Raw genomic sequence first — 56,643 nt, forward strand, 5'->3', positions numbered from 1 at the left:
ACCTGAGCATTCGAAGACGATATCGCAACCCCAGCCATCCGTGGCGGCCGAAACCGCTTCGGCAAGGTTGCGCTCGCGGATATTGACGGTCTCGATGCCGTCATAAGCGGCGATGATATCAAGCTTCGGCTGAGCGAGATCGGCAACGATGACCTTGGCGCAACCGCCCGCCAATGCGGCAAGCGCCACCATCATGCCGATAGGACCGGCACCGGTGACGACGGCGATATCGCCGGGCTGGATGCGCGCCCGCAGTGCCGCCTGCATGCCGATGGCGAAGGGTTCGACCATCGCCCCTTCGGCAAAGGAGACGTTATCCGGCAGCTTGTAGGTGAAGGCCGCGGGGTGGATGACCTCAGGCGTCAGGCAGCCATGGATCGGCGGTGTCGCCCAGAAGCGGACAGCGGGATCGACATTATAGATGCCGAGTTTCGAGGCTCGCGATGTGGCATCGGGGATACCAGGCTCCATGCAGACGCGGTCACCGATCTTCAGATGGGTGACGTCGGAACCGGCTTCGACCACCGTACCAGAGGCTTCATGGCCGAGCACCATCGGCGCGTTGACGACGAAGTGGCCGATCTTGCCATGGGTATAATAATGAACGTCCGAGCCGCAGATGCCGACCGTATGGGTGCGAATGCGCACATCCTTCGGTCCGAGTTCACCGGACCCGGCGCCTCCGGGAATGTCAAAATCCCTGAGCGAGAGTTTGCCTTTTTCTTCCAGCACCAGTGCCTTCATCTCATCCTCCGTGGTTTGCGATACGCCTGGCAGCGAATTCAGTAAGCGTGATGGCGTGCAACTTCGGCAAAAGTAAATAGAAATCCGCCGGATCGGCAGGTTTTTCTTCGCGACGGAAAAACTGTATCGAGACGCCTGCGATTTCTCATCATTCGCAGACGAATAAGGTCAGCGCGCAAATCGGCGAGCCTTCGATTCGGGGGGGATGATGGATGCGTAGGGTGACTGAAAGCTGTAGCCGGGGCCTGTCAGCCTTTCCTGATCCGCAGCCCCTCCAGAAAAGTCCGGAAACTCGCGACCGCACGTTTCGAGGTCGTTTCGGGGTCGTCGGAATTTGCGATCCATTGGGCAGCACTACTGCTTGCCGCATTGATGAAGCGGGCGCAGGCCTCCGGATCGATGTCGCCGATGGTGCCCTCTTCCTTCAGCGCGCTGAGGCTGCGCGCAACGGCTGAGATACAGCCGTTGGCATTGGGCCAGCGGGATGGATCGCCAAGCACAGCCGGCCCGTCGCGAAACATGATCCGCTGGATTTCCGGTTCGAGCGCCATGCGCACATAACCGACATTCTCTTCGACAAAACCCTCCCACCGGGTCTCGGCGCTTGAGGAGATATCACAGAGCCTTTTTGTCATCTCCGCGTCGATCTCGGCCACAACGGCCATCAGCAGACCCTTTTTATCGCCAAAATGGTGATAGAGCGCGCCGCGGGTGAGACCTGCCGCAGCGGTGAAGTCGTCCATCGAAGCTTCCGCATAACCGATGCTGCCAAAGGCCTTGCGGCCGGCAGCCAGAAGCTTCGCCCGCGTCTCGGCAATCATTTCACTGCGAGGTTTGCGCACTCTTTTCTCCAATCTTCACATACGAAGCGTATATTAGTTGACATACGTCTCGTATGCAATTATCTCATTTACATACGCCACGTATGTATGTGGTGGACACCCGTTGAACAAGGTGCATCCCGATGTCTAATCCATACAGAGAAATTTTCCGCGCTCCAGGTGCAAAAGGCTTTTCCGCTGCCGGTTTCTTCGCCCGTCTTCCCATTGCCATGGCCCCGATCGGTATCGTCGCCATGCTGTCGCAGACCCATGGCGAATATTGGCTGGCCGGCGCCGTTTCGGCCACCTTCGCCCTGACCAATGCGGCTGCGGCACCACAAATCTCCCGGCTGGTGGATCGCATGGGGCAGAGCCGCGTCCTCATCCCCGCCACCATCATCTCGGTCATCGCCTTTGCCGCATTGATCACCGCGACAAATCAGAGATGGCCGGCCTGGACATTGTTCCTGTCCGCCTTCCTCGCCGCCGCCATGCCGAGCATTCCAGCCATGATGCGCGCCCGCTGGACGGAAATCTTCCGCGACCGGCCGGAACTCAATACGGCTTTCGCCTTTGAATCCGCCGCCGACGAGCTTGTTTATATCGCCGGTGCATCGCTTTCCGTCGGCCTTGCGGTTTCCCTGTTTCCGGAAGCCGGCATGATGATCAGCACCACATTTCTGGCGCTCGGCACCTTTGCCTTCCTGCTGCAACGCTCCACCGAACCGAAGGTGCGGCCGGTGGAAAGCGGACACAGACAGCGTTCGGCCATCTTCCTGCGCCCGGTCCAGATCATCACGCTCGCCCTGATTTTCGTCGGCTCGACTTTCGCCACGGCGGAGGTGAGCGCCGTCGCGATCACCAAGGAGCTTGGCCAACCCGGAGCCGCCAGCCTCGTCATCGGCGTTTATGCCATCGGCTCCTTCGTGGTCGGCCTCACTCTCGGCGCGATAAATCCGAAAATGCCGTTGCAGCGACAATTGCTGATCGCCGTCAGCGTGCTGGCGCTCACCGCGCTGCCACTCCTCGTCGCCAATAGCAGCGTTGCCCTGCTCGCCTTTGCCGTCTTCTTAAGCGGCGTGGCAATCTCGCCTGTTTTCATCACCTCATTCGGCCTGATCGAGCGCCGCGTGCCGGAATCGATGCTGACGGAGGGTGTCACCTGGGTCATGACCGGCATTGGCATAGGCATGGCGTTCGGTGCCTTCATCTCCGGCTGGGTGATCGACAATTTCGGCCCGGACAACGGTTTCTGGGTATCGGTTGCCGCAAGCCTGACCACAGTCGCCATCATCGGCCTTGGTCAGCGCAGCCTGTCGGGAGAAACACGGGATTCGTGTTCGGCATCTGCGGTGCAGCAGCCCGCCGAATAAGAAGAGACGACAGACGTCTTCCGCTGCGAAACCTCGCTAGACAAACCGCAACTGTATGGGCTGAGACTACGGGATCAGCCCATACGCTCGGAGACATGTTCGCCGGGTGATGCAGGGAAAACCACCGTCTTGTTGCCGTTCAGGAAGACCCGCTGATGAATATGGGCGTGGATGGCACGCGCCAGAACCTGGCTTTCCACATCCCGTCCAAGGCTCACATAATCCATCCCGCTCTGGGCATGGGTCACGCGGATCGTATCCTGCTCGATGATCGGGCCTTCATCGAGATCGGCGGTAACATAATGGGCGGTCGCGCCGATCAGTCTCACCCCGCGTTCATAGGCCTGCTTATAAGGGTTGGCGCCCTTGAAGGACGGCAGGAAGGAGTGATGGATATTGATGATACGGCCGGACATTTCCTGACACAGCTGGTCCGACAGAACCTGCATGTAGCGCGCCAGCACCACGAGTTCGGCGCCGGTATCGCGCACCACCTGCAGGATCGCCCCTTCCGCCTCGGGCTTGGTTTCCGGCGTGACGCGGATGTGATGGAAAGGAATATCCTCGTTCACCACCTGTTTCTGGTAATCGAGGTGATTGGAGATCACCGCAACGATTTCTACCGGCAACGCGCCGATGCGGGAGCGATAAAGCAGATCGTTCAGGCAATGGCCAAAGCGTGAGACCATGATCACGATCTTCTTTTTTTGCGAAAGATCGTGAATGTCATAGTCCATATCGAAATCGGCCGCGACGGAACCGAACCCGTCAAGCAGCGCTTCCCGTCCCGATCCCTGCTCGGAAATGAAGCTCAGCCGCATAAAAAACCGGCCGGTCTCCTGATCGGTGAATTGCGAACTGTCGTTGATATTGCAGCCGGACCTGGCGAGATAACCGGAGACAGCGGCGACGATACCGCTGCGTGCCGGGCATGAGACTTTCATGATATAGGTGTTCAAATCCTGCTCCCTGACTGATGCACGCACGGACAGATCGCCCGCGCCGCGGCGCAGATCGTCCATAAACGACCCTCCGGCCATAAACTGGATGCCGGTCCCGACTATATTCAGGACCGGCGAAGTGATTTACGAGACGTAGATCGGGAACGCCTCACAGAGTGCAGCAACCTCTCCCCGCACCTCGGCCTCGACCGCGCTGTCGCCCTCGGCATTCGTGGCCAGCGCATCGATGACACGCAGGATCAGCGCACCGATCTTTTCGAACTCGAGCGTGCCGAAACCGCGGGTGGTGCCGGCCGAGCTGCCAAGACGGATGCCTGAGGTAACAAACGGCTTTTCCGGGTCATTGGGAATGGAGTTCTTGTTGCAGGTAAGTCCCGCCCGCTCCAGCGCGATTTCGGCAATCTTGCCGGTAACGCTCTTCGGGCGCAGATCGACCAGCACCATATGGCTGTCGGTTCCGCCCGAGACGATGCCGAGACCACCCTGTATCAGCACCTTGGCCAGCGCCTGTGCGTTGGCGATGACCTGACCGGCGTAATCGGAAAATTCCGGGCGCAGTGCCTCGCCGAAAGCCACGGCCTTGGCGGCGATGACATGCATCAGCGGGCCGCCCTGATTGCCGGGGAAGACCGCCGAGTTCAGCTTCTTGGCGAGATCGGCATCATTGGTCAGGATTACGCCGCCGCGCGGGCCGCGCAGGGTCTTGTGGGTGGTCGAGGTGGTGACGTGCGCATGGGGCACGGGGTTGGGATAGTGACCGCCGGCGATCAGCCCGGCATAATGGGCCATGTCGACCATCAGATATGCGCCCACTTCATCGGCGATCTCACGGAAGCCGGCAAAATCGATCTGGCGCGGATAGGCCGAAGCGCCGGCGACGATCAGCTTCGGCTTCGTTTCCAACGCTTTCTCGCGCACCTTCTCCATGTCGATCAGGTGGGTTTCGGGGTCAACCTCGTAGGAGACGACATCGAACCACTTGCCGGACATCGTCACCGGCGAACCGTGGGTCAGGTGGCCGCCATGGGCGAGCGAAAGCCCCATGATGCGGTCGCCCGGCTGCAGCAGCGCCAGGAACACGGCTTGGTTGGCCTGCGCGCCGGAATGCGGCTGCACATTGGCAAATTCCGCGCCGAAGAGTTGCTTCAACCGATCGATCGCAATCTGTTCGACCTTGTCGACGAATTCGCAGCCGCCGTAATAACGCTTGCCGGGATAACCCTCGGCATATTTGTTGGTTAGCACCGAGCCCTGTGCCGCCAGAACATCGGCGGAAACGATGTTTTCCGAGGCGATCAGCTCGATCTGCGTCTTCTGGCGGTCGAGTTCCTCGGCGATGGCATCAGCGATCACCGTGTCGGAAACGGCATTGTGTGACAGGCGGTTGAGCATGGTTTTCTCCTCCCAGAATCAGGCGATATCAGCTGCAAGTTCCTTGCAGCCGGTTTCAAGCAAATGGCCAAGATGCGACACGAAGCTGTTCCAGACATCCACGCGGAAACGGTTCTCCGCATCGCGCCACAGCACCACGGTCACGCCGTCGAAAATCGTCCGACGTCCCTCGCCGATAGCAATGGTCTCGATGTCGCGGGCGCAACCTAGCGTCAGCAGTTCGGCGGCCTGCGGACCCTCGATCAGCAGCGTCACCTCGCGTCCGGAAATATCGACGAGGCTGTGCGGATGGCTGGCATAAACGCCTGCGCAGGCGGCGATCAGCCGGTCAGTTTCGGTAATCGGCGCAAGGATAGTCCATTCGTCAGGACCAAGCCGCAGAACCTCGGTTTCGCCTGAGGCGGCGCGGGCGCCGATCCGGTCGGGCAAGCTCAGGCCAAGGGCGGCGTCGAGCGGTGCCAGATCGCCGCGCGCCCGCAGAGACAACCGCGCCTGCGCGGCCAGGATGCTAACCCGGGCCGCTTTGCTCTCGGCCAGCACGCCGGGAAAGGGGGAGGAAACGCGCATGTTCATTGTCATCTCCGGGTCAGATTTTCAGGCGGGTGTTTTCGGGATCGACAAAGACCATCCCGGTGATTTTTGCGGCAATGGTGCGGTCCAGCATCGGAATATAGACGGTCTCGCCCATCCGCTCATGCCCACCTTCCACCAGCGCCAGCGCAATCGGCTGGCCGGCCGCATCCGAATGATAGGAGGAGGTCACATGCCCCACCATCTTCATCGGGATCGGCTGCTTCGCATCGAAAACGATCTGCGCGCCTTCTTCCAGCTTCGAGCGGTCTTCGGTGAGAAGGCCGACGAGGTGGCGACGGCCCTTTGCGACGAGATCGGGGCGGGAAAGGCCGCGCTTGCCGACGAAATCGGGCTTGTTCTTGCCGACAGCCCAGCCCATCGCTGCATCATAAGGCGTCACCGTGCCGTCTGTATCCTGGCCGACGATGATGTAGCCCTTTTCGGCGCGCAGCACATGCATTGTCTCTGTGCCATAAGGCGTGATGCCATATTGCTGGCCGGCCTCCCACAGGATTTCCCACAGCTTGCGGCCGAGAGGTGCCGGCACATTGACCTCGAAGCCGATCTCGCCAGTGAAGCTGACGCGGAACAACCGCGCCGGCATGCCGGCCACGGCGCATTCCAGGCAGGACATATGCGGGAAGGCCTCTTCGGTCAGCTCGACGCCTTCCACCAGCGGCGCAAGCAGCTTTGCCGCATTCGGACCGTTGAGGGCGATGGTCGACCATTGTTCGGTGGTCGAGGTCAGCCAGACATTGAGATCGGGCCATTCGGTCTGGAGGTAATCCTCCATCATGTTCAGCACGCGGGCGGCACCGCCTGTCGTGGTGGTGACATGGAAACGGTCTTCGGTCATGCGGCCGATGACGCCGTCGTCACGGATGAAGCCGTCATCGCCAAGCAGCAGGCCATAACGGCAGCGGCCGGGCGCAAGCTTCGTCCAGGGGTTGGTGTACATGCGATTCATGAACTCGACCGCGTCAGGACCGACGACTTCGATCTTGCCGAGCGTCGAGGCGTCAAAAATGCCGACGCTCTGGCGCACCGCCCGGCATTCGCGGCCGACGGCCGCGTCCATGTCTTCACCCGGCTTCGGGAAATACCAGGCGCGACGCCATTGCCCGACCGGCTCATAGAGCGCGCCATGCTCCTTCGCCCAGCTGTCGATCTGCGTCTTGCGCGTCACCTCGAAATGCTCGCCGCGATGATACCCGGCAAAGGCTCCGAAGGTTGTTGGCGTATAGGGCGGGCGGAAGGTGGTCAGTCCCACCTGCGGCTGGGGTTTGCCAAGGGCTTCCGCCGCAATGTTCAGGCCGTTGATGTTGGACATCTTGCCCTGATCGGTGGCCATGCCGTTGGTCGTATAACGCTTGACGTGTTCGATGGAGCGCATGCCCTCGCGCACAGCGAGCCGCAGGTCCTTGGCGGTCACGTCATTCTGGTAATCGACGAAGGCCTTGGCTTTGCCGGCGTCGCGGTCGCTCAGTAGTTCGGTGTGGGAGACGCCGCTGCCGGTGCGATCATATTCCACCGCATGGCTGGAAACATTAGCGGTCTTGCCAAGTGCTGCAACGACTTCGCGGCCCCGTTCAGCGCCATCCTTCAGCGCGGCCTCGATGCCCCAGAGCCCGCGCCCGGCGCCTGCAATCAAGCAATCCTCATTGGTGAGGGCAGGCAGGAAGGTCGTCCGCTCATCGTCCCAGGCAAGCTTGCCCTGCGTATGGGAGAAGAGATGCAGCGACGGCGTCCAGCCGCCCGACATCAGCACCGCGTCGCAGGCGATCTCCTGTCCCGCAGCGACTGTCGAACCATTCACCGAATTGACGCGAACCGACTTGACGCGCAACCGTCCCGACGTCGCCGTGACCGTATGCGACAGCTTGACCGGAATGCCGAGCGCACGCGCCTCGTTTACCAGTTCCTCGCGCACCTTGGCACGGGTATCGACAATGGCCTGAACGCGCGCGCCGGCACCGTGAAGATCAAAAGCGGCATACCAGGCACTGTCATGGCTCGTGACCACCACCGGGCGGTTTCCGACCTTGACGCCGTAGCGGTTGAGATAGGTCTGGGCAGCGCCTGCGAGCATCACGCCCGGCCGGTCATTGCCGTGGAAGACCAGCGGCTTTTCCAGTGCACCCTGCGCTAGCACCACCTGACGCGCCCGAACGCGCCACAGGCGTTCGCGCGGCGTATCCTTCGGCACGGTTTCGAGATGGTCGGTCAGCTTTTCGCAAAGACCGATCATGTTCTGGTGGTAATAGGCAATCGCTGTCGTGCGCGTCATCACCTTGACGCCCTGTTCCCTCAGCGTCTTCAATTCATCCGCCAGCCAGGTCCATGCGGGCTTGCCGTCGATCTTCGCCTGGGGTTCGGACAGCAGCGTGCCGCCGGCTTCGGCATTTTCATCGACCAGCACGACCTTCAGACCATCGACCGCCGCCGCACGCGCGGCTGCAAGACCCGCGGGACCGCCACCGACGATCATCACATCGCAATGCAGGTTGCGCGAGGCGTAGGTATCGGGGTCTTCTTCCGTCGGAGACACGCCAAGACCTGCGGCCGCGCGAATGAAAGGCTCATAGACCTTGTTCCAGAAGCTCTTCGGCCACATGAAGGTCTTGTAGTAGAAACCGGCCGAAAACAGCATATAGGCCATGTCATTGACAGCGCCGATATCGAAATTCAGGCTCGGAAATTTGTTCTGCGAGGTGGTTTCCAGCCCGTTCCAGATTTCCTGCACCGTAGCGCGGGTATTCGGCTCGAACTGACCGGCGCCACGGCGGGTGCCGATCAGCGCATTCGGCTCCTCGGAACCCGCCGCCACCGGGCCGCGCGGGCGGTGGTATTTGAACGAGCGGCCCATCAGATGCACGCCATTGGCGAGAAGCGCCGAAGCAACGGTATCGCCCTTGACGCCGCGGTAGCTCTTGCCGTCGAAGGTGAAGCTCACGGAACGGGCAGCATCCACCCGGCCGCGGCCGGAAACGCGATAGGAGTTCATTTCGACACCTCGGAGCTTGCTGGTGACCGTGTCAGGGAAGACAGTTCAGGGCGCGGCTCACCCGCGCGATAGGTCGTCAGGAAACGATCGCTCACCGTGTCGCGCACGGCGTTGAAGAAGCGGCCGCAACCATGCAGATGCCGCCAGCGCTCGAAATGCGGACCTTTGACGTTCTCGCGGATGAACAGGAATTCCTCCCATTGTTCATCGCTCTGCGACGACGGGTCGGCGGCACGGACGACATGGGCCTGTCCGGCATAGGTGAATTCGGCTTCGGGCAGCGTTTCGTTGCAATAGGGGCAGCGGATCAGCAGCATGGTGTTATCCTCGGAGCATTTCCAGTAAAAGTGCGGTGCGGTTTTACGTCCGGAAAATGCGTGAATTAATGCGCCACGGCGGCGGCGGCGGCCTCGTCGATCAGGCGGCCGGAGCGGAAGCGTTCCAGCGTGAACGGCGCGTTGATCGGGTGCGGTTCGTTTTTGGCAATGGTCCAGGCGAAGGTATGGGCAGCGCCCGGCGTGGCCTTGAAACCGCCCGTGCCCCAGCCGCAATTGACGTAGAGCCCGTCAACCGGTGTCTTGCCGAGAATGGCCGAACGATCCGGCGTGACATCAACGATGCCGCCCCATTTGCGCAGCATCCGCATGCGGTTGAAGATCGGGAAGATTTCGACGATGGCCGCGATCGTATGCTCGATCAGCGGCAGGCCGCCGCGCTGCGAATAAGAGGTGTACTGGTCCGTGCCCGAACCGATCACCAGCTCGCCCTTGTCGGACTGGCTGATATAGGCATGCACCGCGTTGGACATGACCACGCAGGGGAAGATCGGCTTGATCGGCTCCGATACCAGCGCCTGCAGCGGATAGCTTTCGAGCGGCAGACGCACGCCTGCCGTATCCATGACAACAGATGTGTGGCCAGCGGCAGAGACCGCGACCTTCTTCGCCTTGATGAAGCCGCGCGCCGTTTCCACACCGGCAACTGAGCCATCGGCATTGCGGCGAATGGCGGTGACCGGGCAGTTCTGGATGATATCGACGCCGCGGGCGGCGGCACCGCGCGCATAACCCCAGGCGACCGCATCGTGGCGCGCCGTGCCAGCACGCTCCTGCAATGCGCCGCCCATGACAGGGTAACGGGCATTGGGCGCAAGGCTCAAGGGCGGGCAATATTCCTTGCATTCTTCCGCGCTGAGCCAGCGATTATCGACACCGTTCAGGCGGTTGGAATGGATATGGCGCTTGAAGCTCTGCACGTCGTGCACATTATGCGCCAGCATCAGCACGCCGCGCCGGGAATACATGACGTTGTAGTTCAGTTCCTGGCTGAGATTTTCCCACAGATCGACGGCGTGGTCATAAAGACGAGCGCTCTCGTCATAGAGATAGTTGGAGCGGATGATCGTCGTGTTGCGGCCGGTATTGCCGCCGCCGAGCCAGCCCTTGTCGATGACGGCCACGTTGGTGATGCCGTGCTGGCTGGCCAGATAATAGGCCGCGCCCAGACCATGGCCGCCGGCGCCGACGATGACCACGTCATATTCGGCTTTCGGCTGGCTGTCAGGCCACTGCTCATCCCAGTTCTTGTTGCCGGTCAGGGCATTCCGCAAAAGATTGAAGGCATTAAAACGCGTCATAGCGGGACCCGGTGGTTGGAAAGCTCATGTCATAAAATCTAGGAGCATTTGCCCAACCCCGGCTGGACAATCGCGTCTGTTTGCATGAATATTTGCGCCATGACCTCTCCTCGCGCCAAGAAACGCCTCAGCGTCGCCTTCCTGCTTGCCGATCGCTTCACGCTGTCGGCCTTCGCGAATTTTGTCGATGTGCTGCGCCTTGCCGCAGACGAGGCCGACCGCTCCCGGCCGATCCTGTGTGAATGGTCGGTGCTCTCGGCAACGCTCGCCAACGTGCAGTCGAGCTGCGGCGTGAAGGTGCAACCGGATACGCGGCTGATCGATGCCGGACACTACGATTATATCGTCGTTGTCGGCGGGTTGATCAGCGACCACAGCGCCCTGCCACCGGAAGCGCTGCGCTTCCTGAAAGATCGGGCGGCGGCGGGCATTCCGATTGTCGGACTCTGCACCGGCGTCTTCATCCTGCACGAAGCGGGCCTTCTCGATGGCTATCGCTGCTGCGTGAGCTGGTTTCACCGCCAGGATTTTCTGGACCGTTTCGACACGGTGCAAATGGTCTCCGACCAGATCTTCGTCATTGATCGTGACCGGCTGACCTGTTCCGGCGGCCATGGCGCCGCGCATCTGGCGGCCTTTCTCGTCGAGCGCCATGTCGGCCAGTCCGCCGCGATCAAAAGCCTCAACATCATGATGATCGACAGCGCGCTGAGCGGCGAAAAACCCCAACCCGGCCAGCAGAGCGCGCGCAAGGCCAATGACCCCCTGGTCAAGAAGGCGATCCTGCGGATGCAGCAGAATATCGAGGTTCCGAGAACGGTGCTGGAACTGGCCCACGACCTCGGCCTTGGCCGCCGCAGCCTCGAACGGCGTTTTCTCAATGACCTGAAGGCGACACCGTCAAAGGTCTATCTCGAGCTCCGGCTGGATCGCGCCCTGTCACTTCTGCGCACGACGCATGACCCGATCACCCAGATAGCACTTGCCACCGGCTTCTGCGACGCGCCGCATCTTTCCCGCACGCTCAGGACCGAGCGCGGCTTTACCCCCAGCGAATATCGCAAGACCCAGGCCGGCCACACGGCAACCGACGAGGAATTCGCCGTCGGCGTGCTGCTTCCCCATTCCTGAATGGCCGGTGTCTACGAACCGGTGCCCATGAAGGTCAGCCGGGTGAAGGCGGTATAGCTGGATTCCGAGGCCATCAGGGCTGCGAAGACGAGCACCAGGACCGGGGGAAGCAGGATGGCATAGATCAGGACCAGCCGTTCCCAGGCCAGATGCATGAAGATCGCGATGATGAGCCCCGCCTTCAGCAGCATGAACAGGATGATCAGCGACCATCGGGCATAGCTCTGAATGCCGAGATAATCGACCAGGTAGGAGAAGGTGCTGAGGACGAAAAGCAGCCCCCAGGCCACCATGTAAAGCCTGATCGGATGCTGCTGTCCGTGTTGTGTCTGTTGCTCTGCCATGATGCCATCCTCACTCACCACAGATAGAAGAATGCAAAGATGAAGACCCACACCAGATCCACGAAGTGCCAATAAAGGCCCATGACCTCGACGACCTCATAATGCCCCTTGCGGCTGGTGAAAAATCCGCGCCTTCCCTCATCGAAATCTCCCCGCCATACCTTGCGCGCGATGATGAGGAGGAACAGCACACCGATCGAGACATGGGTGCCGTGAAAGCCGGTGATCATGAAGAACGAGGAGCCGAATTGCGCGGCACCCCACGGGTTTTCCCAGGGGCGCACGCCCTCCGCGATCAGCTTGCTCCACTCGAAAGCCTGCATTCCGACGAATGTTGCACCGAGTGCCGCCGTGACGACCATCAGTGCCGCGGTTTTGCGGCGATCGCGGCGGTATCCGAAGTTGACGGCCATGGCCATCGTGCCGCTGCTGCTGATGAGAACGAAGGTCATGATGGCGATCAGGATCAGCGGAATCTCCCTGCCGCCGATCGTCAGGGCGAAAACCTCACTCGGATTGGGCCAGGCGACGGTGGTGGACATGCGCGCCGCCATGTAGGCCAGTAGAAAACAGCCGAAAATGAAGATGTCGCTCAGGATGAAGATCCACATCATCGCCTTGCCCCAGGAGACGTTCTTGAACGCCCGCTGGTCCGACGACAGATCGGCGGCGACGCCGCGCAGTCCCGTTGGCCGCAGATGCGGATCATTTGCTGGTCTTTCCACGGATACGGTCATGATCGACACTCCCTAGAGGATTTCCGGTAAAAGTGCGTAGCGGTTTCATGTCCGGAAAATCCGATGCTTAGAAAATAGAACGGCGGGACCATTTCGTCTCCCGCCGCTTTAGCTGACCAGTTGACTGCAGAGATCGACGAAACTGTTTGCCCAGCCGGCGAAAAGCGCAAAAAGGACGAGCCAGACGACCAGCATGAAATGCCAGTAGATGGCGCACAGCTCCACGCCAAGGCGTATCCGTGCTGACAGGGGTGCGCCCCGGGCGCGGATCGTGACGCGTCCAAGCACGAAAAGCCCGCCCACTATATGCAGGCCGTGCAGCCCTGTTATCATGTAGAAGAAGCTGTTCGATGGATTATCCGCCAGCACGTAACCTGCGGAGGTCAGTTGGCGCCAGGCCATGATCTGTCCGGCGACGAAGAGAAGGCCCGTCACGAAAGCCGTTGCAAGCGCCGCGTTCAGCCTGTCGCGGTGAACGGTACCGGCTTCGGTCTTCGCCCATTGCAGCGTCAGACTGCTGGCGACAAGGGCGGCGGTGTTTGCCCATAAAAGGCCGGGGATCGGGATACCCCACCAGTCTGCGCCGCCCATGCGGCCGAGATAGGCGCTGATGAGCAGCGCGAACAACGCACCGACGACACCCAAAAAAACGCCGAGCCCGAGTTTGGCGATCACCACCGGCGATCCCTGTAGCTGCGGCGTATCGCCCGCCGATCCCGCTTCCAGCCACGGTTTCGAGGTTAACCGCTGTCCCGCCATCCACCAGCCGATGACGCCCGTGATGCCCGCCATGAAAATGAGAATGGCGATCATGGCGAGGCCCTCGTGGACGGCCCGGTTGCCACCGGCTGATTTTGCGGCAGGAAGTCCTCATCCGCGCCGGGCACGCTGTAGTCATAAGGCCAGCGATAAACGACAGGCAGGTCCCTGCCCCAGTTTCCGTGGACCGGCGGCGTTTGCGGCGTCTGCCATTCCAGCGTCGTCGCCCGCCATGGATTGCCGCCCGCCGGTTTGCCCGAGCGCAGGCTCCAGGCGAGATTGAACAGGAACAGCAGCTGCGCCGCACCGACGATCAGCGCAGCAACGGAAATGAACATGTTCAGCGTATGCGCAGACGGTGGAATGAAAGCGGTTTCGCCCAGCTCGTAATAGCGGCGCGGCACGCCCATCAACCCGAGATAATGCATCGGGAAGAAGATGGCATAGGCGCCGAGAAAGGTGATCCAGAAATGGATATGCCCCATTGCCGTGTTCAGCATGCGGCCGGTGACCTTCGGATACCAATGGTGGATCGCGCCGAAGATCACCATGATCGGTGCTACTCCCATCACCATATGAAAATGGGCGACGACGAACATGGTATCGGAAAGCGGCACGTCGACCACGACATTGCCGAGGAAGAGGCCCGTCAAGCCGCCATTGACGAAGGTGACGATGAAGGCGAGCGCAAACAGCATCGGCAGGTTGAGATGAATATCGCCGCGCCAGAGCGTCAGCACCCAGTTATAGACCTTGATCGCCGTCGGCACGGCAATGATCAGCGTCGTGGTGGCGAAAAAGAAGCCAAAATCCGGATTCATGCCGCTGACATACATGTGATGCGCCCACACGACGAAACTCAACGCCGCGATGATGACGATCGCCCAGACCATCATCCGGTAACCGAAGATATTCTTGCGCGCATGGGTGCTGATGAGATCCGAAACGATACCGAAGGCCGGAAGCGCAACGATATAGACCTCCGGATGGCCGAAGAACCAGAAAAGGTGCTGGAATAGGATGGGACTGCCGCCCCCCTGCTTCAGCTGTTCGCCCATCTCGACGATGGAGGGCATGAAGAAGCTGGTGCCGAGCAGCCGGTCGAACAACATCATGACGGCGGCGACGAGGAGCGCCGGGAAGGCGAGCAGCGCCATGGCAGTCGCCGTGAAAATGCCCCAGATCGTCAGGGGCATACGCATCAGGGTCATACCGCGTGTGCGGCCCTGCAACACGGTGACGACGTAATTCAGCCCGCCCAGCGTGAAGCCGATGATGAACAGGATCAACGACGACAGCATCAGGATGATGCCCCAGTCGCGCCCGCCCGGCGTTCCCGACAGCAGCGCCTGCGGCGGATAAAGCGTCCAGCCGGCCCCCGTCGGCCCGCCGGGCGCGAAGAAACCAGCAACCAGAACCATGACGGCGCAGAGATAGAGCCAGTAGCTCAGCATGTTCGCATAGGGAAACACCATGTCGCGCGCGCCGAGCATCAGCGGGATCAGGTAATTGCCGAAGCCGCCGAGAAACAGCGCCGTCAGCAGATAGATCACCATGATCATGCCGTGCATGGTGATGAACTGATAATAATGTTCCGCGTCGATGAAGGAGAAATAGCCGGGAAAACCGAGCTGCAACCGCATCAGCCACGATAGCGTCAGCGCCACCAGGCCGATTGCCGTGGCCGTCAGGAAATATTGAATGGCGATGATCTTGGCATCCTGGCTGAAGACATATTTCGTCCACCAGCTTTTCGGGTGATAAAGCTCGACGTCCTCGACTTCAGCGGGCTCGATGAGCTGCCCGGCAACGGATCCAGTCTCGACCATATTCCATCCTCCCTATCCCCTGCGATGCAGCTTTTCCTTCCGATATGCACGGTGCTTATCTCACCGCCGGCATTTCCACCGAGGCCAGCAATTTCGAAAATGTCGGCTGCTGCTCCAGCCAGGCCTGATAGTCAGCCTCGGTATCGACGATGACGGTGCCCCGCATCTGCGGATGTCCGACGCCGCACAATTCCGCGCAGAGAACCTCGAAAGTCCCCGTCCGCGTGGGGGTAAACCAGTAATAGGTAACCGAGCCGGGGAGCATGTCCATCTTGGCCCGGAATTCCGGAACGTAGAAATCATGGACGACATCAATCGCCCGTAGCAGCATTTTTACCGGCTTGCCGACGGGCAAATGCAACTCACCGCCTTCAACGATGACATCGTCCATTCCGGCGGGATCTTGTCTGTTCAAACCGAGCGGATTGTCCGATGTGATGGCCCGTGTGTCCGCCCGTCCAAGCCGACCGTCCGCGCCTGGCAGCCGGAAACTCCATTGCCATTGCTGGCCGACGACCTCCACCTCGCTGGCCCCATCAGGCACCGTCACGAACTGATTCCAAACGAAAAGGCCAGGCAGGAGCATTGCGGCCACACCGACCCCGGTGCCGCCCGCCAGCCACGCTTCCAGGCGCTTGTTCTCCGGCTGGTAAGCCGCCCGGTTCCCGGCGCGGTGCCTGAAGCGAAACACGCAATAGGCTACGAACAGGACGATGGCCGAGAAAACAAAGCCGGTGATCCAGAAGGTGATGATGATCGTATTGTCGATATAGCTCCAGTTGGAGGCGATCGGCGTCCACCACCAGGGGCTCAGCAGGTGGAATGCGATCGATCCCACCACCAGCAGAACGAGAACCACAACGACAGCCATCGTCTCCTCCCTGACCCGGCCGCGAATACCTCTACGAGCCTGTCGCGAAGTATATTAGAATTATCTCATTAACAGGCCGGACGGGCAATTGCGGTAAAGGCAGCGGCTCGTCCCGCCCATTTTTTCCCGCTACTTCGAATATTGCTTCAGATAGGCGATCAGATTGGTGATGTCGGTATCGTCCTTCAGTCCGACAAAGGCCATTTTCGTGCCCTTCACCTTCGCCTTGGGATCGTGCAGATAATCGCGCAGCGACGTCTCGTTCCAGACCAGACCAGCCTTTCCCACATCCTGCATCGCCTGCGAATAGGCGAAGTTCGGGTGTGTGCCGGCAGTTCTGCCGAACAGGCCGTTCAGCGAGGGGCCGACTTTGTTCTGGTCCGTTTCAGCGACATGGCAGATGCCGCATTTTTTGAAAACAGTGGCCCCGGCGGCAGGATCGCCCTCCTGTGCGCCGACCTCGATCGGGAAAGCAATGGCGAAAAGCAGACAGATCGGAAGAAAACGATACCACATGGCATCCTCGCACTCTCCATGGCCGTCCCGACCATGGCGGTTCCCTTTGAGCGGGATCCGCAACGGCAAGGAGGATGATCTACGGATAGATTTCCTTTATGAATTCAAGGCTTATGGCCTGGATAACCCGGGACGATCAATTTTCGATAGAGGTGCCAGGTCGAATGTCCGAGGATGGGCATGACGACCGCAAGGCCGATAAAGGCGGGGATCGTGCCCACGAAAAGCAATGCCGCGACGATCAAGCCCCAAAGCATAACCGGAACTGGATTGGCAAGGGTGGCGCGTATGCTCGCATCCACCGCCGCGACTGCACCGACATCCCGGTCAAGCAGCAGCGGGAACGTCACCACGGTTGTCGCCAGCACGATGACCGCGAAAACGAAACCGGCCAGATTGCCCCAGATGATAAGGGAAAGGCCCTGTGAAGTGGTCATCACATCCGACACGAATGTCGAGAGCGAGACGGGACCGGCCGCGTCGAAAGTCGCGGTATAGATGCTTTGCGCAACAATCAGCCAGACCGCGAAAAGCGCAAGCAGCATGACGGCTACCGCGATGATCGACGGCATGGCCGGAGAGTGGCGAACTTCCAGCGCGTGGCGCCATGAGCTATCCAGCCCCTGCTCGCGCCGCCGGCTGATTTCATAAAGACCGATGGCCGCGATCGGCCCGATCAGCGCAAAACCCGATATCAGCGGATAAATCAGCGGCAGCAGATTTGCGCCCGAACTCCACATCACCAGAAATACACCGGCGATCGGATACATAAGACAGAGAAAGACATAGTGGGACGGCTTCTCCTTGAAGTCATCAAGTCCCAACCGCAACGCATCGACAATATCTGCAACGCCAATCTTGCGGACTTCCGGGCGAGTATATTCTCCGCTCGCACCGGCCATGACATGGAATGCCGTCATAGCACTTCTCCTCCTGCGCCATGATCCGGCTGGCGGCACAGGAACGCCCGGTGACTTTTATCCGTGCGTCAAACCGCAACCGGCTGACTTGTAATCTATCAAATTCTGCCGCCTTTGTCGCCTATTGTTTAAGTTGCAGAAACCAGTGGTCTGCGCCGGCACAGGCGACAGGATCCTGCCGGCTACGCGCATTGGGCCAAAGCACCGGCGACCCGAAAAACCGCATGCGATCTGCTGGCTGCCCGATCGCATGTGGTCACTTGGTAGACCCGTAGATCAACAGGCCGTCAGTAGTCCCAGAAAACCGGCACCCAGCGGAAGGCATCGCCGTCAACAGCGACATGGCCGACCGAAGGGAACGGCATATGGGTGGCGACCAGCAGCTCCCCTGTCGCCGCCAGTTCCCGCAAGAGCCGGACGCGGACGCGGGCGGCCTCTTCCGGGTCGTGCTCAAAGCCATTGAACCAGTCGGGATGTTCGAAACCGACCGCGAACACGGCATCGCCCGCAAACATCAGACGGTCCTTGCCGGAGGCAACGCGGACCACGCTATGCCCGGGCGTATGACCGCCCGTGCGCGAGACGACGACACCCGGTGCCACCTGGTATTCGTCATCGAACAGCCGGAGCTGGTCCTGATATTCCTTGGCGAAACGTTTGGCAGTTGCGCGAAGTGCATCCGGGAAGCCGGCCGGCATGTTCACATGCGTGAAATCAGGCGCTTCCCAGAATTTGACTTCCGCGGCGGCGACGTGGATGCGAAGATCCGGTCGCAGCCGTTCCTTCACGCCGTCAACCAGCAGTCCGCCAACGTGGTCCATGTGCATGTGGGTCAGCACGACGTCGGTCACCGACCCGAGATCGATGCCGGCGCTCTCCAGTCGTTTGACCAGTTGCCCGGCCCGAGGCAGGTTCAATTCCGGATCCAATCCGAGACCGGCATCGATGAGGATGACCTGTGCGCCGCTACGCACCACCACCGCGTTCAGCGCCCAGTCGAAAGCTTCCTGCGGCAGGAACATGTTGTCCAGCCAGACGGCGCGCTCTGCGGCATCGACATTGTGTCCCAGCATCTTGGTCGGAAGCGGCAGCACGCCGTCGCTGATGACAAGCACTTCGATCTCGCCGATCTTGACCGCATAGCGCGATGGAACCAGTTCCTCGGGTGCCGGCCTGCCGGTATGTGGGGTGTTGTCCAAGCTCATATCTGTCTCCTGCTGACCCGTCCTGCGGGAATTTGCTTCTGTCTGCGTCATGATGCGCTCCTGTTCTGCGCGGGTTGGAACGTGGGACACGAACCATGCGGCGAAGTGTATGGAGATGCGTTTTGACGGTCGATTGAGCTGAGGAAGGGGGAGGACTACCCCCAGGCACAGGGTTGACTGTTCCGTTCGTTTACGAGACCGAGCGTTGAGCCATGGACGCCCTGGCGTTTCGAAAATGGCCTTGAGACACGTCGAGGTCATCTGTCACCAAGGCAGAGGCCTCGGTCGGCGCGATTGTCTTCAAGGTCAAGCGGCTAGCTCTCCCATCAACTGCGCCGGCGGCAACAACCATGATGTTGGTGCAAGACGAAGCTGCGGCAAATATCGGGTTGGGCTCAGTCCCGCCCGATATCCAGGACGTCGCGAACGGCAGCAAGCAGGGCGTGTCCGTCGAACGGTTTGCGAAGGAAGCCGCCAATGCCCCGGTCTTGGTCGGCGATTTCGTGCCGTCCGCTCATCAGGAAGACCGGTAGTTCCGGGCTCGCCTGCCGGACAATATCGCGAAGCTCGAACCCGTCGGCACCGGGCATGCCAATATCGGTGATCAGCACATCCACACCCTGAAGCCCGAAGGCCAGCAATGCCTCCCCCGATGGAAAGCTCTGAGTTCCGTATCCCGCCGATTCGAGCAGTTCCACCAATGAAGCAAGCACCCTCGGGTCGTCGTCAACGATCGCCACCACAGGCCTGTTCATATCGTCTTCCCTCCGGAGCGGCTACCGATCATGGATCTTTGCTATGTCGAGCGGCAGGGTAAAAACGAATTTCGAGCCGATCGGTTCGTTCTTTTCCGCCCATAATTGCCCCTCATGTGCCTCGATGATCGAACGGCAGATCGCAAGGCCCATGCCCATTCCCTGATCCTTGGTGGTGAAAAAGGGCTCGAAAATCCTGTCGGGAAACTGGACACCCCTCCCCCGGTCCGCGACTTCTATCCGCACCATGTCGCCCGCCCGGAAAGCACGGACCTGAAGGACACGCTCGTTCGCAACGGAAGCCATGGCATCCATGCCATTACGCAGGAGATTGACCAATACCTGCTGGATCTGAACCCTGTCGAACGGCACGAGCAGGAGACCGCTTTCCCCTTCGACAGTCATCCTGATGCGCCGCCGGCCCGCCTCCTCCGCAAGCAGGTCGCGGGCCTGCCGGACAGCGGCGCCAAGCTCGGTACTATCCCGCTTATCCGTCGATTGCCGGAAGAGGGCGCGAATACGGCTCACCACATCGGCTGCGGAATTGGCGCTCTGGACAATGCGTTCGAGCGTTTTCTGCGCGCGTTCGATATTTGGCGGTTCGGCGGTGAGCCAGCGCTGGCAGGCGCTGGAATAATTCATCACCGCCGAAAGCGGCTGGTTCACCTCATGCGCGATGGAGGCCGACAATTCCGCAAGGCTGGCCGCCTGGCTGGAGCGCGCGAGGTTTTCGTGAGCGCGGCTCAGCTCCTCCTGCGCCTGCACCTGATCCTCGATATCGAGGCAGATACCGTTCCACTGCGCGATCTCACCGTCGCCATTGCGCATGGCCGAGGCTCGGGTCTCCACCCAGCGATACACGCCATCGAAGCGACGCAGCCGATGTCGCTGCAAATAGGGCTCGCCGGTCGCCAGCGAACGGGCATAATGTTCCTTGACCACCGCGAGATCATCGGGATGGATGACCGCATCCAGCGTACCATCCAGCCGGGATTTTCCGAAACCGTCCGTGTCTTCAAGATTGAAGCCAAGATACTGGCGCAGCCGCTGGCTTCGATAGATGGGTTTCCCATCCGGCAGAGCGCAATAAATTAGCGCAGGCAGCGTTTCGACGAGCTGCTGAAGGTGCCGTTCGCTTTCCCGCAAAGCTTCCTGCGTGGTTATGAGATCATGAATGTCGGAACTGACGCCGTACCAGTAAATGATCGTGCCTGTCTCATCGCGCAACGGTTCCGCGCGCGTTTCGGTCCAGCGATAGCTGCCGCCGGCCCGGAGCTGGCGGTATCGCTGAAGATAGGGAATGCCAGCCTCGACAGAACGCAGAAACGCCTCGCGTGCCGCAGCCCTGTCCTCCGGATGAACGACACCAAGCGACGGTGACCCATTGGGCGCCGTCATATCTTCAAGCGTGGCGCCAGTCACTTCCGTGAACTGCCTGTTGACATAGGCCGGCGCTCCGTTCGCCATCGTGCTCCAGATCAGCGCCGGTACGGTGTCGATAAGCTGCTGCAGCTGCCGTTCGCGTTCGCGAAGGGCGGCTTCCGTCCTCTTATACACGTCGATGTCCAGCGCGGTTCCATACCATCCCGTGATGCGGCCCTGCTCGTCACGCGTCGGGCGCGCCGCAGCCCGATGCCAGACATAGCTGCCATCGGCGCGCGCGGCCCTGTATTCGCAATTCCAGTGTTCTCCCGTTCTGAGGCAGCGGCGCAGTGTTTCCGCTGCCCTGTCGCTGTCGTCGGGGTGGATGCCACGCTGCCAGCCCTGCCTGCCGCCACCGAGAAACGGCTTGTCGTCCAGCAGAGCGTTGAGATCATCGAGCGCCCTCGCGACCGAATTCTGCGAGGCAGGCGTTGCATAGGTAAACTGCCCGATCGCATCGATCGCCCAGGCGTCGCCATAAAGTTTTTCGATGGCAAGAGCGGCCTGGACCGCATTGCGCGTCTCACCGAAAGAACTGGCCCTCATCCATGGCTCGTCCTGCCGCGTCATTGCCGGATCGACCTCCGCACTGACGCCATTTTCCGGCTCGAGCCGGAGTTCGACCTGCCGATAGCTGCCATCCGCCTGAAGCTGGCGGTAGCGGGTGATCTGCGGGATGCCATGAAAGAAGGCTCGTGCCGCCGCCTGCTCGACCGCCGCGCGGTCGTGCGGATGGACGGTGTCCATCGACCGGAGAATATCATGCGGAGTTCGACCGGCGGAGGGATCGTCGCGATTGTCCTCCCGCGACGCCAGAGCGATGTCGATCACCGTACCGTACCACCCCAGGATCACGCCATTTCCGCCGCGTATAGGCTGACCGGAGCTGCGCGCCCAGCCATAAACGCCCGTCGCCCGCAACATGCGGTGCTCGACATTGTAGTGCTCGCCTGTCCGCAGGCACCGGCGCCAGGCAGCGGCGGCAGACTCGTAATCTTCCGGGTGAATGACCTGCTTCCAGCCGAACGCGCTTTCGCCCGATTGGGAATTGAGACTTTCAAGGCTTATGCCGAAAAAGGCGAGTGCGGCCGGCGTCACATAAATGAAATTGCCGTTGGCATCGGCCGCCCAGGCATTGCCGATGATGCGCTCGACGACCTTCGCTGCCTCAACGGCATCTATATCGGGTGGCCTTGCCGATCCCGCTCCATCCATCCCTGACGTTTCCGCGGACCTCGACATGCCTCAACCCGATCCCATCATGTTTGAGATCGCCGTGATGCACGTTGAACCGAAACCGCAGCACAGCCATCTGGCGAGAACGGTATACCGGAGCTTGCGACAAGGACACCTGTTCCGAAGGATAGGGCGAGGATTTAGAGGGTCATCACCGCGCACCAACCCTGCGGCCCGTGGTCGGTACGGGCAGGACCTGCGCGCAGGCGCTTGTTCCCGGAGCATTCCCGACAGCACTATCCTGCTATTCAGGTACTGAAGATCGTCCGGATCGACTTCAGGAAAGCGGAGGCATTGCGTTCATGTTTTGCCTGCGTGAGTGGCAGCTGGCTGACGTTACCGGAACTTGCCAAAAGCATCGTCGTAACCTCCTCGGCTATCGCCGGGCGCTCGGCGATCAGCCGCGCGAAACTTTTCTGGTCGATTTCATAAGCGGTGACCCGCGTCAGCGCCAGCAGGGTATAGGCTTCGCCCATTCCCTCAAGGAGCCCTGTTTCGCCAAAAAAATCTCCAGGAGAAAGGCGTCTTTTTTCCTGTTCGCCATGCTGCATCGAGACGACGCCGGTACGGATGATCATCATCGAAGGCAAAGCCTGTCCTTCGGCGACGATGACCTCACCTTGACGATACTCACGTTCGCTGCCCGACTGCGCCAGTTTTTCTCTTTCAGCCCTGGTCAATCTGGAGAGGATCGGATTTTCGTCGATGACTTCCTGCAAGGTGGCTTCAGCCCGCCGGGAAATCTCCGTAGACCCAACACCGTTCATGATGGCGATCGCTGAAGGAGGCATCGCGAGCTGCAATCCAATCGACCGGCAATGGCGATAGAACCGGTCGATCACCTCATTCTGGGCCTTTATCCGCAGCATCGGATTGCTCACCCGGAAAAACAGATGGATTTCCAGCGCTGAGGCATCCAGACCGCTCATCGAAACCAACGGCGGCGGTTCCCTCATGATCGAGTTGCAACCGGCCAGAACCGTCGTCATGGCCTCCTCGATCATGGATGGAGCGTGTGTCGGCACCAGCCGGACCGTCATCTTGAGAAGATGCGTTTCATCGGGCCGGCTGACATTGGTCAGCTTCAGCTTGGCAAGAACACTATTGGGCAGAACGACGATATTATTCGCACCCGTCAGGATCTGCGTCGAACGCCATGTGCTCGCAATCACCCGGCCTTCCGTACCATCCTCAAGAAGAATCCAGTCACCCAGCGCATAGGTGTGGCCAAGGTTGAGAGCAACGCCGGAAAAGACATCACCCAGCGTGTTCTGCAGGGCAAGGCCGAGGGCAATGGCGATAACGCCTGATGTTGCAACCAGCGTTCCGACCGGAACACCGAACACGAAAGCAAGGGCCGACAGCGTGACGCACACATAAACGACGCCAACGACGATATCCTGCAACAGACGAGCCTCGCGCGGCCTACCCTCCAGCACCAGATAGATTCGCACGAAACCGATAACCGCCCAGGAAAGATGAAGCCACCACAACAATTGGGCGAAGACAATAAAAACGGCATGCTCATCGCCGGTCCACAAATCTTTCGGTGGGCCGAGCGGAATTTTTCCGAGAACGAGAACTGAGGTCATCGCCCCGAAAAAGGCGATCTGCACCACAAGACGAAGATTGGAGCGCTGCGAACCGATGCGCTTCCACACCGCCATTCCGGCAAGACCGAGAATGATCAGCCATACGAGCGGCGCAGCGGCGATTTCACCCATATATGCCTGCAGCATCGTGATCCTCGCGATCTCCGGTGGTCAATAACCGATGCCGGCGATGTAGTTCGCCAGCATGTGTTCCTGCAGCTGCTCCTGTTCGAAGAGCACTTTCAGCGCATCGCGGATATCGAGGACGCCGAGTGGCCTTGCATCCGCGTCGAGCACCGGCATGTTCTGGACGCGATTGTCCACCATCACCTGCCATGCCGTCTGCAATTCGTCTGCCGGGCTGCAGGAAACAATGTTTCGGCTCATCAGAGATTCAACGCTCGCCTCCTGCTCGCCATCCGTCATATGCCGGATGAGGTCGGACTTGCTGAGCACGCCCGCAGCCTTGCCGCCTCGTTCGCGAACGACGGCAAGCCCAATCCCTGGATTGGAAAGCGTCAGGGCCGCCACCTGGAGTGTGGCGGCGACATCGATCATCATCAGGCGCGCCGACGTCATGGGATAGAGTTTTTCGATACGCATGAAAATTCCTCCTGACGGCGCGCATTGGCGCAGCCGGGACCATCAATTTGACTATGGGAACCTAGGGTGGCGCCGCTTACCGGCGCCACCCTACTGCGAAAAGTGCGGCGAGGATCGCACTTTTCGCAGTCAGCTTATTTTTCGTAGACCGTCAGATTGGTTTCGTTGGTATCGACCACGAACACGGCAAGCAGGCGCGCGCGTTCCGTCTTGCTTGCATTTTCGCTGACGGCATGATGGTCCCCCGGATACTCGGAGAAATTCTCGCCGGCGTGATAGACGGTCACCGGCCCATTATTGACCTGGCTGGTGATCGCACCCTCAAGAACAGTCGCGTAGATGAATGCGGAATTGGGATGCGTATGAGCCGGCGACGTGCCGCCTGGGGCATATTCGACGAGCACGCCCTTCAAGCTTTTGCCCGGCACATTCGGCAGTGGCTGGTCGTAAACCACCTTTACGTTTTCACCGCTATTGGTGTCATGCGCCGTCGCCGCAGCCACGGAGGCAAGGACGAGAGCCGTTGCGCAGAGAAGTGTTCTGATCATTTTTCAACTCCTGAAATTGGAGGCCCGCGGTCCCGAAAGACCGGCGAGGCCGATAGGGTTTCGTGAGCGCAAACCGCTTATTTTTTCTGGGCGGCGGAGAGCGCCAGCCAGTCTTCGAAGCGGATAGCTCCAAGGCGGGCGCCATCATCCGGAACCAGCGTCCGGTCGTCGACGGAGACCTCGAAATAACGAGCACGTGGGTCGGCGACGATGCTGCGCGGATCGTTGGTGGCTTTGAGGTAACGCGCGATGAATTCGTTCATCGGGGCACGCTCCGGGCCGGCGATCTCGATCACACCGTTCACCGGCGCGGCAAGAGCGGCATCAGCCATGGCATCGGCGACATTGTCTGCCGCAATCGGCTGGAATGCACCGGTCGGCACGCGAACAGTCGTGCCTTCGGTTGCGGATTGGGCGATGGCGCCGACGAACTCGAAGAACTGGGTCGCATGCAGTATAGTGTAGGGAACACCCGACTTGCGGATATGGTCTTCCTGACGCAGCTTGGCGCGAAAATATCCCATTTCTTGCATACGGTCAGTACCGACAACCGATAAAGCGACGTGGTGGCGAACCCCCGCGGTCTTTTCCGCCGCAAAAAGATTGCGACCGGCCGCTTCAAAGAAATCCATGGCGGCCTTTTCTTCGAAGGAAGGCGAATTCGCCAGATCGATCACAACCTCCGCACCCACCAACGCTCCGGCGAGGCCTTCTCCCGTCACCGTGTTCACACCCGAATTCGGAGAAGCGGCGAGCACCTCGTGCCCCTTCTTGCGAAGCCGTTCGACGGTCTTCGAACCAATGAGGCCGGTCCCTCCGATAACAACGATTTTCATGTCCAATCTCCTGGTTTCAAGTTTGATTTGAATTTCCGGAACTGCCTGCGTGCCTTTGCCGAGACCGCTTCCTCGATTAGCGACGCTGTTTCCTTCGGGGACAATGCGTCACGGCGGGTCGTTCGCCTATCGAACGGAGGCATCGACCATCTAGTCCCGGAGTACAGGTAGGATAGATCGGGTGATTAGATGCGCCGATCGACCCCGATGCGACGACGGCCCGCGACGAGAGGCGGCCTCGCGCCCCATTGAGGGTCATGGCATAGCGACTGAAAATAAGGTGACGGCGTTCAGGCTCAGGCTTGCGGCTTTTCACGCAGGCTAGAGGGCAGTGAATCCCACGCGCGGATCAATTCGCCGACGGACGTGGTGCGCATCTTGCGCATCACATTGCTGCGGTGGAGCTTCACCGTGATCTCGCTTATTCCGAGTTCGAAAGCGATCTGCTTGTTGAGGCGGCCGCGCACCACTTCGCCAAGGACCTGGCGTTCACGGGGTGTGAGAGTGTCAAACCGGGTGACGTGCTGGTGGATATTTTCCGCCTGGGCCCGCTGTTCCACGTCTCGTTGAATTCCGGCAATCACGGCGTCCAGCAATGTCTGGTCCCGCACCGGTTTTGTCAGGAAATCGACGGCACCTGCCTTCATGGCCTGCACGGTCATCGGAATATCGCCATATCCCGTGAGAAAGACGATGGGTTTCGTGACGCCACGCGTCGAGAGCTGCTGTTGCAGGTCAAGGCCGCTTGCGCCCGGCATGCGAACATCCAGCACCAGGCAGCCAGGCCGGTCGGGAAGGCCGACGTTCAAAAGTTCCCGGGACGAAGAAAAACAGGCGACGGCGAGGCCTACCGATTCCATGAGCTCCTGAAGGGAGTGGCGAACGTCTTCGTCATCATCGACGACGAGAACCAGCGGCTCATCCGCAGCGACAGTGGCGGTGGCCATTCATCATCTCCCGAAACGGCGGGTTGCGGGGGTAACGATGCACGGCTCACCAGCCTCATCGCACCGCGGTCGATTGCGCATCACCGGGTGAAAAACGTCGTTATCGGCCAAAATGACTGTATCCTTCATCGCTTCACCCTATCCTCATCTGCCTCAGCAACCGCGTCGACCGGCAATCTGGTCTCCTGCTCAATTCTCAGGTCAAGGCAACGACCCATCTTCCGCGACTGTCCGGCGGGTCCGTCTCTTCACCTTGAGATCAAGCCATTGGCGGACGTCCTCGGAGAATTCCGGCGGGGCCTTGCGCCCGAAATCGCCGGCTATATCGGCCAGCGTCTGACTTGCGAGCGAATCCCGCATCGCTTTTTCCGCGCGCAACATCACCGCATGGATCGCGCAGACACCTTTGGTCGCCCATGAAGGCGGACGCTGCCGAAAAACGGCACAGCGACCTCGAATTTCCTGACAGTCAAACAGCGGCTTCCTGCCTTCGATGGTGTCGACGACTTCGAGGACGGTGATATCTCCAGGCGGCCTTGCCAGCAGATATCCGCCTTTGATCCCCTCGGATGCGGACACGATCCCTGCCTTCTCCAGCTTCGGAAATATCTTCGCCAGAAAGCTCGGAGAAATTCCCTGCAGTTCAGCCAGATCGCGACTGCTGAGCGGAGCGCCAGGAGAACTCGCCAACCACAGGAGACAATGCAACCCGTATTCCACACCTACCGTCATCTGAGCCATAACACGGACTATAATTGTCCGAGTTATGGCTGGCAAGCGTCAATTTGAACCGGCTGCTGAAGCACTGCTGTTATCCCATGCAAACAGCGCCACCGCGCAAGGCCAGCGGCCTAACCCGATCAATTATACGAGCAAGCCGAAAGGTTAGCTGGACGCGCCAAGTTGTCAGCAGGAGCGACCCCTTCGTATGGCTGGGCGGAGATGCTGCCCGCATGGCATCGTTTCGTCCATCAAGGACCGGCGCCTGAGATGGATTGTGAGAACGGGAGGCGGTGCGAGGGGCAAAAGCCTCATGAACCGCAAGGCGTATTGCAGCAAAGATAGCGAAAGCACTCATGAAATGGCTCGCGGCATTATTTGTGTTTCTCGGCACGACTCCTACCCTGGCGCAGGTTCCGCTCCCGGATGTCGCGCAGCAAGACAGCTCGCCCGAGACATCGGCCTCGCAGAAGATCGACGACCTGATGCGACTGTTCAAAGATCCCGAAATCCGCCGCTGGATAGAGGTCCAGGCCGGGCAGAAGACCGGCACTGTCGCATCCGCCGAAACCAGCTCTCCTGAAACAACCTCGATGGGTGATGTGATCAGGGAAATGGCGACGTGGGAGGGACGCGCGCGCGATCGTTTCCAAACGGTGATCTCGGCAGTGCCGGATATTTCCAGCGAAATCGAGCGGGTTTTCCTTCGCCTGCGGGCGGATGCAACGGGCAACGGCCACACCACGGCCTCCATCTTTCTCTCTCTGCTCGTCGCGCTGGGAATAATGGCGGAATGGTTTTTTCGCCGGAGGTGGCAACAGCACGGCAAGGGGATCGAACATTACCTGCCGACCGTTGTTTTTGCGGCTTTCATGGCGGTCTCATTATTTGCAATCCAATCGCCGCCCCTCGTTCGGCTTGTGGCCACCTTTTGTCTTCTGGCCTTCGTTGCCTATCGCCTTGTGGCGACGGCCATCGGGCATGCCGCTCATCCGGAAGTTCATGGGCGGTTAAAGATAATCGTCGGCCTTGGGCTCGCCATGACGGTCTCGACGGCGACAGGTACGATTCTCGACGTTGATGCCAACGCTCTTCAAGCGGCTGCCTTTCTCATATCCTGCATCATGTTGGGGCTTTCGGTCGAACTCGTCTGGCACAGTGTTAACCGGAGTGTCGCGACAAGGAGCCTGCTTTGCCTTCATCTTGCTGCTGTCTGGCTGCTCTGGTGCCTTGATCTCAGAACAGCCTTCTGGATCGGCCTCTATATTCTCCTGCTTCCACCCATGATGCGCGCCATCGGCCACGCCATACGCGACTATGTTGCGGTTCATTTCCTGATGCCGGCGTCGGACAGCCGGAGCGTCCTTCTTGTTCGCGGCGCCAGAGCGGCGATCACCGGGCTTGCCATTGCCTGGATAGCCACCGTCTGGGACAAGGACGGCCACATGATCGGCCATGGCGACCCGCAGACAGCGACCCTGTTCTACGGATTTCTGAAAAGCATCGTCATATTGCTGCTTGCCGATCTGGTGTGGCATCTCACCAAGGCGGCCATCGATCGCAACATCATGACAGCCCCGGCCGGTTCGGAGGCCGAAAATCCCACGGAGGAAACCCACGCCACCCGCCTTCACACGCTGCTTCCGATTCTGCGCAATGTGCTGGCGGTTTCGCTTTTCATCGTCGCAGGTCTCGTCATCCTCGGCCAGCTCGGTGTCGATATCGGTCCGCTGATAGCCGGCGCAGGCATTTTCGGCGTGGCGATCGGTTTCGGCTCTCAGGCGCTGGTGCGCGATGTCATCAGCGGCATCTTCTACCTTTTTGACGATGCCTTCCGGGTCGGCGAATATATTCAGGCAAAGAACTACAAGGGAACCGTGGAAGGTTTTAGCCTTCGTTCGGTCAAGCTGCGACATCATCGTGGGCCGCTCTTCACCGTTCCCTTCGGCGAACTCGGCGCGGTCGAGAATATGAGCCGGGACTGGTCCAAGATAAAATTCTCCGTCACCGTGCCCTATGACACTGACATCGAGAAGGCCCGCAAGATCGGCAAGGCGATTGGCCAGGAGCTGCTGGGCGATCCGGAACTCGGGCGCCTCTTCATCCAGCCTCTGAAAATGAAGGGTGTCGAGGAATTTGGCGAATACGGGATCGCCATCAGCTTCGCCATGGTCACCGTGCCGACCAGCCAGCAAAGTTTCATCCGCCGCTCCGCCTACGCGATGCTGCGCGAGGCCTTCCAGAAAAACGGCATCGCCTTCGCTCAGCCAAGCATTCAGGTCGGCGGCGGCAAGACGCCGGAGGCGACAGCTGCAGCCTATCAGTCGCAGCTTCTCGCCAGGGCAGGCGAGCAGGAAGACAGCACTAGTCTTTAGCGCCGGCTGCGGATTGCCAGCGCTGGGTCTGGTCGAACTGCCGCCGGTAATCACCCGGCGTCATGCCTCTGGCCGCGCGGAACTGGCGCGAAAAATGCGCGGCATCGGAAAAGCCGGTCTCCTCGGCTATCCGGGCGAGAGACAGATCCGTCTGCGCGAGCAGACGGCATGCACCACCAACACGCAACTGGCCGATATACTGACTGATCGTCATGCGGGTCGAGCGCTTGAAAAGCCGCTGCAACTGGCTGTCGCTGAGATGCGCTATCTCGCTCAGGGGCTTGATGCTTATGGTCCCGGTGTAATGGGCGTGAATATGATTGAGAACCCGCTGCATGCGCGCCCGATCCCGCGGCGCGGTGCTGGCGGTCACCTCTACGGCCGAAAGCGGCCTGCGGTCAGATACGCGCGCGAGATCGACGAGAACGCCAAGCAGCGTCAATATCTGCTGTTCCGGCGCGATTTTATGCAATGTCGCCAGACGCTCACGCACTTTCGCCAGCGCGCCCTCGCCGAAACAGATGCCGTGGCCGCTTTCAACGAGCAGCGGCGTGATGGCGCTCAGTTCCGGCGTCAGCGCGATCAAGCCCTCGATCCAGTCACGGGTAAACCAGCAGACCACCGCCCGATGAACACCCGGCGCGTTTATCAAGCCATGCGACTGCCAGGCGTGCGGCAGGTTCGGGCCGAGAAGAACAAGATCGCCATCGCCATAGTTTTCCACCGAATCCCCGACAAAGCGCATGCCGGCGCTGTTGAGTGTCAGGGTCAGCTCGAATTCGGGATGGTAATGCCAGTTGAAGGGAAATTCCGGCAGACGACGATCGAACAGCAGCCACGAACGGTCGGCCGGAACACTGACGGCCTCGAACCATGGCTCCATCTCTTTCGACCTTTCTCGCAAATCACGGCAGCAGGATGCGGCAATCATACAAGAAAACGCCGCAAGCGGGAATGGTCGATGCAGCCGCGATGATTATCCTCCGTTAAAAAGCAGGCCGTGAAGAGGACGAGGAGGAAACATGTCTTTCAGCTCACAGGGAGACCCCGGCAGCAAACCGGATATCGTCATCATCGGCTCCGGCGTCGGCGGAAGCGCGGTCGCGCTGAAGCTTGCCGCGACGGGTGCGAAGATATTGATCATCGAGCGGGGAGAAAAGCTGCCGAACGAACCCGAAAATGCCGACGCGGAAGCCGTTTTCGTTCAAAACCGTTATCGCACCACCGATCTCTACCGCGACGAAACCGGACGCACCTATCGCCCCGGGCAATATTATTACGTCGGCGGCCATACCAAGTTCTACGGAACCGCCATGTTCCGTTTTCGCGACCGCGACTTTCGCGAAGTCGAGCATGAGGATGGGGTTTCGCCCGCATGGCCTGTTTCCTATGCGGAACTGGAGCCATTCTACGCCGAGGCCGAACGGCTTTTCGGCGTCAGGGGCCGGGCCGGAGACGATCCGACCGAGCCACCGCGCTCAGCACCCTACATGCATGCGCCGATCCCCCACGAGCCCGTCATCGGCCGTGTGGCGAAGGGCTTCGAGCAGCTCGGCCTGCACCCCTTCCACATGCCCTCGGCAATCGACTATGGCCCCGGCGGCCTCTGTCGACGCTGCGGCACCTGCGATGCCTTCGTGTGCCGTTTCGACGCCAAGGGCGATGCAGAGACCCGGCTTCTGCACCCGGCATTACAACACCCCAACGTCTCGCTCCTGACCGGCGCGCGGGTGCGCCGGCTGATTGCCGATGACGATGGCAAACACATCGTGGCGGTGGAAATCGAACGGGCGGGCGAAATCAAGACAATCGAGGCGCCGCTTTTCGTTCTCTCGGCGGGTGCCATCAACTCTGCCCTCATCCTGCTTCGCTCGGCAGACGAGAAGAACCCCAACGGCCTTGCCAATTCCTCCGGTGTCGTCGGCCGTTACCTGATGAACCACCATCTGAGCGGGCTGATGGGCTTGTTGCCCTTCACCATCAACGACACCCGTTTCCCGAAAACAATGTCGCTCAACGACTTTTATGACGGCACGCCGGGCGATGAGGCCGCCCGCGGCAATGTCCAGATGCTGGGCAACATTCAAGGCCCGATGATCCGCGCCGCCTATCCCTGGATGCCAAGACCTCTTGCCAATCTTCTTGCCCGCCACAGTGTCGATTTTCTCGTCATGTCGGAGGACACGCCGAAATATGACAGCCGGGTAAAGCCGTGGGGGAAAAATGGGGCGGAGGTGATCTACCGTCCCGGCGACCGGGAAGCCCATCAGCGATTTGTGCGGCATATGCGTTCATTGTTGAGAAAAAATGGTTTCCCCGTCGTTCTCGGCCATTCCTTCGGCATCGAGGCGCCGTCGCATCAATGTGGCACCGTGCGCATGGGTGACGACCCGAAAGAGGCGGCGCTAAACGCCCTGTGCCAGACCTACGATCACCCTAATCTCTATGTCGTCGACGCCGGGTTCTTTCCGTCCTCGGCGGCACTCAATCCCGCTCTCACCGTTGCAGCACAGGCGCTGCGCGTCGGCGATCATATTCGTCAAAGCCGGTTTTCAAGCCTTCGCGCCCATGACATTTTATCTTCGGAGAACAACCATGCCCCATGACTTTCTCGCCGAGATAACCGGCTCCTTCGCCATGCCGGCCGGGGAGAACCCGACGGTCGCCATGATCGAGGCTGCCTATCAGCATCACGGCCTGAACTGGCGTTACATCAATCTGGAGGTCAGCCCCGAAAACCTGAAGGATGCCGTGGCGGGTGCGCGCGCGATGGGCTGGGCCGGGTTCAACTGTTCCATTCCCCACAAGGTCGCGGTCATCCAGCATCTCGACGGTCTGGGGGAATCCGCCGAGATCATCGGCGCCGTCAACACCATCGTCCGGCGGGGCGACAGGCTGATCGGCGAAAACACCGATGGCAAGGGTTTCGTCAAGGCGCTTCGCGACGTCATCGATCCGAAGGACAAAAAGGTCGTGCTTTTCGGCGCCGGCGGGGCAGCGCGCGCGGTGGGTGTCGAGGTGGCACTCGCCGGTGCCGCGCATATCACCATCGTCAACCGCAACCGGGAACGTGGTGAAACCGTAGCGCGGCTGATCGACGAAAAGACGCCCGCAACCGCCGTCTTCGCCGCATGGGAAGGCACCTTCGCCATTCCCGAGGAGACGGATATCGTCATTCACGCCACCTCGGTCGGCCTTTATCCTGATATAGACGGCTTGCCCGACATCGATCTGAAGACGCTGCGTCCCTCCATGGTCGTTGCCGACGGCATCCATAATCCGCCGCGCACGCGGCTGATCCGTGCCGCAGAGGCCGCGGGCTGCAAGACGGCCGATGGTCTCGGCATGCTGGTCAATCAGGGCGTCATAGGCATCAAATATTGGACCGGGGTCGATGTTGACGCCTATGTAATGCGGCAGGCCCTCGTCGATCTCAATCTCTAAGGGTATTGATAGACGAAGCGCCGCTCCTCCTGTCGAAGACACGTTTCATCTACGATGGGCATTTGAACAGATGAGGGAGGAGCAGGATGCCCCTCCCCTCCGGATATCAGGCAGCCTTGTCCCAGACCGGCGCAAGACCATCCGGCGACACGATGCGGCCGCCGGGAACAGCCAGAGCATGGATGGCGGCCATTTCATCGGCCGAGAGTGCGAAGTCGAAAATCGCGAAGTTTTCGGCAACGCGAGCCTCGCCGACCGTCTTGGACAGCGCAATGACGCCTTCCTGCTGAACGAGCCAGCGCAACACCACCTGCGCGACCGACTTGCCATGCCGGGCACCGATATCCCTAAGGACCGGGTCGTTAAAGACCTTGCCATCGGCCATGCCGAAATAGCCGGTGACCGACATGCCGGCCTTTCTTGCCGCGGCGATGACCACGTCCTGACTGAGATAAGGATGGTATTCGATCTGGTTGGTGACGATCGGAGCCCTGGAGAGCTTGACCGATTCAGCCATCAACTCGGTATTGAAGTTGGAAACGCCGATGTGGCGAACCTTGCCGGCTTCCTTCACCTCGTTCAGCGCGCCGATCTGCTCGGCAAGCGAAACCGCTTCATTCGGCCAATGCAGCAGAAGCAAATCGACATAATCGGTCTTCAGCTTCTTCAGGCTCTCGTCGATAGATTTGATGAAGGCATCATGCCCGTAGTTCTCGACCCAGACCTTGGTGGTCAGGAAGATATCGCCGCGGGCGACGCCGGAGTTGGCGATGGCTTCACCGACTTCCGCTTCATTGCCATAGATCTGCGCGGTGTCCACATGGCGGAAGCCAACCTTCAGCGCATGCGGAACGATCCTGAGAACATCGGAACCGGGTATACGGAAAGTGCCGAAGCCGAGGGCCGGAATGGTGGCACCATTGGCGGTTACGTTGTGCATGGGTTTCTCCTTGGTTATTCCGCAGCGGTCTTCGCCGGGGAGGATTGGCGGTTGAGGACAGGCAGGACATCGCGCGACAATTCGTCGATCACCTCATCCAGCGGCCGCCGTGAAGGCCGCAGCAGAAGTGCGAGATGATCGACGCCGGCGTCTTCCAGCGCATTGAGATGATCGATGAAGGCATTGCGCCCGAGCCGCGCGCCAAAGCGGCGGGGTGCCGGCCGCTCGTCGGGATCGTCGGCGAGGTCGAGATGGAAAGCGCTGACGAAGGCGCCACGCGGCAGGCCGAGGCTTTTGCGGGCGGCAGTCCAGTCACGCGCCTGAGCGGCAAGCCGTTCCAGCCCGTTGGGATAGACGAACCGCCCTTCCATATTGGCAGCGATCCATTCCGGCGACTGTTGGCCCTGCCCGGCAATGTTCATCGGAATCTGCGGCTGCTGCGGCTTCGGCAGCAGATCGAGGCTGGGTTCGATCCGGCCGTCACCGAGCGGCAGGCCGCCGGCCTTCCCGGCAGCGCGCATATAGGAGACGGCATCACGAAGCGCTTCGCCGCGGCCCTCGAAATCGAGACCGAGCAGCGGATATTCCACCGGCCGGTCGCCAGAGGCGACACCGAGGATCAGCCGTCCGCCGGACAGCCGGTCGACGGAGGCTGCGGCCTTGGCGACCATCATCGGGTGACGCAGCGGCAGGACGATGGCTGCCGTGCCGAGCGCGACATTCTTGGTGAGGCCAGCGAGGTAACCGAGATTGACGAAGGGATCATAGACCGAACCGGCGTCGCCGAAATTGTTTGGGTCGAAGACCGGCACGTCGCGCATCCACACGGCGGCGAAACCGGAACGGTCGACCTGGCGGATGAGATCGGGATAGCGGGTGAGATCGGGAACGCCGAAGGGACGGCCTTCCCTGACGCGCTGTTCTTCCCGTTCCGGCGACCAGTCGTTGTCGAGCGGCAGTTCGATACCGAGCGTCAGGCCGCCAGCGGGTTTGCGAATGAGGTCAAGCGCGGAAGAATGGCCTGTGTTTGAAGGGGACATCAGAATTCTCCGGAATAAAATCGGGTGGGTTCGGCCCGGCACCTATGTGCCGGGCCTTCAGGCATCAGGCGGCGTTGAGCACGGGGGCTGCACGGCGGTCGAGTGCGCCGCTCCAGATGGTCAACAACAAGGCGACGGCGACCAGGATCGCACCAACCCAGGGGGTCGCGCCAAGACCCATCGGCGATTCCACCACAACGCCTCCGAGCCATGCACCAAGTGCGATGCCGAGATTGAAGGCCGCGATGTTAAGTGCCGAGGCAACATCGACGGCACCGGGGCGGTGCTCCTTGGCAAGCTGCACGACATAAAGTTGCAGGCCGGGAACGTTGGCGAACGACAGGAAGCCGAGGGCCACAAGCGTGATTAGGGTCAAGACCGGTGAAACCGCGGTGAAGGAAAAGATCACCAGAACGATTGCCTGCAGGGCGAAGAGGCCGATCAACGCCTTGACCGGGTTGTGGTTGGCGATCTTGCCGCCGCCGATATTGCCGGCGGCGATGGCGATGCCGTAAAGCACGAGGATTAGGCTGACACTGGATTCCGAAAAGCCGGTGACATCCTGCAAGATCGGCGCCAGAAAGGTGAAGGCGACGAAGGTGCCGCCGTAGCCAAGTGCGGTCATGGCGAAGACGATCAGCAGACGGCCGGAGCCAAGCACGCGGACCTGATCGAAAATGCTTGCCGGAGGAGCCTTTTTCAGCGTGTTCGGCAACAGGACCGCAATCGCAACGAAGGCAACGATACCAAGCGCACCAACGGCCCAGAAGGTCGCACGCCAGCCGAATATCTGACCGATATAGGTGCCGATCGGCACGCCGGTGACAATGGCAACGGTCAGACCCATGAACATCATGGCGATCGCCGAGGCGCGGCGATTTTCCGGCACGAGATCGGCGGCAATGGTCGCGCCGACAGAGAAAAAGACACCATGGGCAAAGGCGGCGATCACGCGGGCGACGAGTAACATCTCATAGCTGGGCGAAAGGGCCGCTGCCGTGTTGCCGACGATGAACAGGGCCATCAGGCCAAGCAGAAGCGGCTTTCTTTCAATCCTGCCCGTGAGCGCCGTCAGGATCGGCGCGCCGAAGGTGACGCCAAGCGCATAAACACTGACGATGAGGCCGGCAAGCGGCAGGGTGATGTGGAGATCGTTCGCCACCGTCGGCAGAAGGCCGACAATGACGAACTCCGTTGTTCCGATCGCATAGGCCGCGATCGTCAAGGCGAAGATGGCTAGGGGCATGACAGGTTCCTCTCCGCTCACCGCCCGGGTGAGGGTTGCAGGGACAGCGTTGCTGTCGGGTTGGATTGCTGTGATGCAATATGGTCGAAGAGGGCTTGTGTGATAATCGACACTATTGGATAAATAGCTTTGAATTGAATTCACAGGACGGACACATGGACAATCGCACTGGCGAAATGGAAGTGTTTGTAAGCGCCGCGGAATTGCAGAGTTTTTCGGCAGCGGGACGACGCCTGAAGCTTTCGCCATCGGCCGTCAGCAAGCTCGTCACCCGCATCGAGGACCGCCTCGGCACCCGCCTGCTTGTCCGCTCCACCCGAATGATGACGCTGACGCCGGAGGGGGAAATCTACCTGGCACGGGCCCGGCGAATTCTGGCCGATATCGCCGACACGGAGCAGATCGTGGCGGCGGGTGGAAAACTGGTGCCGCGGGGCCTGCTGCGGGTGAATGCTTCCGTTGGCTTCGGCGAAAGGTTTCTCCTTCCGCTCATACCGGCCTTTCTCGAACTCTATCCCGAAGTCCAGCTCGATATCGCGCTGACCGATGGCATCATCGGCCTGATCGAGGAGCGGACGGATATCGCCATCCGCTCCGGGGCCATGGATGACTCATCCCTGAAGGCGAGAAAACTGCTCGAGAGCCGGCGGGTCATTATCGCTTCACCCTCCTACATCAAACGGCATGGCATGCCGCAGACACCGGCCGATCTCGCCGCCCATAATTGCTTCAGTTTCAATTTCCGGCGCAGCCTCAATGAGTGGCCGTTTCGCGATCCGGGATCGACGGAAATCTACCGCCTGCCGGTATCCGGCAACAGTTCCGTCAACAGCGGCATGATCATGCGCCGGCTCTGCCTTGCTGGCAGTGGTCTCGGCCGGGTGGGCCAGTTCCATGTCCAGCCCGATATCGATGCCGGGACGCTCGTGCCCGTGCTGGAGGACTATAATCCCGACGATGTCGAAGAAATCCATGCCGTCTTCGCCGGACATGAGCACCTTGCGACCCGCATCCGCGCGTTCATAGACTTCCTGGCAGAACACGTCGGCAAAGACCGGGCATAGCAGTTGATGGAATTGCGCGTGTTATCAATGCCGTGGAAAGATGGCATTGATGAACGACTTTACGTGGAAGGAGAAAGAATGCAGGTCAAAGCCGCTATATTGCGAGAGATGAATATGTCTCGCCCTTACGCCACCAGCAGGCCGCTTGCGATCGAAGAGATCGAGCTTGCCCCGCCCGGCCCCGGCGAAGTCCTCGTCCGCATCCGCGCCGCAGGCCTTTGCCATTCCGATCTTTCCGTCATCAATGGCGACCGGCCCCGCCCGATGCCGATGGCGCTCGGGCACGAAGCGGCAGGCGTCGTCGAGGCATTGGGCGAAGGTGTGCGCGATCTTGAGCCCGGCGATCATGTGGTCATGGTCTTCATGCCCAGTTGCGGACATTGCCTGCCCTGTGCGGAAGGCAGGCCCGCTCTGTGCGAGCCGGGCGCCGCCGCCAATGCCGCAGGCAGGCTGCTGGGTGGCGCCACCCGCCTGAACTATCATGGCGAGGTCGTCCATCATCACCTTGGTGTGTCGGCCTTTGCCGAATATGCCGTGGTGTCGCGCAATTCGCTGGTCAAGATCGACCGCGATCTTCCATTTGTCGAGGCGGCACTCTTCGGCTGCGCGGTTCTGACTGGCGTCGGCGCCGTCGTGAATACGGCAAGGGTCAGGGCCGGCTCAACCACGGTCGTCATCGGACTTGGCGGTGTGGGCCTTGCCGCGGTTCTCGGAGCCCGGGCGGCCGGTGCCAGCAAGATCGTCGCCGTAGACCTTTCGCAGGAAAAGCTTGCACTCGCCAGCGAACTGGGCGCGACCGCCATCGTGAACGGACGCGATGAGGATGCCGTCGAGCAGGTCCGCGAGCTCACTTCCGGCGGTGCCGATTATGCCTTCGAGATGGCAGGGTCTATTCGCGCCCTCGAAAACGCCTTCAGGATGACCAAACGTGGCGGCACCACCGTTACCGCCGGTCTGCCACCGCCGGGTGCGGCCCTGCCGGTCAACGTCGTGCAGCTCGTCGGCGAGGAGCGGACACTCAAGGGCAGCTATATCGGCACCTGCGTGCCTCTCCGGGATATTCCGCGCTTCATCGCCCTTTATCGCGACGGCCGGTTGCCGGTGAACCGCCTTCTGAGCGGAAGGCTGAAGCTAGAAGACATCAATGAAGGGTTCGACCGCCTGCACGACGGAAGCGCCGTTCGGCAAGTCATCGAATTCTGAAACCGGCTACACAGCCCGCTCGCGATTATTTCTCCACGAGAAAGTCGATGAGCGTGCGTGTCGCGGCCGACAGGCGGCGGTGCGGGGCAAAGATCAGCGAAAAAGGCCGGGAGCGTCCCTGCGCATGGTCCAGCACCTCGACAAGCCGCCCCTCTTTGACGCGGTCACGAATGATGAAGTCATAGGTCTGGCAGATGCCAAGACCGCTTTCGGCCAGGGACACCACACCCAGCACATCGTCAAACACCTGGATACGCCCTGGTGGCGTCCAGTCCAGATCTCGGCCGTCGACATGAAACAGCCATGGCGCACAACGCCCCGTGCTCGGCATCACGAAAGGCAGACACTGGTGTTCCGCCAAGTCCTCGACACCCCGCGGCATGCCCGCCCGTTCGAGATAATGCGGGGCTGCCACTAGACGCAACGGAGCGTCTTCCAGTTTGCGCGCCACCAGCCCGCTATCGGGCAAGGGGCCGAGGCGGATCGCCAGATCATAACCTTCCGCCACCAGATCGACATTGCGATTGGTGATGCTCAATTCGATCTGGACTTCGGGATAGGCCTGCATGAAACGTTCCAGCATGGCAGGCAGCCGGTGGTGGCCATAGGTCGTCGGCACGCTGATGCGGACATGGCCGGTCAACGAGGCTCCCGTCGGTCCCTGAATTGCCCGCTCCGCATCGTCGATCATCGAAAACGCCGCGCGTGCCTGTTCGAGATAGGCGCGGCCTTCATCCGTCAGATTGAGGCGCCGTGTGGTTCGCCGCATCAGTTGCGCGCCAAGCCGGGTTTCCAGGCGGGTAATCGCCCTGCTGAGAACCGATGCCGTCGTCGCAAGCGCAACGGCTGCTTCGGTCATCGAGCCTTTTTCGGCAACGATGATGAATGCTTCCACGTCGCCGAGATGATCAAACCGCCGCCCCATTTTGGCCCCTTGCGAATAAGTCAGTTGTCTGCGGCCAGCCTTATCCCCGATCATCGCGTCAATAAAGTTATTTCGTCTCTTCAAGAACAAATGAATTCCCTGAAGGCGCATTTATCAGCTCCATCGGCTTCAATATGTTTGCTTCGTCAAAGGCTATCCAGCCTCACCTCTGATGTCGGGAGCAATTCATGACAAACGCAACTCAGCCTATCAAACCGGTTCTTTTCGTCCTGACCAGCCATGGCACCAAGGGCGAAACGGGCGAGCCCACCGGCTTTTACCTCGGTGAGGTTACCCACCCTCTTGCCGTCCTCGACGCCGCCGGCATCGCGGTCGAATTCGCTTCCATCGATGGCGGCGAGCCGCCGGTCGATGGCCTTGACCTCAACGACCCCACCAATGCGCGCTACTGGAGCAGCGAGGGTTTCCGCAGCGCCATCCGCAACACCTCACGCCTTGCCGATCTTGACCCGAAAAACTACGCGGCGATCTTTTTCACCGGCGGACACGGTGCAATGTGGGACTTTCCGACAAGCCCGGCGGTCAACGACCTCACCCGCAGCATTTACGAGGCGGGTGGCGTTGTCGCTGCGGTTTGCCACGGCCCTGCCGCCTTGGTGAATGTCACGTTGAGCGACGGTGCCCATCTCGTTGCCGGTAAGAATGTCGCCGCCTTCACCGATGACGAGGAACGCGCCGTCAAGCTGGACAGGATCGTTCCTTTCCTGCTCGCCAGCACGCTCACCATGCGCGGCGCGCATCATCATCCGGCCGCCGATTGGACAGCCAAGGTCGTCGTCGACGGAAGGCTGGTCACGGACCAGAACCCACAATCGGCGACCGGCGTCGGCGAAGCCTTGCGCGACCTCCTGAGCGCCTGAACGGCGTCACCACACCACCAACAACAAAACACCAGCGCTCCCCGTCCATGCGGGGCAGGGAGTGCCCATGTCTGGAGAAAAACATGAAACCCATCCGCACTTTCGCCCTCGCCCTTGCTCTTGGAACAAGCGCATTCAGCGCACAGGCGGCCAATGTCCTGGTCGTCCTCTCGGATTCCGATCGCCTAGACCTGAAAGACGGCAAGGTTTTCGAGACCGGCTTTTATCTCAACGAGTTGATGCAGCCGGTAAAGGTACTACTGGACGCCGGTCACGACGTCACCTTCGCCACACCGAAGGGTAGCGCCCCTACCCTCGATAAATCCTCGGTGGACAAGATGCATTTCGGCGGCGACGTCGCCGCCATGGAAGAAAGCAGCGCGCTGCTCGAAAAGCTCAACCTGACTTCGCGGGAAAAGTCGCCGGTCGTCAGCCTCGCGCGTGTCGAGCAGATCGGTTACGATCATTTCGATGCCGTTTATGTACCCGGTGGTCATGCACCGATGCAGGACCTCCTCGTCAGCCCGGAACTGGGCAAGCTCCTGACCGACTTCCATACCAAGGGCAAGACCACGGCACTTGCCTGCCATGGACCGATCGCCCTGCTGTCCACCCTGCCCGATGCGACGGCCTTCACCGCGACACTGGAGACAGGCGGTTCCACCAAGGCCGAAGGCTGGATTTATGCCGGCTACAAGATGACCGTCATCAGCAATGAAGAAGAGGGAATCGCCAAAGGTCTGCTCAATGGCGGCGAAATGAAATTCTACCCGCAGACGGCGCTGGAAGCGGCCGGGGGTGAATTCATCAGCAACCAGACGCCATTCACGTCCCATATCGCGACCGACCGCGAACTGATCACTGGCCAGAACCCCGCCTCCGCCCCGGCCGTGGCTGAAGAGCTGCTGAAGCGCCTGAGATAAGCCGGGCAAAGAAGACGTACCGGTAACGGCCATCCTTCAGTCAGCCATTGGAATCTTGCCATTGGCTGACAGCCTGCATTCCGCAATTTACCTTTGGCGATTTTCGCCAAAGGAATTACTGAACGGCGGTTGCCAGTTCCAAGATCAGATATCGACAACCAGCCCCTTCGCCTTTAGCACAGGCTCCAGATTGCTGACTTCGATCACCGATTTACCCTGTTTGTAAGCTTCTATGAAACCCGCCTCGGCGTCCTCACGGGCTTGCGACAGCCGTGCGGCTTCCTGTGCCTCCGCGCGACGCACCACAACCAGACCATCGGCATCGCCGACGACAATATCGCCCGGATTGATGGTCTCGCCGCCAACGATAATGCTGTCGTTCAATGCTGCAATGGTTTCCTTGACGGTCCCCTTGATGCAGACACTGAGGGAAAACACAGGGAAACCGAGGTCTCGCAGTTGCAGCGTGTCGCGCACGCCTGTGTCCGTCACCAAACCGCCAATCCCTTTTGCAAGGCAGGCATTGGCCAGGACGTCACCGAACGAGCCCGCTTCCTCGTATTCGCCGGCCGAAACGACAATGATATCGCCGGGCTTGGCGTAATTGATCGCAAGCTGCAGCATGATGTTGTCACGGGGTGCGCATCTGACGGTGAAAGCCGGGCCGCACAGTTTCATCCGGTAATCGACCGGCTTGAGGCGGGAGGACAATGCGCCTCTTCGACCCTGCGCCTCATGGATGGTGGCGGGCGAAAATTTCGAAAGCGCTTCGATGTCCGCCTTGCTTGGCCGTTCTGCTATATCTTTGATGTGGATCATAAAACCTCCCACGGTAAGGCTGGCGGCGGGAACGTCCCGCCGCTCGCATTTGAGTTCAGGTGGATGTTGAAATCGATGCTGCGGACGCCGGCAGATCAGGGGATGGGGTCGAACTTCAGCTCGGAAAGCGGGACGACCTTGTCAGTGCGGGTCATCTTGTATTCCGTGTCAGGGCCGAGCCACTTGTTCCAGAGCGTGTTGATCTCGCCATCGGCATCGAGCTTGCGGAGAATTTCATTGACCTTGGCGGTCAGGGCCGGATTATCCTTCGCCATGCCGATGCCGATCGGCTGATAGAGCATCGGCTCTTCGATCATCCGCATCGGCTTGCCCTTGGTCTTGGATTCATTGACGAATTTCGTGGTCGTCATGGTGTTGGCCACCATGCCGCGCGCCTTGCCCTGCTGAACGGCGAGATAGGCGGACGCCGTATCCTGGAAGGTCAACGGCTCCGACTTGTTGAGCTTGATCGACATTTCCGAGGTCGAGCCCTTGGTCGAAGCGACACGCTGGCCTTCATAGTCGGACTTCTTCTTGCCGGCATCCTCGACCGGAACGATCAGCATTTCCTTGGCGAGATAATAGGGGTCGCTGAACTGGATCTGCTCGGCGCGGCTTTGTGTGTAGGCAAGATTGGCAACGGTGATATCGACGCGGCCGAGCTTCACTTCGGGAACGCGGGCCTCGACCGATACGGGCTTGATCTCCGCCTTGACCCCGAGTTCCTTCGCGATGGCCTTGCAGAGATCGACATCAAAACCGGCCATCTCGCGGGTTTTCGGATCCGGCGCGGCAAAGGGAACAACATCGGCGAAGGTCGCGCAGCGCAGCACCTTGTTCGCCGTGATCGTATCGAGTTGGTCCGCCATAGCGGGCGACGCGGCTGCGACGCCCAGAACTGCGGCGGTAAGTGTAAGGCATTTCCAGTTCATTGCTGTTCTCCTTTTATATTTTGGCTGTTATCAGTGACGCAGATCGGCGAGGAACCGCTGCGCGCGGGGATGGCGGGGTGTCTTGAAGAATTCTTCCGGCGTTGCTCTCTCGAGTATTTCTCCGGCGTCGATGAACCAGATGCGGTCCGCGACTTCACGCGCGAACCCCATTTCATGGGTGACGCACAGCATGGTCATGCCTTCCGCCGCCAGGCCTTTCATCACGGCCAGCACTTCGCCCACCATTTCCGGATCGAGCGCGCTGGTGGGCTCATCGAACAACATGACGGGCGGCTCCATGGCGAGCGCACGCGCAATCGCCACGCGTTGCTGTTGCCCGCCGGACAATTGACCGGGATAAGCGCCTGCCTTTTCGGCCAGACCGACACGCTCAAGCAGTGCGAGTGCCTTTTGCTGCGCGATGTCAGGCGAAACACCCTTTACGCGGATTGGCGAAATCGTGACGTTTTCGACAACGGAAAGATGCGGAAACAGATTGAAACTCTGGAACACGAAACCGATGCGGCTGCGCAGAAGGTTCAATTCCCTGGTGCGCGTGGCGGCGTGAATGTCCCGCCCATCGAGCGTAATCGAACCGCTATTGATTTCCTCCAGGCGATTGACGGTGCGGATCAGTGTCGATTTGCCCGAACCGGAGGGGCCGCAGATGACAACCACCTCACCGCGCGCAACTTCGGCGTCGATGTTCTTGAGAACCTGATAATCGCCATAACTCTTGCAGACATTCGAGATGCGGATCGTCTGCTGGGGCGTCACTGATGCGGTCGTGGTCATGGCTGCTCCGTTAAGATTTTGGCCTGCGTCAAGGATGCCTGATGCGGGCGGCTCACCACGCCGGCGCGGCGGCGGGCGATGCGGCGTTCGACGGCATTTGCGAGATAGGTCAGGCTCCAGCAGAGGGCGTAATAGACCACCGCAAGAATGAGAAATACCTGGAAGGGCTGCGTCAGAAGCTGGTTGTTTACCTGGCTCGCTGCAAAGGTCAGATCAGGCACATTGATGACATAACCGAGCGTCGTGTCCTTGATCGTCGCCACGAAGGTCGAGATCATGCTCGGGATCATGTTGTAGAGCGCCTGCGGCAGGATGATGAAGCGCATCGCACTGCCGTAGCTATGGCCAAGCGCTTTTGCCGCATCCATCTGCCCGACGCTGAGGGCAACGATGCCGGCCCTTACCACTTCACTCAGGAATGCACCCTGATAGACGACAAGCGTTGCCAGCATGATGGCGAAACTTGGCACATCGGCACCGGTCCAGAGCGGAATGAGGAAATAGGTCCACAGGATGAGCATCAGCAACGGCACGCCGCGCGTAACGTAGACCAATGCCGTCACCGGCCACCGCAGGACGTGCCATGCCGACAAACGCGCCAGCGCCATGAGGATACTCACCGGAAAAGCGAGAGCGATGGCGAGCGCCGAGAGAATGAGCGTGTTCGCGAGCCCGCCGAGAGGCCCGTTCGGATATTGGCCGATCAGCAGCAGCAGCCAGTAATCGTGCAGGATGGTGATGATATCCCCGATCATGCGCGCGCCCTCCAGGCCGGATCAAGGCGTATCGACAGATAGGCGCCGGCCCCCATGATCAACAGCGAGAAGAAGAGATAGAGAACCGTGCCGACGAGGTAGATTTCGAAGGTCTGGAAACTCAGATTTTCGATTTCCTTGACCGCATGGGTCAATTCAGACGCGCCGATGACAAGCGCCAGACTGCTGTTCTTGAACAGGGAGACGCTGTGATTGATGAGCGGAGGCAGCGCGTTGCGCACGCCCTGCGGCATTGTGATGAAACGCATCGCCGAGAGATAGCTGTGTCCCAGCGCCTTTGCCGCTTCCATCTGCCCCGGACTGACCGAGCGCAGACCGGAACGCAGATCCTCACTGAAATACGCCGCCTGACACAGGCCGAGGCCAACCACGGCGAAGATTGCTTCTGCGTTATGTTCAGTCAGCCAGCCTGTCAGGCCGGAAGGCAGCAGAGTGAAGATGCCGAAGTACCATAGCATCAACTGCACCAGTGTCGGCACGTTGCGATGATAGGAAACATAGGCTGCGACCAGCCGATCTCCGAAGCGGGAAGGCGAAAAGCGGATGCAGAGGAGGACGAGCGCGAGCGACATGGCAAGCGACCACGAACCGATGAAGATAATGAAGGTCATCTCGATGCCGTGCAGCAGCATCGCGATATATTCCTGATTGCTCAGGATAGCCGAAAGATCAAAGCCGCTCACGGCTTCTGCTCCTTCTTTGTGCCTTCCTCGGCTGCTGCTTGGGGCTTGGCAGTTTGAAGGCCGCCCATGACCTGCAATGTCGGGGTGATTTCCATATGGCCGATATTGACGGCAACCGGCGCGGCAATGGCAAAACCGATCGCATCGGCAATGTCTTCCGCCTTCGGCAATTCGAAACCGTCGATGAAGCGCTCGCGCACGCTCGGATCATTGTCGTGAACGTGGCTGAAAATATCCGTCGCCACGCGGCCGGGGCAGATTTCCGTCACGCGCACGCGCTTGCCGAATGCATCGATCCGAAGCTGGTTCGAGAGCATGGCGACGCCAGCCTTCACGGCGTGATAGGTGGAATTGCCGCCGAAATTATAATTTCCGGCGATGGATGAGATATTGATGACGTGGCCGCGATCGCGCTCCACCATGCCTGGAACGATCAGCCGGCAGATGTGGAGGACGGCACGCAGATTGACGTCGACCAGAAGATCGATATCGGCTTCATCCGCCTCGAGAAATTTCTTCGGGCGATCCACGCCGGCATTGTTGACCAGAATATCAAACTGCACCCGGCCTGCGAGGTCGGCAATCGCAGCACGATCGGTTACGTCGATGACATGCGCGACACACCCGGTCCGATCGGCCAGCTCCTTCAATGCATCGGCACTGCGGGCGATGGCATGGACTTCAATGTTCTCGCGGCGCAGCCGCTCGACGACTGCAGCGCCGATACCGGACGAAGCGCCAGTGACCAATGCGGTCTTGTAATCGGAAAATGGCATTCTGATCCCCTTGTCGTTGCCATAGAGATTAGCGAAGCTTTATTTGCTTGCCTAAGACCGATTACTTTTGGAGTAATAAGCAACTTTTATGGAGCCCGAAGCGCCATGGTTTCCGGGCAAAAAGCCTGATGGAATCCGCTTCACACAGGTTTGCGGATGATTCCGGTTCCCGGTTCGCATTGCAAAACGGGGGCGACCTTGTAGATTTGCCGCAGCACAACCGAAATCATCATCATCGCAATGGATATCAGACGTCTCAAATCCTTCATCGTCATCGTGGATAGCGGCAGCATCACGCGTGCAGCCGATATTCTGCACCTTGCCCAGCCGGCGCTGAGCCAGCAGCTGGCCGCGCTCGAAGAGCATTTCGGCCAAAAACTGCTGATTCGCAGCCAGCAGGGCGTGACGATGACGGATGCTGGACATGCGGTTTACCGCCATGCGCAAATCATTCTGCGGCAGATGGAACAGGCGCAGGTCGATGCGGCAGCGGCGGGCAATTCGCTTGCGGGACGTGTTTCGGTCGGCCTGGTGCCTTTCAGCAGCGCCGCCACATTATCCGTCGATCTGCTAGCGGAGACGCGAAAACGGCATCCGGGCATTTTGATCCACCTGACGGAAAGTGTCGGACAGACCTACAGCCAGATGATCATGAACGGCCGTCTGGAAATGGCGTTGATTCACGGCGTCGGCCCGATCAAGGGCGTGCGCTTCGAGCCGGTCCTCAGTGAAGAATTCTATCTTGTCGCCCACCGCAATTTCGCGATCGAAGCGGATCTGAAACCGGTGCCCATCGGCGCCCTGGACGGGCTGCCGATGCTGTTGCCGCCGAGTTACAATTTCGTGCGCCGCGCGGTGGACACCGCATTTACCCGCAGCCGGATCAATCTCAAGGTCGTCGCGGAAGTTGAGATCGTCAGAACGCTGGCCCGCGCCGTCGCAAGCGGCCTTGGCGCCACTATCATGCCAAAGGCGATAGCCGACCGTATCGTCTCGGAAACGGGCGAACCGCTCGTTTGCCGGCTCCTGTCCCCGCGCATCGAAGAAACATTGTCCCTCTGCACATCCGATCAGAACTCCCTGTCCGAGCCGGCTTTTGCGGTGAAGGACATTCTTGTGGAACTGACAGAGAAGCTGAAACTTTAGGGAATGACATCACATCTCCCGGTCTGGCCACAGCGGACCAGGAGATGTGTAGCGTCAGTCAGCGCATGTCCCGGCAAAACTGAGCGATCCGCGCGCATCCTTCGCCCAGCATCTCCATGCTGGTGGCATAGGAAAGGCGGAAATAGGGGCTCATCCCATAAGCGGCACCCTGCACCGTGGCGACGTGATGCTCATCCACCAGTGCCATGACGAAATCGACGTCGCTTTCTATCTTGCGTCCGCCCTTGGTGGTTTTGCCAATGAGGCCGGAAATATTCGGATAGATGTAGAAGGCGCCCTCCGGCTTGTGGCAACGCAGGCCGTCGATCTCGGCCAGCTGGCCAAGAACGAAGTCACGCCGTTCGCGATAGATGGCGGCTCTTTCCTTCAGCAGGTCCTGGGGGCCATCCAGTGCGGCAATGGCTGCAGCCTGTGTGACGGTGGTGATGCCGCCGCCATTCTGGCCGTTGACATTGCTGATGGCCGTAATGAGTTCCTTCGAGCCACTGGCGCAGTAACCAAGCCGCCAGCCCGTCATGGCATAGGCTTTGGACACACCGTTCATGGTCAGCACGCGGTCGTAAAGCCGCGGTTCGACATCGGCGATCGTGCCGAACTCGAACCCGTCATAAACGAGATGCTCGTAGATATCGTCGGTCAATATCCACACATGGGGATGACGCAGCATAACCTCGGCAATCGCCGCCATCTCTTTTCGCGAGCAGGCTGCACCGGTCGGATTGCTGGGGAAGTTCAGGAAAAGCCATTTGGTGCGTGGCGTGATTGCGGCTTCGAGATCTTCCGCACGCAACTTGAAACCAGCCTGTTCGAAGCAGGGCACCGGCACCGGAACGCCACCGGCAAACTTGACGATATCGGCATAACTGACCCATGACGGCGCAGGGATGACCACCTCATCACCCGGATTGCAGGTGGCCAGCATGGCATTGAAGATCACCTGCTTGCCGCCGGCGGAGACGACGATCTGGCTGGCATCATATGTTAGGTTGTTGTCGCGCTTGAATTTCCGGCTGATCGCGGCCTTCATCGCCACCGTTCCATCCATCGGCGGATATTTCGTTTCACCATTAAGTGCCGCGGCATGCGCGGCTTCGATGGCATGGGCGGGGGTTGGAAAATCCGGCTCACCGGAGGAAAGGCTCACGACCTTGATCCCCTTCGCGGCCAGTTCCCTGGCACGCTGGGTCATGGCGGCGGAAGCGGAGATGGAAACATTTTTCAGGCGATCGGCGGTGGAAGGCATCTGGGTAATCTTTCGATGAGATGGAAACAACAAACAGCGACCGGCTCAGGCCGCGAGTTCGGCCGCAGGCGCCAGAGTGGCGCCGGAAGCCTCGATTTCACTGCGGATGATGCGTGCAAGTTCCAGAGAACCGGGCGTATCGCTGTGGACGAGGATAGAGCGAGCGGGCATGGCGATGATCGTGCCATCGATGGCCTCGACCTGACCATGTGTCAGGAACCGTCGAACCCGCGCGCGCACCGACGTCTCGTCCTTGACCAATGCGCCGGGCAGTCCCCGCGCCACGAGCCTGCCTTCGGCGTCATAGGCACGGTCTGCCAGAAACAGCGCCAGTGTGTTGAGGCCCGCGCGTTTCGCCGCCCTTTCTATTTCACTTTCTGGCGTCACGAACACCACGAGCCGCGGATCGACGGTGGCGATGGCATTCATCATCAGATCCGCCAGTACGGGTTCACGATTGACCATATTGCCCATCGCCGCGTGAAAGCTGAAATGGCCGACCTTCATCCCCTCGGCTCCGGCAATCGCCATCAGCGCACCGAGCTGGTAAAGCATCTGCTGACGCAGCTCGTCGGGTTGGAACGGTATTTCCCGTCGTCCGAAACCGGCGCGGTCCGGCAGCCCCGGATGGGCGCCGATGCCGACACCATTCGCTTTCGCCAGACGCACCATCCGGGCCATCGTGTCGGGGTCGCCGCCGTGAAAACCACAGGCAATATTGGCCGACGACACGATCTTCATCATCGCCTCGTCATCGCACAGCCGATAAGGACCGAAACCTTCGCCCATATCGGAATTCAGATCGATCTTCATCGCATTCTCCTTCGATCCGTTCACCTGTCGTCAGGCCATTGCCCTCAGCGCCCGCTTGACCATGTGTGAAGTCTGCCTGATATCCTCGAGATAGCTGGCAACCGCCAGCTCCACGACCCGCGCTTCAGCATGGGTAGAGCGCACGAATTGCAACCGGCTGCCGATCCGCGCCTGCCCAAGCCGCCACAGATCGCATTCGATCACGCCGGCAACCTTGGGATATCCCCCCGCCGTGTTGGCGTCACTCATCTGGATGATCGGCTCTCCCCCCGGCGGCACCTGAACCACACCCGGAACGACCCCATGGGAGCGCATTTCGATTGTCTCCGTCGGCTTGATCGGTTCGCCGGACAGACGATAGCCGGTGCGGTCGCTGCGGGATGAGATGCGCCATGTCTGGCTCCAGAAAGCCTCGCCATCGGACGCGAACAGCCCATGTTCGCCGGCCGGTATCGCGCGGATCTGCAAGATGCCTTCAATTGGCGGAGCGAACACGTCACGCAAAGCAGTGGCAGGTTCGATAACGGCAATACCGCTTGCCGGCAGCGGTAGCGCATCCGGGACCGTGCCGATCTTCAGCCTGTCGCCCCTGGCAAGGGGCCGCCCGGCATTGCCGCCAAACCCGCCGCGCAGCGCGGTGCTCCGCGACCCCATCAGCACCGGAACATCCACACCGCCTGCAAGAGAAATATAGGCACGGGCAAATTGCGGCGGCTGCTTCAGTTCCAGAATCTGGCCTTCGGCGGCTACATGCGTACACCATGAAAGCAGCTCCCTGCCATCCAGCAACACCTGACCATCTGCCCCCGTGACCGCAAAGGCCGCACGGGCTTCAAATCGCATTTTGAACGGAAAGGTCTGGACCTCGATAACGGCCGCATCGTCGAAATTGCCGAGAAGGATATTGCCGATTTTGACGGCCAGCGGGTCCATGGCCCCTCCCGCGGAGACACCGATGTCGCGATAACCCGGGCGTCCGAGGTCCTGCACCGTGTTGAAAGGACCTGTTTCGATGATCTCGATCATAGCTCGATCCTCGCCGGCACGAACCGCACGATATCGCCTGGCGCCATCAGGGCAGGCGCCGACGATGCCGGATCGAACATCTGCAGATCGGCGTAACCGATGGAGTTCCAGCCATTCGGACCCGTCAGCATGGCCACACCGGTCTGCATGCCGCCAATGGTCACGCAGCCCTTTTCCATCCTGATGGACGGCACGGTTTTTCTGGGCATGTAAATACGGGGATCAAGACCGTGCAGATAACCGAAGCCGGGGGCGCTGCCCAATGCGAAGACACGATAGGTCGCCTCGTGATGGAGACGCACCACCTCGCGGTCGATCAACCCCGAAAAATCGCAGATGGCAGCAAGATCGGTTGCGTATTCGCCACCATAATGCACGGGGATTTCGATGGTTTTTCCAGTCAGATCAAGGCTCTGGGCACTGTTCCATGCGTCCCGCAGCCGCTCGACGACACTGTCGGGGTCATCGGGCGTTTCCTTGAAGATCGTCAAAAGATTGGTCATACCGGGGATGATTTCCGCAACATCCGGCCAGTTGCTGATCGTTTGCGACAAGGCCCAGATCCAGCGCTGCGCGGGCAGATCGAATTCGCCGGGCGCTTCGAGCAGGAAGGAACGGGAGCCGATGAAGGAAATGCGTGCCTCTCCCTTGGTGGGAGGCAGGATGTCATGCAGCGGCGCAAGAATATTCGGCGTAGCAATCATGATTGAGGCTCGATTTCGAACAGGGGATCGCCGAACCCGACCAACGCATCCGGCTCTGCAAGCCGTCTCTTCACGACGCCCAGGCAACCGGCGGATACGGGAAGCAGAACCAAGCCGACGCGGATGAAGCCGAGAACATCGGCACTGCCGGTCGAGCGCGGGAGGCTGTCAGTCTCGACCGGTGCGGAGGGGTGAGAAGAACAGAAACGGCCAGCCATCGGGGCTTTGACAATCACTGGCACCGCAGCGGTTTCAACTGGTGAGGTTTTCACCACCGAAACGGCCTGTGCACTGTTGCCGGTGGCAACGAGGAGGCGCAAATGACCCTTGGGCGTTGAGATTTCAATTCCGTCCACACCCGCCGCCGTCAGGGCTTCGGTCAGGGCCGCGATGGTGGCGGTGTCGGTGAGGTCGAGCGTACTCATGCCACTCTCCGTTGCTTGAGCCATTTCTCCAGATAATGAATGTCCGTTTCACCACACGCGAAAGCGTCGTCCTCAAACAGCGCGCGCAGGAACGGCAGATTGGTCGAAATGCCTTCAATCGATGTCCCGGCAAGTGCCTCGCGCATCTTCGCCATTGCCTCGCTGCGGGTTGGCGCATGGACGATGAGCTTGGCGACAAGGGAATCGTAGTAGGGAGAAACCCTGTAACCCTCATGAATATGGGTATCGACACGAATACCTTGCCCCTGCGGCAAGGCAAGACCCGTCACGACACCGGCGGAAGGCAGAAACGTCTGCGGATCTTCCGCGTTGATGCGGCACTCGAAGGCGTGGCCTTCGCATTTTACATCCTGTTGGCGTAGAACCAGTTCTTCCCCCTGGGCTGCCCTGATCTGCGCCTGGACGATATCGATCCCGCTGGTCATTTCGGTGACGGGATGCTCCACCTGCAGGCGCGTATTCATCTCGATGAAATAGAAGGCCCCGTTCTCGTAGAGGAATTCAAACGTTCCGACGCCACGATAGCCAATCTGCTGGCAGGCCTCGACACAGGCTTGTCCGACGGACCGGATCACGTCAGGCGAGATGCCGGGCGCCGGCGCTTCTTCCACCACCTTCTGGTGGCGACGTTGCATGGAGCAGTCGCGATGTCCCAGCCAAACGGCATGTCCGTGGGTGTCGCACAGCACCTGTATTTCAATGTGCCGGGGATGCTGAAGGAATTTCTCCATGTAGAGCGCCGGCGAGCCGAAAGCCTGACGGGCTTCCTCGCGTGTCGTGGAAATCGCCTCATGCAGAGATCCGGCATCCGGCACAACCCGCATACCCCGCCCGCCGCCGCCGCCGGCAGCCTTGACGATGACAGGATAACCGATTTCCTCCGCAATGCTTTCGACGGCAGCCGGATCATCCGGCAATGCCGTATCAGGGCCGGGAACACACGGTACATCAGCGGCAATCATCGCCCGTTTGGCAGCGATCTTGTCGCCCATCGTCGCAATCGACGATGCGTCCGGTCCGATGAAAACAAGGCCGGCTTTTTCGACGGCGTCCGAGAAGGCAGTATTTTCTGATAGAAACCCGTAACCGGGATGGATCGCTCCTGAAGATGTCAACCGCGCCGCGAGCAGGATGGCATCCTTGTTGAGATAACTTTTGCCCGCAGCGGAAGGGCCGATACAAAGAAAACTATCGGCAGTCTGGACATAGGATGCGCCCCTGTCCGCCTCGGAGCATATTGCAACGGTTTTTAGCCCGAGTTCATCGCAGGCCCGCTGGATTCTCGCTGCTATTTCACCCCTGTTGGCAATGAGAACCGTATCGAAGCGCCTTTCGGCAGGTGTCGTATCTTTGAAGACCTCCACCATCACGCGATCTCCGCCAGCACATCGCCCGTCTCGACCTCGCCGCCATCGACCTCAGTAAGATATGCAATTCGGCCCGGATGCGGCGCGGCAATGGTGTTGAAGACCTTCATCGCCTCGATGATGAAGAGGGTCTGCCCCTCTTCGACACGATCGCCGACATTCACAAACGGTTTCTGGCCGGGCGCCGGGGAACGATGCAAAACACCAAAAACCGGCGCCTTAACGGTGAAGGTCGAACCCGCGCTCATGACGGAATTTGAAACATCTGCGGAAGAAGCCGGCCCGGCGACCTCACCTTCGGTCGAATTCGTCCCGGCAATAGTCGCCGCCTGCCCAACGGTTCGGAAAATCCGGACCGTTACTTCTTTTTTCGTAACCGTCAGCTCCGTGACGTTCGTCCGTCCAACGAAATCGATCAGCGTTTTTATCTTCGGCAGGTCCATGGCACACTCGGTATTTCAGAGAGCCCTTCGCAATCGTCATTCAAACGATGCGTGGCTGCCTACCTGGGTACACGATAGCCAATATGATGGGGTCAAACGAAGTTTTAATGGACCACGGTTTTCGGGGGTTCAAGCAGCGTCGGTGACGGCTGCTAAATGACTACAGCCACTGCTCAATTCATTCGAATTCCCTCGGCAGAGAAGAGCCGGATCTTTTCAGACGTGGGAGACAGGTGAACCTTTTCGTTACCTACAGGGGGAAACCTCCCCCTGCACAGCTTGCAACCTGACACGTTCCTGAAAAACCGATGCCGTAAGGCCGGTCACGCGGTCTTGAGCTTGGGAAGAACCAGATCATCGACTCGGTAAGTATGGAATTCGCTTTTCGAAACCGTGTCCAGCTTGCGGAATTTTTCAACGAAGGCCGGATCGGTAAAGAATTCATCGACGCTGCCGGCACCCTGGATAGCCTCGACATTAACGACCGTCTGCCCGTCCGTGCTTTTTGCAAGGCTGCTCCAGAGGAATCCTTCTTTCCGTTCGGCGACGTAGTGTACGACGTCCTGAATGATGGCGAAGGCTTCTTCCTGCTTTCCGGGATGAACATGTATGACGTTGACGATGAAAGTCGTGGGGGCAGGAGAGCCGGTGAAGGCTGCAAGAGGTGTCGTTTCCATAGATGTCTCCATTTTGAAGCCCGGCCAATTCAGCCGCGGCCACATCTGGATATCGAAAGGAAAATAGCGGATAAAGAAGCTGCTATTCTCAACATACCGGAAGAAAATTCCTTAATTAGAGATCATGGACAAACTCGGAACACTGGGCATATTCATTCAGGTCGCGGAAGCAGGAAGCTTCGTGGCGGCCGGACATCGTCTTGGCATCTCTGGATCAGCCGTCGGAAAGGCTATCGCACGTCTGGAGGACGAACTGGGTGTGCGATTGTTCAATCGCTCGACACGCAGCATGACCCTGACGGAGGATGGCGGTTTTTTCCTCGATACATGCCGGCGCATCCAGTCGGAATATGAGACCGTCCAGGCGCAATTATCGAGATCGCAGGCCATTCCACGCGGGCAGCTGCGCGTCAGCCTTCCGCTGGCGGGCATGCTGCTGATGCCGACAATATCGGCCTTCATGGATGCCTATCCTGACATCAATCTCGACCTGGATTTTACCGATCGACTGGTCGACGTCATCGAAGAAGGGTTCGACGCCGTCATCCGGACAGGCGATATCAGGGACACGAGGCTGATGAGCCGCAAGCTCGGCACCTTCAAACACAGGATCGTGGCGGCACCCGGCTATCTTGAAGCGCATGGCTGGCCGACGGTTCCCGAAGATCTTGCCCGGCACCGCTGTCTCCACCACCGTTTCGCGAATTCCGGAAAGTTTGAACCGTGGCCGCTGGTTCGCGATGGGCGTGAGATCAGGATCGATCTGCCGGTTGCGACCGTTGCAAGCACGCTGGAACCCTTGATCTATCTCGCGGAACGATCATTCGGGGTCACCTGTCTTCCTTCATTCGCCGTGGCATCTGAAATCGCCGAGGGGAAACTGGTTTCGCTGCTGGACGATTACGTGGCCGATACTGGCACCTTCTGTGTACTCTGGCCGACCAATCGATATCTTTCTCCAAAGGTCAGAGCGTTTGTCGACTACATGGCCACCAATCTTTTCGCCAGATGATCGCCGGCGTTGGATCGGTCCGGCGCTGTTTCGCCGGGCCGGATAACGTTCTTTCTGGTCGATCATGAGTGTGCGATCGCGCCTGTCCCGAACCACCAATGCTCGTGGACCACGATCAGAGCGACCCGTGCTTTTCCTGTAAAAGCCGGATGGCAAGATGCTGGAGCAGAATGATCGTCTTGGCATCACGAATATCTCCACGGTCGATCATTCGCATCGCCTCCGGCAGGGGAATTTCGAGCACATCGATATCTTCCCCCTCGTCAGCGGAGCCGCCGCCCTCGCCCACTTTGTGGGTGTCGGCATATTCGCCGTGGAAAAAGGCGAGATATTCGGTGACCGAGCCGGGGCTCATATAGATATCAAACAGGTGCGTGAGTTCGGAAACCTCGTAACCGGTCTCCTCCATCAGTTCCGCACGCATTCGCGTCGCCGGTTCCGCGCCTTCGAGCAATCCTGCCGGTGTCTCGATCAGCGATTCCAGCCCGCCATTCAAGAGAACCGGCAATCGGAACTGGCGGGTCAGGAGGACATGGCCGTTTTCCGGATTGTACAACAGGCAAGTCGCCCCGTTGCCGCGATCATACGCCTCCCGGGTCTGCTTCTGCCAGCTTCCATCCCGCAGCCGGAGTTCATATTCATACTTGGTCAGCCGTCCCCAATCATCCGCCAACACGCGTTCGGAAATTGGGCGGTAAACACTGTCATTCATCAAGTCACCTCGTTTTCATCTGTCTTTCAAAGGCCGAGCAATCGGCCTTCGACATGTGTGCGTGTTTCACCACCCACCCATATTGCACCGGTCTCATCGCGGCTGAGGTAAACGCGACCCTGCCGACCGAGACGCGTCCCCTGAGCGGCGACATAATCTGCCGCGATCATGCCGGTGGCAAAGAGCCATTGCGCCAGCGAGGCATTAAGGCTTCCGGTAACGGGATCTTCGGCGATGGCGCCCAGATGATCGCTGAAGAAGGCGCGAACCTCAAAGGCAGCTTCGTTGCCTTCCGTGTGAGGACCAACCACACCGACATCAATGCGCCCGGGCCAGCTGCGAACCGGATCGATGGAAAGCACCTTTTCGGCCGATGCGAGCCTGATCCCCAGCCATCCGGGACCATTGTCGATCCAGGCGGCATCAACGACGTCATGGGCCTCGATCCCCAATAGCTGCAGAGCCTCTTCCAGCTCGGCCGGCGTCGGTGCACCGGAACGGATAAGCGGCGGGGCGGCAAAGGAAAGCCGCCCCTGCGCGCGCCGGACCGGGACCAGCCCGGCACCGCATTCCTGAATGATGGCCGTTTCGTTTTTGGGCGAACCGTTGGCGGAGAGCCACGCATGGCAACTGCCCAGCGTAGGGTGTCCGGCAAAGGGCATTTCCCGGTCCAGCGAAAATATACGGACCCGATAGTCAGCCCTGGGATCGGTGGGCGGCAAAAGAAATGTGGTT

56 protein-coding genes (2 of these 56 running past the window's edge) are annotated in these 56,643 nt (G+C 60.0%); 11 read left to right on the top strand and 45 right to left on the bottom strand.

Annotated features, from left to right (window positions below; genetic code table 11):
- Both GSF67_RS17165 and GSF67_RS17170 read right to left on the bottom strand, forming a co-directional pair.
- Positions 1-744: the 5' portion of an NAD(P)-dependent alcohol dehydrogenase gene (locus GSF67_RS17165; protein WP_006315924.1), read on the bottom strand. It extends 309 nt beyond the left edge of the window; the window shows 744 of its 1,053 coding nt (coding positions 1-744); it begins with the start codon at positions 742-744; its stop codon lies off the left edge, out of view.
- Between the two features lie 248 nt (positions 745-992).
- Positions 993-1,586, bottom strand: coding sequence for a TetR/AcrR family transcriptional regulator (locus GSF67_RS17170; RefSeq protein ID WP_006315925.1), 594 nt, complete (start codon positions 1,584-1,586; stop codon positions 993-995).
- Positions 1,587-1,708: 122 nt separating this feature from the next.
- Here GSF67_RS17170 and GSF67_RS17175 point away from each other — a divergent pair, with 122 nt between their 5' ends.
- A complete protein-coding gene (locus GSF67_RS17175; RefSeq protein WP_006315926.1) occupies positions 1,709-2,938 on the top strand; it encodes an MFS transporter in 1,230 nt (409 codons plus the stop codon).
- 74 nt (positions 2,939-3,012) lie between these two features.
- Here the strand turns inward: GSF67_RS17175 and purU are convergent, their stop codons facing one another.
- The 6 genes from purU to GSF67_RS17205 all read right to left on the bottom strand — a co-directional run bounded on the left by purU (position 3,013) and on the right by GSF67_RS17205 (position 10,505).
- Complete coding sequence (gene purU, locus GSF67_RS17180) at positions 3,013-3,897, bottom strand: formyltetrahydrofolate deformylase (RefSeq protein ID WP_035216609.1); 885 nt, start codon at positions 3,895-3,897, stop codon at positions 3,013-3,015.
- A 126-nt stretch (positions 3,898-4,023) separates the two neighbouring features.
- On the bottom strand, positions 4,024-5,292 hold the full coding sequence (gene glyA / locus GSF67_RS17185; RefSeq protein ID WP_006315928.1) for a serine hydroxymethyltransferase: 1,269 nt from the start codon (positions 5,290-5,292) through the stop codon (positions 4,024-4,026).
- An 18-nt stretch (positions 5,293-5,310) separates the two neighbouring features.
- A complete protein-coding gene (soxG, locus tag GSF67_RS17190; RefSeq protein ID WP_006315929.1) occupies positions 5,311-5,865 on the bottom strand; it encodes a sarcosine oxidase subunit gamma family protein in 555 nt (184 codons plus the stop codon).
- A gap of 13 nt (positions 5,866-5,878) precedes the next feature.
- Positions 5,879-8,869 carry a sarcosine oxidase subunit alpha gene (locus tag GSF67_RS17195; protein WP_006315930.1) on the bottom strand — a complete coding sequence of 997 codons (2,991 nt, stop codon included), beginning with the start codon at positions 8,867-8,869 and terminating at the stop codon, positions 5,879-5,881.
- Positions 8,866-9,186, bottom strand: a complete 321-nt coding sequence (locus tag GSF67_RS17200) for a sarcosine oxidase subunit delta (RefSeq protein WP_006315931.1) — start codon at positions 9,184-9,186, stop codon at positions 8,866-8,868. Before GSF67_RS17200 ends, GSF67_RS17195 begins: the two co-directional genes overlap by 4 nt.
- 65 nt (positions 9,187-9,251) lie before the next feature.
- Positions 9,252-10,505, bottom strand: a complete 1,254-nt coding sequence (locus GSF67_RS17205) for a sarcosine oxidase subunit beta family protein (protein ID WP_006315932.1) — start codon at positions 10,503-10,505, stop codon at positions 9,252-9,254.
- 84 nt (positions 10,506-10,589) lie between these two features.
- On the opposite strand from GSF67_RS17205, the gene GSF67_RS17210 reads away from it, so the two are divergent.
- Positions 10,590-11,636: a GlxA family transcriptional regulator gene (locus GSF67_RS17210; RefSeq protein WP_006315933.1), complete on the top strand. Its 1,047-nt coding sequence runs from the start codon at positions 10,590-10,592 to the stop codon at positions 11,634-11,636.
- An 11-nt stretch (positions 11,637-11,647) separates the two neighbouring features.
- On the opposite strand, the gene GSF67_RS17215 is transcribed toward GSF67_RS17210, so the two are convergent.
- From GSF67_RS17215 to GSF67_RS17290, 16 genes are all read right to left on the bottom strand, one after another.
- Entirely contained in the window at positions 11,648-11,980 is a 333-nt protein-coding gene (locus GSF67_RS17215; RefSeq protein WP_006315934.1) for a cytochrome C oxidase subunit IV family protein, read from the bottom strand.
- A 14-nt stretch (positions 11,981-11,994) separates the two neighbouring features.
- On the bottom strand, positions 11,995-12,717 hold the full coding sequence (locus GSF67_RS17220) for a heme-copper oxidase subunit III family protein (protein WP_035216567.1): 723 nt from the start codon (positions 12,715-12,717) through the stop codon (positions 11,995-11,997).
- A 108-nt stretch (positions 12,718-12,825) separates the two neighbouring features.
- A complete protein-coding gene (locus tag GSF67_RS17225) occupies positions 12,826-13,530 on the bottom strand; it encodes a cytochrome c oxidase subunit 3 (protein ID WP_006315936.1) in 705 nt (234 codons plus the stop codon).
- Positions 13,527-15,305: a cbb3-type cytochrome c oxidase subunit I gene (locus GSF67_RS17230; protein ID WP_006315937.1), complete on the bottom strand. Its 1,779-nt coding sequence runs from the start codon at positions 15,303-15,305 to the stop codon at positions 13,527-13,529. The genes GSF67_RS17225 and GSF67_RS17230 overlap by 4 nt, the downstream gene beginning before the upstream one ends.
- Before the next feature lie 55 nt (positions 15,306-15,360).
- Positions 15,361-16,176 carry a cytochrome c oxidase subunit II gene (locus GSF67_RS17235; protein WP_006315938.1) on the bottom strand — a complete coding sequence of 272 codons (816 nt, stop codon included), beginning with the start codon at positions 16,174-16,176 and terminating at the stop codon, positions 15,361-15,363.
- Between the two features lie 129 nt (positions 16,177-16,305).
- On the bottom strand, positions 16,306-16,692 hold the full coding sequence (locus GSF67_RS17240; protein ID WP_006315939.1) for a cytochrome c family protein: 387 nt from the start codon (positions 16,690-16,692) through the stop codon (positions 16,306-16,308).
- A 104-nt stretch (positions 16,693-16,796) separates the two neighbouring features.
- Positions 16,797-17,612, bottom strand: a complete 816-nt coding sequence (locus tag GSF67_RS17245) for a DUF2189 domain-containing protein (RefSeq protein ID WP_006315940.1) — start codon at positions 17,610-17,612, stop codon at positions 16,797-16,799.
- 287 nt (positions 17,613-17,899) lie between these two features.
- Complete coding sequence (locus GSF67_RS17250; RefSeq protein WP_006315942.1) at positions 17,900-18,868, bottom strand: MBL fold metallo-hydrolase; 969 nt, start codon at positions 18,866-18,868, stop codon at positions 17,900-17,902.
- A 344-nt stretch (positions 18,869-19,212) separates the two neighbouring features.
- Positions 19,213-19,572, bottom strand: a complete 360-nt coding sequence (locus GSF67_RS17255; RefSeq protein ID WP_006315944.1) for a response regulator — start codon at positions 19,570-19,572, stop codon at positions 19,213-19,215.
- A gap of 21 nt (positions 19,573-19,593) precedes the next feature.
- Positions 19,594-22,236 carry a PAS domain-containing protein gene (locus GSF67_RS17260; protein WP_035216571.1) on the bottom strand — a complete coding sequence of 881 codons (2,643 nt, stop codon included), beginning with the start codon at positions 22,234-22,236 and terminating at the stop codon, positions 19,594-19,596.
- A gap of 242 nt (positions 22,237-22,478) precedes the next feature.
- Positions 22,479-23,969 carry a mechanosensitive ion channel family protein gene (locus GSF67_RS17265; RefSeq protein WP_006315947.1) on the bottom strand — a complete coding sequence of 497 codons (1,491 nt, stop codon included), beginning with the start codon at positions 23,967-23,969 and terminating at the stop codon, positions 22,479-22,481.
- 24 nt (positions 23,970-23,993) lie between these two features.
- On the bottom strand, positions 23,994-24,425 hold the full coding sequence (locus GSF67_RS17270; protein WP_006315948.1) for a CBS domain-containing protein: 432 nt from the start codon (positions 24,423-24,425) through the stop codon (positions 23,994-23,996).
- A 134-nt stretch (positions 24,426-24,559) separates the two neighbouring features.
- A complete protein-coding gene (locus GSF67_RS17275) occupies positions 24,560-24,973 on the bottom strand; it encodes a cupin domain-containing protein (RefSeq protein ID WP_006315949.1) in 414 nt (137 codons plus the stop codon).
- Between the two features lie 77 nt (positions 24,974-25,050).
- Positions 25,051-25,809: an SDR family oxidoreductase gene (locus GSF67_RS17280; RefSeq protein WP_006315950.1), complete on the bottom strand. Its 759-nt coding sequence runs from the start codon at positions 25,807-25,809 to the stop codon at positions 25,051-25,053.
- 296 nt (positions 25,810-26,105) lie between these two features.
- A complete protein-coding gene (locus tag GSF67_RS17285) occupies positions 26,106-26,756 on the bottom strand; it encodes a response regulator transcription factor (protein WP_006315951.1) in 651 nt (216 codons plus the stop codon).
- 201 nt (positions 26,757-26,957) lie between these two features.
- Positions 26,958-27,497 (bottom strand): Rrf2 family transcriptional regulator, encoded by a 540-nt coding sequence (locus tag GSF67_RS17290; protein ID WP_035216574.1) that lies wholly within the window; start codon positions 27,495-27,497, stop codon positions 26,958-26,960.
- A 335-nt stretch (positions 27,498-27,832) separates the two neighbouring features.
- On the opposite strand from GSF67_RS17290, the gene GSF67_RS17295 reads away from it, so the two are divergent.
- Positions 27,833-29,851: a mechanosensitive ion channel family protein gene (locus GSF67_RS17295; protein WP_006315954.1), complete on the top strand. Its 2,019-nt coding sequence runs from the start codon at positions 27,833-27,835 to the stop codon at positions 29,849-29,851.
- Here the strand turns inward: GSF67_RS17295 and GSF67_RS17300 are convergent.
- On the bottom strand, positions 29,841-30,734 hold the full coding sequence (locus GSF67_RS17300) for an AraC family transcriptional regulator (RefSeq protein WP_006315956.1): 894 nt from the start codon (positions 30,732-30,734) through the stop codon (positions 29,841-29,843). The two genes, GSF67_RS17295 and GSF67_RS17300, sit on opposite strands and share 11 nt — an antisense overlap.
- Before the next feature lie 139 nt (positions 30,735-30,873).
- On the opposite strand from GSF67_RS17300, the gene GSF67_RS17305 reads away from it, so the two are divergent.
- A complete protein-coding gene (locus tag GSF67_RS17305; protein WP_006315957.1) occupies positions 30,874-32,457 on the top strand; it encodes a GMC family oxidoreductase in 1,584 nt (527 codons plus the stop codon).
- Positions 32,447-33,295 (top strand): shikimate dehydrogenase, encoded by an 849-nt coding sequence (gene aroE / locus GSF67_RS17310; protein WP_006315958.1) that lies wholly within the window; start codon positions 32,447-32,449, stop codon positions 33,293-33,295. The genes GSF67_RS17305 and aroE overlap by 11 nt, the downstream gene beginning before the upstream one ends.
- 106 nt (positions 33,296-33,401) lie before the next feature.
- Here the strand turns inward: aroE and GSF67_RS17315 are convergent, their stop codons facing one another.
- From GSF67_RS17315 to GSF67_RS17325, 3 genes are all read right to left on the bottom strand, one after another.
- Entirely contained in the window at positions 33,402-34,235 is an 834-nt protein-coding gene (locus GSF67_RS17315) for an aldo/keto reductase (protein ID WP_006315959.1), read from the bottom strand.
- Between the two features lie 14 nt (positions 34,236-34,249).
- Positions 34,250-35,275, bottom strand: coding sequence for an LLM class oxidoreductase (locus GSF67_RS17320; RefSeq protein WP_006315960.1), 1,026 nt, complete (start codon positions 35,273-35,275; stop codon positions 34,250-34,252).
- A gap of 64 nt (positions 35,276-35,339) precedes the next feature.
- Positions 35,340-36,521, bottom strand: a complete 1,182-nt coding sequence (locus GSF67_RS17325; protein WP_006315961.1) for an MFS transporter — start codon at positions 36,519-36,521, stop codon at positions 35,340-35,342.
- A 155-nt stretch (positions 36,522-36,676) separates the two neighbouring features.
- Here GSF67_RS17325 and GSF67_RS17330 point away from each other — a divergent pair, with 155 nt between their 5' ends.
- Both GSF67_RS17330 and GSF67_RS17335 read left to right on the top strand, forming a co-directional pair.
- On the top strand, positions 36,677-37,585 hold the full coding sequence (locus GSF67_RS17330; RefSeq protein WP_006315962.1) for a LysR substrate-binding domain-containing protein: 909 nt from the start codon (positions 36,677-36,679) through the stop codon (positions 37,583-37,585).
- 78 nt (positions 37,586-37,663) lie between these two features.
- Positions 37,664-38,788 carry a zinc-dependent alcohol dehydrogenase family protein gene (locus tag GSF67_RS17335; protein ID WP_035216579.1) on the top strand — a complete coding sequence of 375 codons (1,125 nt, stop codon included), beginning with the start codon at positions 37,664-37,666 and terminating at the stop codon, positions 38,786-38,788.
- Between the two features lie 25 nt (positions 38,789-38,813).
- On the opposite strand, the gene GSF67_RS17340 is transcribed toward GSF67_RS17335, so the two are convergent.
- The gene (locus GSF67_RS17340; protein WP_006315964.1) at positions 38,814-39,713 is read right to left on the bottom strand and encodes a LysR family transcriptional regulator; all 900 of its coding nucleotides are present in this window, start codon (positions 39,711-39,713) and stop codon (positions 38,814-38,816) included.
- A 188-nt stretch (positions 39,714-39,901) separates the two neighbouring features.
- Between GSF67_RS17340 and GSF67_RS17345 the strand changes: the two genes are divergently transcribed.
- Both GSF67_RS17345 and GSF67_RS17350 read left to right on the top strand, forming a co-directional pair.
- Positions 39,902-40,594 carry a type 1 glutamine amidotransferase domain-containing protein gene (locus GSF67_RS17345; protein ID WP_006315965.1) on the top strand — a complete coding sequence of 231 codons (693 nt, stop codon included), beginning with the start codon at positions 39,902-39,904 and terminating at the stop codon, positions 40,592-40,594.
- An 83-nt stretch (positions 40,595-40,677) separates the two neighbouring features.
- Positions 40,678-41,517 (top strand): type 1 glutamine amidotransferase domain-containing protein, encoded by an 840-nt coding sequence (locus GSF67_RS17350; protein ID WP_006315966.1) that lies wholly within the window; start codon positions 40,678-40,680, stop codon positions 41,515-41,517.
- 144 nt (positions 41,518-41,661) lie between these two features.
- Here GSF67_RS17350 and GSF67_RS17355 read toward each other — a convergent pair whose 3' ends face one another.
- The 6 genes from GSF67_RS17355 to GSF67_RS17380 form a co-directional block, all read right to left on the bottom strand.
- Positions 41,662-42,336 carry a 4-carboxy-4-hydroxy-2-oxoadipate aldolase/oxaloacetate decarboxylase gene (locus GSF67_RS17355; protein WP_006315967.1) on the bottom strand — a complete coding sequence of 225 codons (675 nt, stop codon included), beginning with the start codon at positions 42,334-42,336 and terminating at the stop codon, positions 41,662-41,664.
- 95 nt (positions 42,337-42,431) lie between these two features.
- Positions 42,432-43,268 (bottom strand): ABC transporter substrate-binding protein, encoded by an 837-nt coding sequence (locus GSF67_RS17360; protein ID WP_006315968.1) that lies wholly within the window; start codon positions 43,266-43,268, stop codon positions 42,432-42,434.
- Positions 43,269-43,298: 30 nt separating this feature from the next.
- Entirely contained in the window at positions 43,299-44,063 is a 765-nt protein-coding gene (locus GSF67_RS17365) for an amino acid ABC transporter ATP-binding protein (RefSeq protein WP_006315969.1), read from the bottom strand.
- A complete protein-coding gene (locus GSF67_RS17370; protein WP_006315970.1) occupies positions 44,060-44,818 on the bottom strand; it encodes an amino acid ABC transporter permease in 759 nt (252 codons plus the stop codon). Before GSF67_RS17370 ends, GSF67_RS17365 begins: the two co-directional genes overlap by 4 nt.
- Positions 44,815-45,522, bottom strand: a complete 708-nt coding sequence (locus tag GSF67_RS17375) for an amino acid ABC transporter permease (protein WP_006315971.1) — start codon at positions 45,520-45,522, stop codon at positions 44,815-44,817. Before GSF67_RS17375 ends, GSF67_RS17370 begins: the two co-directional genes overlap by 4 nt.
- Positions 45,519-46,298 carry an SDR family oxidoreductase gene (locus GSF67_RS17380; RefSeq protein WP_176072052.1) on the bottom strand — a complete coding sequence of 260 codons (780 nt, stop codon included), beginning with the start codon at positions 46,296-46,298 and terminating at the stop codon, positions 45,519-45,521. The genes GSF67_RS17375 and GSF67_RS17380 overlap by 4 nt, the downstream gene beginning before the upstream one ends.
- Positions 46,299-46,538: 240 nt before the next feature.
- On the opposite strand from GSF67_RS17380, the gene nac reads away from it, so the two are divergent.
- Positions 46,539-47,444, top strand: coding sequence for a nitrogen assimilation transcriptional regulator NAC (nac, locus tag GSF67_RS17385; RefSeq protein ID WP_006315973.1), 906 nt, complete (start codon positions 46,539-46,541; stop codon positions 47,442-47,444).
- 58 nt (positions 47,445-47,502) lie between these two features.
- Here nac and GSF67_RS17390 read toward each other — a convergent pair whose 3' ends face one another.
- The 8 genes from GSF67_RS17390 to GSF67_RS17425 all read right to left on the bottom strand — a co-directional run bounded on the left by GSF67_RS17390 (position 47,503) and on the right by GSF67_RS17425 (position 54,184).
- Positions 47,503-48,708 (bottom strand): pyridoxal phosphate-dependent aminotransferase, encoded by a 1,206-nt coding sequence (locus tag GSF67_RS17390; RefSeq protein ID WP_006315975.1) that lies wholly within the window; start codon positions 48,706-48,708, stop codon positions 47,503-47,505.
- 45 nt (positions 48,709-48,753) lie between these two features.
- A complete protein-coding gene (locus GSF67_RS17395) occupies positions 48,754-49,521 on the bottom strand; it encodes a 5-oxoprolinase subunit PxpA (RefSeq protein ID WP_006315976.1) in 768 nt (255 codons plus the stop codon).
- A 30-nt stretch (positions 49,522-49,551) separates the two neighbouring features.
- Positions 49,552-50,547 carry a biotin-dependent carboxyltransferase family protein gene (locus tag GSF67_RS17400; RefSeq protein ID WP_006315979.1) on the bottom strand — a complete coding sequence of 332 codons (996 nt, stop codon included), beginning with the start codon at positions 50,545-50,547 and terminating at the stop codon, positions 49,552-49,554.
- Positions 50,544-51,251, bottom strand: a complete 708-nt coding sequence (gene pxpB / locus GSF67_RS17405; RefSeq protein WP_006315980.1) for a 5-oxoprolinase subunit PxpB — start codon at positions 51,249-51,251, stop codon at positions 50,544-50,546. Before pxpB ends, GSF67_RS17400 begins: the two co-directional genes overlap by 4 nt.
- Positions 51,248-51,676, bottom strand: a complete 429-nt coding sequence (locus tag GSF67_RS17410) for a hypothetical protein (RefSeq protein WP_006315981.1) — start codon at positions 51,674-51,676, stop codon at positions 51,248-51,250. Before GSF67_RS17410 ends, pxpB begins: the two co-directional genes overlap by 4 nt.
- On the bottom strand, positions 51,673-53,064 hold the full coding sequence (gene accC, locus GSF67_RS17415; protein ID WP_006315982.1) for an acetyl-CoA carboxylase biotin carboxylase subunit: 1,392 nt from the start codon (positions 53,062-53,064) through the stop codon (positions 51,673-51,675). The genes GSF67_RS17410 and accC overlap by 4 nt, the downstream gene beginning before the upstream one ends.
- Positions 53,064-53,507, bottom strand: coding sequence for an acetyl-CoA carboxylase biotin carboxyl carrier protein subunit (locus GSF67_RS17420; protein WP_006315983.1), 444 nt, complete (start codon positions 53,505-53,507; stop codon positions 53,064-53,066). The genes accC and GSF67_RS17420 overlap by 1 nt, the downstream gene beginning before the upstream one ends.
- 323 nt (positions 53,508-53,830) lie before the next feature.
- Positions 53,831-54,184: an antibiotic biosynthesis monooxygenase gene (locus tag GSF67_RS17425; protein WP_006315984.1), complete on the bottom strand. Its 354-nt coding sequence runs from the start codon at positions 54,182-54,184 to the stop codon at positions 53,831-53,833.
- Positions 54,185-54,308: 124 nt separating this feature from the next.
- Here GSF67_RS17425 and GSF67_RS17430 point away from each other — a divergent pair, with 124 nt between their 5' ends.
- Entirely contained in the window at positions 54,309-55,196 is an 888-nt protein-coding gene (locus GSF67_RS17430) for a LysR family transcriptional regulator (protein ID WP_006315985.1), read from the top strand.
- A gap of 115 nt (positions 55,197-55,311) precedes the next feature.
- On the opposite strand, the gene GSF67_RS17435 is transcribed toward GSF67_RS17430, so the two are convergent.
- Both GSF67_RS17435 and GSF67_RS17440 read right to left on the bottom strand, forming a co-directional pair.
- The gene (locus GSF67_RS17435) at positions 55,312-55,908 is read right to left on the bottom strand and encodes an NUDIX domain-containing protein (protein WP_006315986.1); all 597 of its coding nucleotides are present in this window, start codon (positions 55,906-55,908) and stop codon (positions 55,312-55,314) included.
- 26 nt (positions 55,909-55,934) lie between these two features.
- A protein-coding gene (locus GSF67_RS17440) for a PhzF family phenazine biosynthesis protein (RefSeq protein ID WP_006315988.1) crosses the window boundary here: on the bottom strand, positions 55,935-56,643 show its 3' portion. The gene runs 137 nt beyond the window's last position; 709 of the gene's 846 nt are visible here — the last part of the coding sequence; its start codon lies beyond the right edge, outside the window; its stop codon occupies positions 55,935-55,937.

Origin of the sequence: Agrobacterium sp. CGMCC 11546 (genome assembly GCF_013365515.1) — a bacterium.
Lineage (GTDB): Bacteria > Pseudomonadota > Alphaproteobacteria > Rhizobiales > Rhizobiaceae > Agrobacterium > Agrobacterium fabrum.

Coding starts and splice junctions, on each gene's coding strand:
- soxG (WP_006315929.1), bottom strand. CDS start 5,865: ATGAACATGCGCGTTTCCTCCCCCTTTCCCGGCGTGCTGGCCGAGAGC.
- GSF67_RS17270 (WP_006315948.1), bottom strand. CDS start 24,425: ATGCGTATCGAAAAACTCTATCCCATGACGTCGGCGCGCCTGATGATG.
- GSF67_RS17225 (WP_006315936.1), bottom strand. CDS start 13,530: ATGATCGCCATTCTCATTTTCATGGCGGGCATCACGGGCGTCATCGGC.
- GSF67_RS17215 (WP_006315934.1), bottom strand. CDS start 11,980: ATGGCAGAGCAACAGACACAACACGGACAGCAGCATCCGATCAGGCTT.
- GSF67_RS17265 (WP_006315947.1), bottom strand. CDS start 23,969: ATGCTGCAGGCATATATGGGTGAAATCGCCGCTGCGCCGCTCGTATGG.
- GSF67_RS17295 (WP_006315954.1), top strand. CDS start 27,833: ATGAAATGGCTCGCGGCATTATTTGTGTTTCTCGGCACGACTCCTACC.
- GSF67_RS17250 (WP_006315942.1), bottom strand. CDS start 18,868: ATGACGCAGACAGAAGCAAATTCCCGCAGGACGGGTCAGCAGGAGACA.
- GSF67_RS17330 (WP_006315962.1), top strand. CDS start 36,677: ATGGACAATCGCACTGGCGAAATGGAAGTGTTTGTAAGCGCCGCGGAA.
- GSF67_RS17235 (WP_006315938.1), bottom strand. CDS start 16,176: ATGGCTGTCGTTGTGGTTCTCGTTCTGCTGGTGGTGGGATCGATCGCA.
- GSF67_RS17175 (WP_006315926.1), top strand. CDS start 1,709: ATGTCTAATCCATACAGAGAAATTTTCCGCGCTCCAGGTGCAAAAGGC.
- GSF67_RS17360 (WP_006315968.1), bottom strand. CDS start 43,268: ATGAACTGGAAATGCCTTACACTTACCGCCGCAGTTCTGGGCGTCGCA.
- GSF67_RS17285 (WP_006315951.1), bottom strand. CDS start 26,756: ATGGCCACCGCCACTGTCGCTGCGGATGAGCCGCTGGTTCTCGTCGTC.
- GSF67_RS17425 (WP_006315984.1), bottom strand. CDS start 54,184: ATGGAAACGACACCTCTTGCAGCCTTCACCGGCTCTCCTGCCCCCACG.
- GSF67_RS17435 (WP_006315986.1), bottom strand. CDS start 55,908: ATGAATGACAGTGTTTACCGCCCAATTTCCGAACGCGTGTTGGCGGAT.
- GSF67_RS17390 (WP_006315975.1), bottom strand. CDS start 48,708: ATGCCTTCCACCGCCGATCGCCTGAAAAATGTTTCCATCTCCGCTTCC.
- nac (WP_006315973.1), top strand. CDS start 46,539: ATGGATATCAGACGTCTCAAATCCTTCATCGTCATCGTGGATAGCGGC.
- GSF67_RS17400 (WP_006315979.1), bottom strand. CDS start 50,547: ATGATCGAGATCATCGAAACAGGTCCTTTCAACACGGTGCAGGACCTC.
- GSF67_RS17355 (WP_006315967.1), bottom strand. CDS start 42,336: ATGATCCACATCAAAGATATAGCAGAACGGCCAAGCAAGGCGGACATC.
- GSF67_RS17240 (WP_006315939.1), bottom strand. CDS start 16,692: ATGTGGTATCGTTTTCTTCCGATCTGTCTGCTTTTCGCCATTGCTTTC.
- pxpB (WP_006315980.1), bottom strand. CDS start 51,251: ATGATTGCTACGCCGAATATTCTTGCGCCGCTGCATGACATCCTGCCT.
- GSF67_RS17430 (WP_006315985.1), top strand. CDS start 54,309: ATGGACAAACTCGGAACACTGGGCATATTCATTCAGGTCGCGGAAGCA.
- GSF67_RS17335 (WP_035216579.1), top strand. CDS start 37,664: ATGCAGGTCAAAGCCGCTATATTGCGAGAGATGAATATGTCTCGCCCT.
- GSF67_RS17195 (WP_006315930.1), bottom strand. CDS start 8,869: ATGAACTCCTATCGCGTTTCCGGCCGCGGCCGGGTGGATGCTGCCCGT.
- GSF67_RS17380 (WP_176072052.1), bottom strand. CDS start 46,298: ATGCCATTTTCCGATTACAAGACCGCATTGGTCACTGGCGCTTCGTCC.
- GSF67_RS17340 (WP_006315964.1), bottom strand. CDS start 39,713: ATGGGGCGGCGGTTTGATCATCTCGGCGACGTGGAAGCATTCATCATC.
- glyA (WP_006315928.1), bottom strand. CDS start 5,292: ATGCTCAACCGCCTGTCACACAATGCCGTTTCCGACACGGTGATCGCT.
- GSF67_RS17220 (WP_035216567.1), bottom strand. CDS start 12,717: ATGACCGTATCCGTGGAAAGACCAGCAAATGATCCGCATCTGCGGCCA.
- GSF67_RS17350 (WP_006315966.1), top strand. CDS start 40,678: ATGAAACCCATCCGCACTTTCGCCCTCGCCCTTGCTCTTGGAACAAGC.
- GSF67_RS17200 (WP_006315931.1), bottom strand. CDS start 9,186: ATGCTGCTGATCCGCTGCCCCTATTGCAACGAAACGCTGCCCGAAGCC.
- GSF67_RS17305 (WP_006315957.1), top strand. CDS start 30,874: ATGTCTTTCAGCTCACAGGGAGACCCCGGCAGCAAACCGGATATCGTC.
- aroE (WP_006315958.1), top strand. CDS start 32,447: ATGCCCCATGACTTTCTCGCCGAGATAACCGGCTCCTTCGCCATGCCG.
- GSF67_RS17205 (WP_006315932.1), bottom strand. CDS start 10,505: ATGACGCGTTTTAATGCCTTCAATCTTTTGCGGAATGCCCTGACCGGC.
- GSF67_RS17210 (WP_006315933.1), top strand. CDS start 10,590: ATGAATATTTGCGCCATGACCTCTCCTCGCGCCAAGAAACGCCTCAGC.
- GSF67_RS17325 (WP_006315961.1), bottom strand. CDS start 36,521: ATGCCCCTAGCCATCTTCGCCTTGACGATCGCGGCCTATGCGATCGGA.
- GSF67_RS17275 (WP_006315949.1), bottom strand. CDS start 24,973: ATGATCAGAACACTTCTCTGCGCAACGGCTCTCGTCCTTGCCTCCGTG.
- GSF67_RS17230 (WP_006315937.1), bottom strand. CDS start 15,305: ATGGTCGAGACTGGATCCGTTGCCGGGCAGCTCATCGAGCCCGCTGAA.
- GSF67_RS17280 (WP_006315950.1), bottom strand. CDS start 25,809: ATGAAAATCGTTGTTATCGGAGGGACCGGCCTCATTGGTTCGAAGACC.
- GSF67_RS17255 (WP_006315944.1), bottom strand. CDS start 19,572: ATGAACAGGCCTGTGGTGGCGATCGTTGACGACGACCCGAGGGTGCTT.
- GSF67_RS17345 (WP_006315965.1), top strand. CDS start 39,902: ATGACAAACGCAACTCAGCCTATCAAACCGGTTCTTTTCGTCCTGACC.
- GSF67_RS17320 (WP_006315960.1), bottom strand. CDS start 35,275: ATGTCCCCTTCAAACACAGGCCATTCTTCCGCGCTTGACCTCATTCGC.
- GSF67_RS17315 (WP_006315959.1), bottom strand. CDS start 34,235: ATGCACAACGTAACCGCCAATGGTGCCACCATTCCGGCCCTCGGCTTC.
- GSF67_RS17410 (WP_006315981.1), bottom strand. CDS start 51,676: ATGAGTACGCTCGACCTCACCGACACCGCCACCATCGCGGCCCTGACC.
- GSF67_RS17370 (WP_006315970.1), bottom strand. CDS start 44,818: ATGATCGGGGATATCATCACCATCCTGCACGATTACTGGCTGCTGCTG.
- GSF67_RS17245 (WP_006315940.1), bottom strand. CDS start 17,612: ATGACGGCATTCCATGTCATGGCCGGTGCGAGCGGAGAATATACTCGC.
- GSF67_RS17420 (WP_006315983.1), bottom strand. CDS start 53,507: ATGGACCTGCCGAAGATAAAAACGCTGATCGATTTCGTTGGACGGACG.
- GSF67_RS17260 (WP_035216571.1), bottom strand. CDS start 22,236: ATGTCGAGGTCCGCGGAAACGTCAGGGATGGATGGAGCGGGATCGGCA.
- GSF67_RS17290 (WP_035216574.1), bottom strand. CDS start 27,497: ATGGCTCAGATGACGGTAGGTGTGGAATACGGGTTGCATTGTCTCCTG.
- GSF67_RS17395 (WP_006315976.1), bottom strand. CDS start 49,521: ATGAAGATCGATCTGAATTCCGATATGGGCGAAGGTTTCGGTCCTTAT.
- GSF67_RS17300 (WP_006315956.1), bottom strand. CDS start 30,734: ATGGAGCCATGGTTCGAGGCCGTCAGTGTTCCGGCCGACCGTTCGTGG.
- GSF67_RS17365 (WP_006315969.1), bottom strand. CDS start 44,063: ATGACCACGACCGCATCAGTGACGCCCCAGCAGACGATCCGCATCTCG.
- accC (WP_006315982.1), bottom strand. CDS start 53,064: ATGGTGGAGGTCTTCAAAGATACGACACCTGCCGAAAGGCGCTTCGAT.